Here is a 57671-nt window from a genome sequence, read left to right on the forward strand (position 1 = left end):
AGGACGAAACCGGTAGGGCCGGACTCGTACACAACCTTGACGCCCGGTTCGAAACGGCGGATCCAGTGCAGAACCACGGCCGGGTCGGCGGCCATCGTGTGGACGCTGATTTCACCGGTGGCCGGATCCAGCGCATGGCCCACGACGTTGACCGCGTGAACATCCAGACCAATGAAAGTATGCTCAAACATAGCCGGGACCTCCCAAACTCACATGTGGCACTACCATTGCACTCCCCGCGGAGCAGTCAGGCCAAGGGAAGCGCTAATGGCAACCCACGGCCCTGTGAAACAGAAGGCCCCGGCCTCCTCCTGCCCCGTCCGGGATAAAGGACATTACCGCCGGGTACCAGGTCCCGGCAGCGCCGCCCTTCCAGCAACAGCCAACAGGACACCCCGAAGCCGGCGCTGATGGGACCGCCCGGCGACAATGGCCGGCCCGGACAGGCAGAACCCGCTGTCACTTCATATCGTCTAACCGGCCAGCCCGACTCATAAATTCGATCTCGGCCGACGGCAGGTAGATGCGTCATGGGTTTCTGGCACACCGGTTACTTGGAATTTCATGAGCCAACTGAAGAAGGTACGGGCACGGTGGCAGAACCGCTGCCAGCGACGTTCCCTTGCGCAACGTGCGGGGTGGATTTTTTTACCGACCGTGATCTCCGCGTGCATGCATTCGAGGGACATCCAACGCGAAGGCCGGTTCTTGTGTTGAAGGGACGGGAGTGTGGCAGGACCCGGCTGACTCTCACCAGCGCTACCTCGCCTGAAGATTGGGTAATTCGCAATACTGACGCGGTGGCCATTAATGGCACTGGGACCTCGATCGCAAATGCTGTTGAGTTTTTGGCGGCGCAACGCGGTGGCGTTGTCGACGTAACGCTCACAAAGAGCGATGTGGTGCAGGCGTTCCAATTCGAGTTTGCTCTTGCCGACGTCGACCATCTTGAAAGCGTGGATGATGCTCTGAAACGCCTAATCGACGGAGGTGAGCTGAGCCTTCGGGCTATTGACGACTTCATCATGCGCTCCAAGGGCTACCTCTCTGCCGGCAGGTATCTGTATGGTCTCGCGAACTACCTGTACGGCGTCCTGGCACGCGAGGGGCTCGCCGAGTCCGGCGTTCGCGATGACCTGCAGGACGGCGGTGGCTATCAGGGCAAGTACGACCAGGCGGTGGGAATTCTAGGTACCTTCGATCGACCTGCAGCTGAGGCCATTTGCGGCATCGTTGCTTTCCACTACAACCACTTCGAGCGTGCCATGACAAAGACCAAGAGCCAACGCGTCGCCGAAGTCTCTCTGCGCTTTCAGTCGCTCCTCAAGAGGGAAACCTACTTCGTCGGTGATCTAGCGCCATCGCCACACGCCAGCTTGGATGTTGCGCTCAGCGACTCAGTGATCGAACAGGTGCTTGGGTGGAGCGCCTTGCCGCTCGATGGCACCGCGGCGGCGGAGATTGCCGAGCTGTCGGCCAGTATTCACCAGCAGCGACCGTACGATGCTTTCAAACTGCATTTGGTCGCGGCCGAGCACGCTTTGGCTGAAGGGGACATTGCGACAGCCGGCCAGCATGCAGAACGTCTTCGTTACAGCCGTCTCGCGGAGGGCTGGTATGCAGGCTTTCGCACTCGAGTTCAAGGAGTATAAAAAGTGACATCAGACGCGGGACCGAATGCGGTAGCTTCCGACAAAAGCACTGATGTGACCCTGAGACAGGAGTCCAACCCCATCAATGGACAGCTGGGCAATCAGGAAGGGGCTAAGAAGAAGGAGCGGCCAAAGTCCATCCTTGCCCTCATTGAGTTCGCGTATGGCGAAGAGGGACGCAAGTTAAACCTTGCGCGGAGAGATTTGCGCGAACTTTCACTGCAACCAGACGCAGCGCAAGCCGAGACCGATGCTGTGCGACGTTTGGCGGTTGGCGACCCATGTCTTGCGGTGCCGCCCAGCTTATTGGCGGCCGTGGCGGAGCTTGGTCCGGAGTTGCCTGTTCGTCGCCGCATCCTAGACTTAGTTTTGGTGGCGTTTGCGAGTCACAAAGTCTTCGAGAATCGACTTGAACGGTTGACTGGTGTGCCGGGCAGTCCGGTATTGACTGCCCAAGAAATGAATGAAGCGGCCAAGCGAATCACGTTCGATACGCTAGGCCTTCACACGGCGTCAGACTTCAATGAAGGCGCCCGGGAGCGGTTGCGTGTGAACGCTGTCACGGCCTTCGGACTCTTCCGCGTCCTCCACGATCACTGGACAGCGGACCAGTTCATTGGGGATATGGCCGCTTGGATTTGGAACGCCCCTAGGGACCGAAGCGTCCCTAGGGTCGCCGCGCTCCTGGCAACTGCAAAGAACAGCGATGCGCTTAGTCAACTATCGAGGCACTCGGAGGTTCGTCTCCAAGAGTCGACGATGGCGACCGAGAAGGCGCTTGCTCAAGCCCGACGGGAGGAGCTCCGTGCTGTAACGGCTGAGGCTTCCGCCAAGCGGCTGTCTGCTGAGCTTGAGGATGCGATCGCTCGCACTGCTGAGCTGGGTGCAGAGGCCGAGACTTTGAAACGACGACTTTCGGCAGAGCAGAGCAACAGGGTCGTGGATCAGAGCCACCACGTTGATGACTACGAGGCGCTCCGAACGCAAGTGATTCGACGATTGACAAGGCAGGCCGAGCTTTTGAGCAAAGGACTTCATGCGCTTCGTAATGGCAGCGCAAACGTCGCTGACGAGTTCGTTGACCGGGCAATGAGTGCCATTGATAGCGAGATTGCGCGACTTAAGGACCTGGAGGAAGGAAGGCAATGACGGTAGGTTTCGACTTCGGCACCACCAACAGCTTGGTTTCTGTGGTGGCAGGCGACCGAGTCGTCGACGTTCTTGATGCGGAAGGCCTGCCCCACGCTTCCGTTGTCCGCTATGAAGGCGAGGACGTTATCGTCGGGCGCGAGGCGCGACATGCATTAGAGGAAGTCGGGCTTGGGGTGTACGGCAACACCGTACGCTCGCCGAAGTTCCTTCTAGGACAGGAGATCGTCAGCGTTGGTGGGGTCGAGCGCAGCCCGATTGACATCGTTGCGGATGTCATCCGGCACGTTCGGACGGAGTCGCGCCGGAGCGGTCATCGTAAGGTGCTGGGAGAGTTGGACCGCGCCGTGGTCACCATCCCTGTGAACATGAACGGACCGCGGCGCGCGGCTCTTCGGGAGGCTTTCGCCCAGTCGGAAATTTCGGTGACCCAGTTTGTACACGAACCGCTCGCCGCCTTATACGGCCACCTGCGCGGGGCGACGGACCCTCAGGCCGAGATCCGCAGGCTCATGAAACGCAACGTCCTCGTTGTGGACTGGGGTGGCGGAACATTGGACCTTACACTCTGCCGCATAGAGCCAGGCCGCATCCTTCAACTCCGCAACGGTGGTACCGACCAGGTAGGCGGAGACAAATTTGACCGAGTAATCCGTGACGAGGTGGTCGCGAGGTTTTCGAACAAGCATGGAATTTCCGGGTTCGATCATCCGACTCGCGACGCGCGCCTAAGCCTGCTGCAAGAAGCGGAAAGCAGCAAGATCGAGCTCTCAGACCGGCCAAGCGTCACGATTTATCATGCGAGCTACTTTGCGGAGTCAGGCACTACCCTAGAGTATTCCCTGAGCCGGCAGGAGCTGGACGGAATCACGCGACCGCTTGTGGCCGCTGGCATTCGTGAGATCGAGTCGCTTCTAGAGAGTGTCGACATGGCGCCAGCCCAGATCTCGCTTTGCCTCGTGGCTGGCGGTATGGCTGCTATGCCGAGCATCCGCGGCCGACTGCACGAAATGTTCGGGCCCGAGCGCGTTCTTATTCCAGAGAACAGCGCAACGCTAGTTTCTCAGGGAGCAGCTTGGATCGCGCACGACGCACAGCGCTTGGTGCTAGCAAAGCAAATTGAACTGGAGATGGCACGGGGCTTGAGGCTTCCCCTTCTGCGGGCCGGAACGGCCATGCCGAGCAATGGCGAAATATGTCGTGACCGATTCCACCTGTACTGCACGGACCCGACTGATGGTGTCGCGAAGTTCGCCATCGTGGCACCCTCCGAGCTCTCCGAGCAGCCGCAAGCGAGTGACCCGCGGACATCGATCGGCATGGTAGCCGTCGCTGTGGACAAGACGGCGCCACCATTGGTCGAGCGTCTAGAACTTGACGTTGAGGTCGACGACAATCTGATTTTGTCTGTCAGCGCAACGTCCAGCAGGCGAGCTGACCGGGCGAGTGCCTCTTACTTTGATCTGGAGTTCGGCATAGGTCTTCCGGGGAGCAGCGACCTACGGGATCTTGATGTTACTGATGCTGACGTTTGGGTGCCGATCGGCGGACTCGTTGTCCGTGCGAACGTAGCTGACCGGGAGGACACCCGCCTTGTCCCCGGGGACGTGCTATATCAGCACAAGCGCTGGGCGTTCTCGAGGCTTCCTGGGCCAGACCAGGCCACCGACGAGCAAATCCTTGAGCATCTCTACTACCAGCCATGCGCGGTCTGTAAACGCCAGTGGGGCGACCCGGCGTGTAGGTGTGCCTCGGTGGCTTGACGATGGCGTCACAACAGGTTGTTGTCCGGGTGGTGGATGGCGCGTCTGTAGTTGAGGAATCCGTTCGACGGCCAGTTCGGCTGACGCCGGACGGGTACGCTGGCATCGTTTATGCTGGCGCGGTTTTCCCGCTCTTTGCCGACAATGTCATCGACATGGCTGGACCATCTTGGGAAATCGAGGACTGTAATCGCTTTCTCTTGGCGGGCGCTAGTGTGCCGTTTGCGCGGAAGGCCGATAATGCCTTAGCGCAGCAGTCGTTCATAGAGTTTCCCGACGAGTGGAACGTTGAAACGACCAGGTTCGGCCACTACGTCGTCTTCAACGCCTCAGAGCGGCTTGCGGCTGAAGTCGTCGCTGCACTGGAGGCGGGAGGCCTCTCAGTTCAGCGGTGGGATGTCAGTCACCGCACTGCCGCAGATGGCAAGTTCTACGACTGGTTCGCTCGCCTCCGCGTAAAGGGCACTCACACCGACGCCCTGTCTCGCGTTGCGGCGGTGTTCTCGCCCGTATCGGCTGACTTGGTGGTTGAACCTTCGCCGACTCAAACAGATACTCGCTTCGAGGACCTTGCAGCCCAGGTCGAGCAACTGCTGGATCAGACTGTCGAACTCAGGGAGCGTCTCGATGGGTCGGAGAGCCAGGTTACACTTCTGCGCCAGCGGCTCGCGGCAGCGACTGACCGGGAGTCCAAACTCGCCAGCGAGTTGAATCGCGCTTTGGAACACCAAAAGTCTCTGCTCGGTCAGATCGCCGAGCTGGGCCGTGCGCCGGAGCAACCCTTTGACACCAGGGCGTTCTTGGTCAAGCAGACAGAGACCGAGGAACTTCTTGAATTCGCACTGGCTGAGAACGCCGAACTCTACAGCAGCGTCGGGAGCTTACGGGCGCAGGCAGAGCAAGGCGATGCACGGGTCTTGTCCTTGGAAGCAATGGTGCTAGGCCTACGCGAGAGGCTCGAAGAGGTAGGGCACCAGGAACGAGAGCGGCGCCGCGCTGCTGCCGCTCCTGTAGCGCCTCGCCGAGGCGTGCTGGGCTTTCTTGACACGGCCTTTTCGCGGCTTACCTTCGTTCTGGACAGCATGGAGGTACTGGCCAACCTCGACGCACCCGCGTCGCTGCTGCGTTCGCTGGTGCAGATCGATATGGGCGAGAACGTGGGGAAAGACCTCGAAGGCCTACGTGGCTGGCGAGAAGTCTCCAAGCTTGCAACGGGCGTTGCTGGCAGCGAGGACATGGGCCGCATTTACTACAAGCCTGATGGTGCCCAGGTCCTGGTCAGTGTTCACGTCAAGCAGGACGACAAGGAACAGCGCCGCCACCTTGAGCGACTTCGCTCGATTTGAAAAAGGACCCCCGGCCAGCCTGCAAAACAGCTGCCGCGTCTGACTTAATGAAATCGCATCCGGGTAACGGACGGACGAGTATTTGCCAGCTCCGAGCGGCTACTGACTCAGTGGAAACTACATCAGGGGTGCTCCTTGAGACCAAGTAAGTCAGTCGTTCAAAGTCGCTGTACGATGCCCACCTCACAGGCCGGATATGGTCTAGGGGTTTGTATTTGAGCATTGCAGATGTAGATACCGGTGCATAGCGCGTGTATGGAGTCACGGCGACGTCTAGTCCCAAGAGCCCACCAGTTGGCCTAGAGCCTGCCATTATGTAGTAAACACCAGGTTTGCTTGTCGAATTTTTGAAGGAGTTTCTTTTCATTGAGTCATCGCACGCCAGATTCTGGAAATTCCATTGTCCATGAGTGGCGGGCCAGACTCCGCGGCTGGGATCCTGAAAGGAAAACTCTTGTCGTCATTTCCTTGGTGCTCTTCGGTCTCTTCCTTTTCACGACAATTGGGTGGATCTCGGGGGCCCGACCAGCCGGTCCGGCCTGGGATGCCATGGGTACGTGGGCGGGCGTCATTGTAACGGGCCTTGGGTTCGCCTGGGCCGTTTTCACCTTCAAAAACGACCAGCGACTAAGGTATGAGCAAGAACAGGTCGAGCGCCTTCGACACGCCCAAGCAGTGGCAGTTGTATCGACAGCCTCCTCCACTCCGGACGATGATCCGGTAACTGGTTCGACTGATCAGCCGCCATCAAAAAGTTGGACAACAAGATTTCAGTGGACTGTCCAGAACGCCGGCCCCTTCCCCATATTTCAACTAATCGTCTTCGTTCCGCATCTTGCCGTATCGGGAGAAGCGAGCGGGCAGCATAAGCAATTTTCTATGGGTAATGTTCTTCCGGGAGGATCTGCGGATGGAAGCAGCTCACAATGCATTGCTAAACGAGGATCACTCGATGGTTTTGACGTGGTCAACTTCGCTTTCACCGATGTATGGGGGACCCGCTGGAAGGGAAACGCGGGGCAGCCAGTCGCGCGTCTATTGGCAGATGAATGAATCGCAGTTGACTAGACGACTTCGGATTGAACCTTGTTCCGACATTGGGTGCAGCCGCGGGTAGGGCTCGGGCACATCGGCCTAGGCAAGGGTGCGGCCCATCTGCGTGCCGATCCGTGGTCCGGTCGCCGGTGCGCACCCCATTCTGGGTGGCCGCCCAGCAGCGGGCCTACGCGATAGTTTGCTGCCGTGCAGCAGAAAAGGTCAACTAGGGTGGAACGTCGCCATCACGAGTCCTAGGAACACTTGCGGAAATAATGGGGTCAGCTATGAGGAATGGGTCAAGTAGATCGGAATCTCACAACTCCGCACGATTTGTGCGTGGTCCCTTGTGCTTTGCCGGCAGTTAGTTGGCATCGAGGTAGGCGCGCAGGAACTGTTCTGCGGCAGACGGCGGTACCTTAAGGTAGTCCGCGGTCCCGCCCAGGGCGGTGGGCATAGGCGGGTAGGGCCGTTGTGGTTTCCATTCGCCGGCTTCCGGCGCGAGCGTGCGCGGCCAGTGGGGCGGCTCCCAGTCCTGGTGTTCGCTTTTGTAGTTCCGTCCTGATGGTGAGACCCAGCCGGGCGGCTCATTTTTTGTTGCCGGCGTCGGTCTCCAGCCGCTGGCGTGTTTGAGTCTGTGGTGCCGTGGACAGGGCTGTCCCAGGTTGCTGATCCCGGTGGTTCCGCCGTGATGCCAGGCCAGGAGGTGGTCTGCCTCGTTGTCCAGGGAATGGTTGCTGCACCCTGGGAACGGGCATTTGCCGTCGCGCATCCGTAGCCAGTTCCGCATGGCCTTCGTGAGCCGGTAACTGGTGCGGCCGATTTCCAGGGGTGCCCCGTCCCGTGGATCCACGAGCACCCGGTGGAACGAGTCCGCTCCGTTGGCCACCAGATTCCGTGCCATGGAGGCAGGAATGGGTCCAAACCCGTCGAGCATGGCCGGCTCCTCCGTCGCCCCGAGCAGGGAGAAGACAGGAACGGTAACCAGGATTTCGGCCCGGGGCGTAGGTACATCGGCAAGACCGCTGGCCCCTGCATCCGGCCCAGCCCCGGTCGCGGCGCTGACGCCGTTGCTGCAGCGGGTGCAGCCGTTGTCGCTGCGCAGGGCTGCCGTTGCGAATACGTCTGCCCGCAACTGGGTGAGCGTCCGGGCGTCGTTAGGCCCCTGCAGGCCCCGGGCGATGGCGGTAATGCGGTTCCAGATCGCAGCCCCCTGGTCCGCCGGCAGGTAGGCAGACACCCGCGCCATGCCGTCCTGCTCCGGGGTGTATTCCAGGCATCTGTCCTGCACTCCTTTAGCATGGCGTTTTTCGATGCTGTCGGGGTGGTGCCGTTCGCGCCAGGTCCTGGCCTTCCGCCGGAACCTGAAGGCGGGCATCTCGCCGGCCGGACAGCCGCGGGCAGGAGTGGCCGCATCATCCCCGAGGAAGTGGGCTTCAAGTGCCCGCGCTGCGTCGCGGTCGAGGGTGGCGGTTTCGTCCACCATTACCTTGGCGTGTTGCCACGAAACGGTTCCCGCCTGCAGGGCTGACAGGGTCCGGGGTAGGGACGTAGCCAGAGCATGGGATTGTACCAGCAGCATGCCTGCGGCCCGATCGCCGATGGCCAGGACGCAGCCCACCTCGGCCGCTATCGCCATTTCCTGGGCCTGGACCGGCATGTCCAGAGGCGCTGCCGCCCGCGCCGAGTCCGCATAGGTGGCCGCTGCCTCCGCCTTCAATCCCGCGATTTGGGCCTCAGCCCGTGCGCTCCCGGCAAGGACGTCCAAGCACTCATCAGCCACGGCGGCCAGAGGGTCGGTGTCCGACGCCGGCCCGCAATGGGGCCGGGCGACTTCGGCGCGAATTATGGCAATCGCGTCGTCGATCGCCCCAAAAGCCTTTTCCACCGCTTCGCTTGCCATGTAGCCATTATTGAAGGAGGGTGTGACATTTTTTGTGCACCAGTTTGCGAAGCCCGTAGCGTGATTCCCTCAGAACAGCGGCCAGGGCACCGCCGACATCTCACCGCTCGGAGCCGGGAACCTACCCGCCGAGCGTAACCGGGCGCAGCGCGCGGCGAGCGAGGCGACTTCTTCGGCGCTGAGCAGGTCCGCCAGGTTTCGGCCCAGCTCACCGTCCAGTCCTTCGCTGACACGGTCGATGCCCTCAAGTTCCTCGACGGTCAGGGCATCTCCCAGCCACCCCCACAGCACCGTGCGCAGCTTGTTGTCACGGTGAAAGGTAAGCCCGTGGTCCACGCCGTGCCGGTGGCCGCCCGCCATGGCAAGGATGTGGTCGCCTTTGCGGTCGGCATTGTTTACGACGACGTCGAACACCGCCATGCGTCTGAGCGCCGGAGAGTCCTCATGGATGAGGGCGACCATCCGTCCGTTCTCATCCTGCCCCTCAAGGACGTGTTTCCAACCGACCTCCGGTACGTCGTCCGACGCAATGAGGTCCACGGCGTTCTGGCCGGCGTCTGTCTCCTGCCACAGCTGCACCATCCCTTCGCCGAACGGGCCATCGCGCAGCCAGGTGCGAGGCACCACGTTCCAGCCGAGGACCTCCGAGACCAGGTAGGCGGCAACCTCCCGGTGGGCAAGGACGCCGTCGGGAAAATCCCACAGCGGTTTCTCCCCGGCTATGGGCTTATAGACAACTGTCGTGTTGCCGATGCTGCCCACGAAGGTGGCGTTCGACGCCGTCGTAATGCGCCCGGTGAGCGTCAGTTCGGCCGTCACCAGGTCAGGCGCCGGCATCAGGCCTCGGGCAAAGTGCAGACATGCCCGTCCGCGTCTACGGGGTAACCGCAGAGCGGGCACGCAGGACGCCCGGCGCCCACAACCTCCCGCGTGCGCTTGGCAAATGCGCGGGCGGTGCCAACCGGCATCCGCACCAGTAGCATTTCGGGCACGTCGGCGTCATCCTCATCAAGCAATTCGTCGTCGTTATCAGCGTCGACATCGGTGATCGGGTAGGCCTCGATCACGACCTGCGCCGTCGTCGGGTCCCAGCCCAAACTCATGGCGCCCGTCCGGAACTGCTCCTGAACGGCCTCGAGCTGGTCATTGTCAACCAGTTCAACGGGAGTGCTGGTGGGAACGCTGTGGGGGTTGCCCTCGATGTTGAGAAGCTGGTCGAGGATTTCGTCGATCTTCTCCGCAAGCAGGGCCGACTGCTGTTTCTCCATGGCGATACTCACGATCTGAGTCCCTGCCCGCACCTGCAGGTAGAACGTTCGTGCCCCCGGAAGGCCAATGGTGCCAACGACGACCCGATCAGGCCAGTCGAACTCATGAACACGTGTAGGCATAAGAGCATTCTAGGCACAGGCGCTTCATGGCGCCCCTTGCCCTGCACCGCCGCCCACCGGCGCGTCGACGGACTGGATGCCGTTCGACAGCCAGGACAGATCCCCGCCATCGGTGTTGGTCGCGTAGACGCTTGGTCGTGTGGCGCCGTAGCGCACGATCGATACCGAGGCAGGGCCCACGTTAATGCGCTGGAACAGGTCGAGGTGCATGCCAAGCGCGTCGGCAACAATTGATTTGATGACGTCACCGTGACTCACCGCCACCCAAACGGCTCCCGGCCCGTACTCGGCTTCGAAGGCTGCATCGTGGCGCCGAATCGCTGCTACCGCCCGAGCCTGCATCCCGGCCATGGATTCACCGCCGGGAAAGACGACGGCGGACGGCTGCGACTGCACAGCGGACCACAGGTCTTCGGTTGCGAGATCACTGAGCATGCGGCCCTGCCACTGGCCGTAATCGCACTCGGTGAGATCGGGTTCCACCGGCGCGTACGGATTGCCGGTCTGGCGGTCGAGGATGAGCTGGGCAGTTTGCTGGCAACGCTCGAGAGGGCTCGACACCACCCCAACTACGGGCACTGCCGCGAGCCGTTCTCCGGTCAAGGCCGCCTGCTCGCGCCCGATCTGGTCCAGGCTGACACCGGCGGCCCGCCCGGCCAGCAGTCCAGTGGCATTGGCTGTGGTGCGGCCGTGCCGCACGAGAATAACTGTCGCCATCCACCCAGCCTATCTACCCGTTCGACGGCGGTGTCCCCGGACCCATGAAGATTTTGTCCGGCGCTGGCATCGGCCCTTCGGAAGGGAGTAGGCGTGCCCGTCGGGGACCTGGGTAGGCAATAGCCCGCACCATGACGGTGCGGGTGGAGTCGCTGGTGGATGGCACGCGCTGCCGCCGTCGGCCACCCTTTCATTTGGTCAAGACACAGCATCGCGGCCCGCCGAACTGCCACGGCACCATTTTTTGTTGTCCCTTGGGACTTTGGCCGAAGTTTACGGTGTAGCCCCTGCTGCGTTGCCGCAGCGTCACCTGGCGCTGCTTGGCTCGTGCTGTTCCTTTCCCTATCACCCAGGAGCTCACGATGCCGATCCAGTTCCCCGCATCCCACATCAGCCATGGCCAGAGCCGCCGCAGCTTCCTGGGCATGAGTGCCGGTGCGGCCGCCGCTTTCGCCGTCGCCGGGGCCCCAGCAGCAGCCGCAACTACCCGCGGCGCCGAGCCGCCATTGCGGTTCGGAGTCATCGCCGACTGCCAGTACGCTGACAAGCCCGACCGCGGTGTCCGGCTCTACCGGCAGTCCATCAGCAAGCTGCAGGAGGCGGTGGCCACCCTCAATGAGGAAGACCTCCGCTTCGCGCTGCACCTCGGCGACTTCGTCGACGAGTTTCCGGAGAGCTTCGATGCCGTGATGCCCATCTGGGAGCAGCTGCGGATGTCGAAGTACCACGTACTCGGCAACCATGACTTCCAGATGCCCCGCGAGGAGGTGCTGCGCACCATGAACATGCCGGCGTCGTACCACCAGTTTCGCCGCAACGGTTGGCGATTCATCATCGTGGACACGAACGACGTCAGCACCTACGGCAACCCCGAAGGTTCCGCCAACTACGTACTGGCCGAAAAGATGCGGGCCGAACTGCAGGCGGCTGGCAAGCCGAACGGACAGACCTGGAACGGCGGTGTTGGTCCGGAGCAGCTCGCCTGGATTGAGCAGACCCTTGAACTCGCTCGCCACAACGGCGAAAAGGTTGTGCTCAACGCGCACCACCCTGTCTTCCCCCTTGACCAGCACAATGCCTACAACGACACCACACTGGTGGACCTGGTGACCTCGTACGACAATGTGGTCGCCTGGTTCAACGGCCACAACCATGCAGGCAACTACGGCTTCGCCGGTGGCACCCACTTCATGACTTTCAAGGGCATGCTCGACACGACGGTGAATTCATATGCGACTGTCCAGGCTTACGACGACCGCCTGGTGGTTGAGGGCTTCGGACGCGAGCCGAACCGGATCGTCCCAATAGGCGCGCCTGCATACGAGGTCTGAGGGAGGCTTTCGCCGTTGACGCGCCCCGGTTGTGTGCCGATGGATTGCGCGTAGCAGTCGCCAGATCTCGTGGCGGGCGGCCCTAGAAACTGGTCACCAGTTCGCTGAGCACCTCTTCGAGCCTGTTTGGATCGGTGGCGTCATAGTAGTGGGCCCCGCTGGCCTTAGCGATCTCCCTAAGGGTGGGGACATCGGCGTCGGGACCGTAAGCGAGGGTAAAAACCAGGACCGGCGTGGAGTGGTTCTGACGGCTCAACTGTTCCGAGAGACCCTTCAGGTCCCCCGGATGGGTGGTGTCGTTTTTTCCGTCGCTCAAAAGCACGATGGTGTTGATGAAGCTGTCCTTGTATTCCTTCGCTTGTTCGCTCGCGAAGCGGCTCACCGCTTCAAAAAGAGGCGTAGCATCTACGGCCTTAAGTTCAGCGAGCTTGGCCTTGAGGTCGTCCTTGTTGGTTGCAAAGGGAGCTACGGGGCTTACGATGCCCGGTGTCAGGGGACCGTCGCCCACCTGGGAGAAGGCAGCAAGCCCAATCTCATCTTCCCCGACGAAATGATCCAGCGCCTTGAGCACGGCGTCCTTGGCCCGTTGCAGCTTGGTCACTCCGGTTTCCTGCACCATGGACTCGGAGACGTCCAGCAGGAACAGGGCCCTGGCCCGCTTCCGGACATCGGCGAAGCTGTCCTTGATGTCGTTAAGCATCTTGCCCTTGGGAAGCGGCAGCGGCTGGAGCGTCTCAGCGTACCGTCCGGTCGCGGCCACGCCGGCATCCAGCTTCCCCTGGATGCTGCGATACCCGGATGCCTTCACAACGTGTTGGCCCTGTTCCGTTACTGCGAAGGCGAGAAAGTCCTCGGCCGCCATGCGCTGCTGGCGCCCCACCCAGTCACCGTTAAGGATTACTGCGGGGTTGTCCGCTACGTGCACGCCGTCGTCGGGATAAATGGCGCGAAGGGGTTCCTTCGGCGCGGGACCGGATTGCTTCGTTTTGCCGTCCTCGCTGACGACTCCCCGGTTGTAGTCCCAAACAGACTTTTCATCCACGATCACCGCGGAAAGGAACTCCGAGACCCGCCCGGCGTCGTCAGCCTGCCTGGCGTGCCACAGGAAATGCTCGGGAGTGGCCATGTAGTGGCTGGTGCCGAGCTCCACGTCGCGCACCTTCTCCACCAGCGATGGTGCGTTCAGATCCATGCCCTCCAAACCTCCCACGCTGCCGCCGGCGGCACCGTAGGAAGCTGCGAGGGCCATCAAGCCCGACGTCGAGACGAGCGGGCTGGCCTTGCCGAACTTGAACTTTCCCCAGTCGCCATGGCCCTGGCGTTCCCACACATCCTGTTCCCCGGCCATCCGGAAGACCTCAGACCACGACGGCGGGTTGCTGTCCCAGCCGAGCGCGGCGGTCATCGTCTCCGGCATAGCCACCACAATCGCACCCCGGGCGAGGCTGGTTCCTTCATCGGGGACAAGGCTCCCACCGGCACCTTCCCGTGCGATTCTTAACCACGCGGAGGAGTCCGGCAGCCAGATGGCGGGCCTGTCACCTGCCGGCGCACCGGAGAATTGTGCAGCAACCTTGCCGGCAGCGACTCCCGATTTTTCCTCCATCACTGCAGGAGCCACGCATTTGCCGTCCACGCTCCGGGGTTTCGCCGTGTACGCGCCGGCCAGGGCACGGACCATGTCCGCGTTTTCCAGCGAAGTGAGGATATTGACGGGAATGCAGGGAGCACTCCCGGCGGCAGCGGCAGGGCTGTCCTGCGCCAGGGATTCACTTACTGGAGGTGTCCCTGATGCGCCGCCCTCTCCTGAATCGGCGGGAAAAATCACCGCCCGCAGCACGAATGCGGCGCCTACGATCAGGAGTGCCACGGCTGCCGCTGCGGCAGTCCAGATCCAGCGTGGATAAATCGGGTCAGTTGCTGCGCGTCGGCGGCCCATGCACGTTTCCTTTGGCTTCCGCCGGGTTTCCCCGGTGTGAATACAAACATGAAACCGACCCGCGGCCGTGAACCGCGATTGCGCCTAGCCCCCGCCCGAATGCCCCCGCAACCGGAGACGCACTTTGAGGATAACCCCGGCGGGCGCGAACTGAGCGTTGTGATTCACATTTTTGCCAAGGAACGGGCCCTGCACGGAATACCGTGCAGGGCCCGCTTGGTGCTGGCACCGGCTTTACGGCCGGGCAGCTCCGGGTTCCAGCGAGAACTTCTTCGGAAGCTTCATGGAGTACTCGGCCATGACGTCGCGAAGGCGGTCCGGGTAGTCGGTGATGATGCCGTCCACTCCGGTGTCGATGAGTGCCCGCATGGTGGGCTTGTCGTCCACCGTCCAGGGAATGACCTGCATGCCCTTGGCGTGTGCCCGGCTCACCATGTCCGCCGTGACATACGGGACGTAGCCGGGGTCGGTGACGGTTCCGTTCTGGGGCGTGCCGTGGACGGGGGAAACGGCGTCGAAGCCCAGGGACGCGGCCGCGTCCACCAGGTCACCGCCGAAGTCGTCTGAATCAATGCCGCCCAACCAGGGTGAGCTGCCGGGCTTGCCGGCCTGCAGGAAGTCCTTGTTGGTCAGGGCTACGGTGCGGATCTGCGGGTCCATCTCCTGGACGAGCCGGAGTGCGCCCCAGTCGAAGCTTTGGATGGAAACGCGGGACTGCATGTTGGCAGCCTTGATTTCCTTCAGTGCCACGTTTACGAACTGTTCCCGGGGAGCGGTCTGCTCGGGCGCGCCGGCCTCCACCTTCGTCTCGATGTTGAACTTCACCTGGCTTGCCCGGTAGGAGTCCACCAGGGCAAAAACTTCGGCGAGGGTAGGCATCTTGGCGCCTGGGGACGCCTGCTGGCCCGGGAACTGCGGCAGGGTCTTTGAGCCGCAGTCCAGGCTGCGGACCTGGTCGAAGGTGAGGTCCTTGATGTACTTGCCAACGTACGGGAACTGCGGGTCTCCGGGGGTGACGGGGGCGGTGTCGGCGCACTTCTTGTCGCTGATCTTCCGGTCATGCGTGACGACTTCGCGGCCGTCCTTGGTGATCTGCAGGTCCAGTTCAAGGGTGGAGACACCTGTTTCGATGCCCTTGGCGAAGGACGCCAGGGTGGACTCCACGGTCAGTCCCAGCCCGCCGCGGTGCGCCTGGAGGTCAAAGTGGTTGTCCGTGCCGTTGGGGTTGGTGTCGGCGGCCTGGGCCGGAAGGGATGTTCCCAGCGCCATTCCTGTGCATATGGCCGCAGCGGTCAGCAGCTTTGCGTATTTCATCTGTCAATCTCCAAGTTGGGGGGTGCCCGGTGAAAGGGCACACCAAGTCTCGGGATCCAGATGAAACCAAGAACAGCGAACAGGTGGCGGGGACGTTACGCAGGCATGAACTAAGACCGTACTCCCGGAAGGTTCAACGGCCGACGACGTCGAGCACCACGAGGTGCGCCCCCTCACCTTCGGCGAAGATGGCCAGGCCCGGGCTCGCCTCCCCGGGGAACACCAGGTCAGTGAGCGTGGCGAGCCCGTCCTGGGCGAAAACCTCCACCGAGCAGCGGTCCAGGTAGACCCGCAGGCGCAGCCGGCCTCCCTGCAAGGGCACGGCCACGGCTTCGATCGACGGGAAGGTTTCGTGGAAGGCAACCTGCCCGGATTCGCGGCGGTCCAGCCGCAGCATCCCGTCCGAAGTGTCGTAGCGGAGGACCGTCCGCTCATCGTCCCCCGCCCGAAGCACCAGTCCCACTCCCGCGGCAGCGCCCGGCTCCAGCTCAACGTCGATCCGCGCCACGGATGCGGCGGCCGGAACGTCCAGAACGCCGGACGGCAAGGGCTGCGGCCCCAGCCGGACGTGCCCTGTTTCCCGCTCCGGCAACGGATCAATGGCTTGCTGCCGAAGCATCACTTTCCCGACTACCCGGGTCAGCGACACCTCCCGCGGCAGGGACATGGCGCTGCGCCAGCCGCCGGTGGGCGTCTCGCGGGCGTAGTCCCAGTTGTTCATCCAGCCGATCATGATCCGGCGCCCGTCCGGCACGTTGCTGAACGAAACGGCGGCGTAGTAGTCCCGCCCCCAGTCCAGCCAGCCGTACTCCCGCATCCGGCTGCTGTCCTTCTGGAGGCCCTCGGTGACAGTCGATCCGGAATGGAACGCCACGCCGTCGAACTCTCCCACGAAGTACTGTCCCGCGGAGCCGCCGGCAATGCCGCCCGGGTTGATGTTCACAATGAGGACCCACCGGCTGTCCTCCGGATTCCCGTCCACGGGCAGCTCGAACAGGTCCGGGCATTCCCAGACGCCGCCGGTGGCGTTGGCAGGGCCAAAGGTGCTCAGGTGTTCCCACGCCTTCAGGTCGGCCGACTTGTACAGCACTACCTGGCGCTGCACCGCCTCGACGGCGACCATGACCCAGTAACTTCCGGCGCCGCCGTCGTACCAAAAAACCTTTGGATCGCGGAAGTCAGCGGACGCGCGGTCCAGCACGGGATTGCCGTGGTACTTGGTCCAGGTCCGGCCTTCGTCGAGGCTGTAGGCGAGCGACTGCGCCTGCCGGCCCGGAAGCGGCGCGGCGTCACTGTAGGCACTGGTGTAAATGGCCACCAGCGGGGGATTGGCCGCTGTGCCGAGGCCGCTGGTGTTGTGCTGATCGAATACCGCCGAGCCGGAGAAGATGGCCTCGTGTTCGTCGCACGGAATGGCCACGGGCTGCTCGTCCCAGTGCAGCAGGTCCCGCGAGGTGGCGTGCCCCCAGGACATGTTGCCCCAGTCAGCGCCGAACGGGTTGTGCTGGTAGAAGAGGTGGTAGGTGCCGTTGAGGTACACCAGCCCGTTCGGATCGTTCAGCCAGTTCCGTTCGGCGGTGTAGTGGAACGCGGGCCGGTACTGGTCGGTGGCAGCCAACGTGGCGCCCGCCGCCGTCGTCAATGAATTCATGGTTAGCCCTTTACACCGCTGGAGGCGATGCTGTTGACGAACGAACGCTGGAAGGCGATGAAAAGCACCACCACCGGAACGGTGATCAGGGAAGCGTATGCCATCACCTCGCCCCACGAAACGTTCAGCTGAAAGAAGTACTGGATGCCGATCATCACCGGGCGCAGTTCCTCGGACTGGACCACCATCAGCGGCCAGAGGTAGGAGTTCCAGGCCGGCAGGAAGGTCAGGATCGCCACCGTGGCCGTCGCCGGTCCGGAGAGCGGCATGACCACCTGTCGGTAGATCTTGAACCAGCCGGCCCCGTCAATGCGGGCGGCCTCGTCGAGTTCCTTGGGGATGGACTCGAAGTACTGGTGGAACAGGTAGATGGAAAAGGCGTTGGCGATGAACGGGATGATCTGCACCTGGTAGGTGTCCAGCCAGCCCTTGGAGAATTCAAGGCTGAAGCCGTTCAGTTCAAAGTAGGGGAGCTGGTTGACCCACCACACCAGCGGCAGGGCGAGGGTCTGGAAGGGCACGATCAGCGTGGCCAGGATGGCGGTGAACACGATCTTCTTGCCGCGGACCTGCATCCGGGACAGTGCGAAGGCGCAGAGGCTGTTGACGAAGATGCCCAGGACAACGGTGACGGCGGAGACGCCCACCGAGTTGAGCAGGAAGCGGGCTGCCGGGACGCGGTCGAACACGGCTGCGTAGTTGTCGAAGGAGATGTTGCCGATGGGCAGGAACGCGGCCAGCGAGGACATGTCGCCGAAGATCTGCTGGTCCGGCTTCAGCGAGGACACCAGCATGAAGACGATGGGGAACGCAGCGACGACCGCGAAGAGGATGCGCACCAGCATGGTGCCGGCGCTTCTGAGGAGCAGTTGGTTTTTCATGTCAGTCTTTCTCCCGCGTGAGGTGGCGCTGCACCACGGAGACGATCAGGACGAGGACGAAGAACACCAGCGAGATGGCGGAGGCGTAGGAGGTTTCCTGCTGCCGGTAGCCGGACTGGACAGCCTCGTAAATGATGGTTGTGGTGGAATCCATGGGCCCGCCCTGGGTCATTACGCTGATCTGGTCGAAGAGGCCAAGGGCCTGGATGGTGATGGTCACGAGCACCAGGCTCCGGGTGTGGAAGAGGCCGGGCCAGGTGACGTAGCGGAACTGCTGCCACCGGCTGGTGCCGTCCAGCTGCGCCGCCTCGTAGAGCTCGCCGGAGATGCCCTGCAGTCCGGCCAGCCAGATGATCATGTGGAAGCCGGCGGCCTGCCAGATGGACAGGATGATGATGGCCGGCATCGCGGTGTTGGGATCGCCCAGCCAGTCCGGCCCGTCGATCAGGCCGAAGCTGACGGCGGCGAGGATCTCGTTGATCAGGCCGTCCTTGCGGTACATAAACAGCCACAGCAGCGAGACCACCACCATGGAGGTGACCACAGGCAGGAAGTACACGGTGCGGAAGAAGTTCACTCCGCGGAATTTCTTGTTGATCAGCAGCGCCATCACCAGGGCAAGGCCGGACTGCACCGGAACGATGACCACGGTGAAGTAGGCGACGTTGAGCAGGGCGCGGTAGAACGTGGGGTCGGTGAAGAGCCGGGCGAAGTTGTCCACGCCCACGAATTCCACCGGCCGCGGCGAGATGAGCCGGGCGTTGGTGAAGGCCAGGCCGAAGCCCAGGATGGCCGGAATGAAGATGAAGGCCAGCAGGAGCACCGCCGCGGGGGCGATCATGCCCCAGCCGCTGAGCTGGTCCCGGCGGAAGCCGGGCCGGCGGTGCGCGGCGGGTTTAGCGTTCGACGGCGGCACGGCAGTTGCGGGGGTGGCCGGACGTGGGCGGGTGGGAAGGTGGGAAGTTGCCATGAGGGGTCTCCGTAGGTCGGGCGGCCGGAGGGATGCGGCGCGCTGCGGCGCATCCCTCCGGCGTGCTCCGGCTATTTCTTGTAGCCGCCGTTGGACTTGATGTTGGCGTCGATCGCCTTCACGGCGCTGTCCAGGGTGGACTTCGGATCTGCGCCGTTCAGGATGTCCTGGACGGCCTTGCCGTATTCAGTGGCGATGAACGGGTAGGCGGGTGTCTCGGGGCGCATGACGGCGTATTCACGCGAGAAGTCCATGAAGATCCGGTTGGCGCCGCCCTCGGCGAAGGCCGGGATCAGGGCTGCCGCCTCATTGCTGGCGGGGATGGCTCCGGTGGCTTTGGCGACGGCGGCGATGTTCTCCGGCTTCAGGGAGTAGGAGAGGTAGTCCATGGCGGCCTCGGAATTGCTGCAGCCGCTGGTGACGCCCCACTGCCAGGAGGCGCCGCCGATCTTGGGGCCTTCACCCAGGTCAACAGGGGGCATAACCACCAGGTCGTCACCGAGCGCGGCCTTGGCCTTGTCCGCAGCCCATGAACCGGTGTAGACGATGGCGCTCTTGTTGTTCAGGAAGTCCTGGGTGGAATCCTTGCCACTCTTCTTGGCGATGAATCCCTGGTCGGCCAGGCCGCGGAACCACTCGGCCCACGCCACAGCCTTGTCCCCGTTAAGCTCGCCCTCGGCGCTCTGGAAGCCGTCGCGGTTGACCAGGTCTCCGCCGAAGGACTGCAGGAAGGGGGAGTAGGCGTACGGAAGCCATTCGCCGGTACCGGCGGTGCCCAGGTCCAGCGGGTGCTCCCACTTGCCGAGGGCCTTGAGCTTTGTCAGGGCGTCCTGGAACTCCTCTTTGGTCCAGGGCTGCTCGATGGTGGCAGCCCGCACCCCGGCGGCCTCCAGGTCTGAGGTGCGTGCCATCATGGCCAGCGCGACGTCGTAGTAGCCCACCGCGTAGGGCTTTCCGTCCCATTCAGCCACTGTGCTGGGGAGCTGCTTGGAAAGGTCGGCATCCAGTTCCAGGGGCTTCAGGTATCCGGCCCATGCCCAGTTCGGTACGTTGGGGCCATCGATGTCCACGATGCAGGGGAGGTTCCCCGCGGCGGCGGCGGAAACGACAGAGTCGTTGTAGGAGTCCTGCGGGAAGGCCTGGACCTTGATCTTCACTTTGTCCTGGCTGCCGTTGTAGGAGTCCACGATCTTCTGGACCGCAGCCAGCTCGTCCGGGTTACCGGCGTTGTGGGTCCAAAGGGCAATCTCCCCGGAACCTTCGCTGGAGGAGGACGCGCTGCCCTTCCCGCAGCCGGCGAGGGTGGCGGTGAGGGCGACGGCGGCTATGCTGGTCGCCAGGACCTTGGTGAGCTTCTTGTTCATGATCAGTCTTTCTGCTTAGACAGGGTGGAGGGGTGTGACGGGGTCCTGCTGGGAACGCGGCCGCTGCAACGGCTGCGTTCCCGATCTTTTTTGGGGGAATTAGGGAAAGCGGATAACAACACCTGGCCCGGGGGCTCTGCAGGTCAGTTCCTGGGCGGGGCCACGGAGTCCCGCTCGACCAGCGGGCAGGCGATCTTTTCATGCACCCGGGGTGCGCCGGGGTTCTCAAGTTCGTTGAGCAGCTTATGGACCACCCACCGGCCCATTTCATAGTGGGGGAGGGCCATGGTGGACAGCCCCGGCCAGAGGGCGTCGGCAATCAGTTCCAGGTTGTCCACCCCCACAATCGAGAGGTCCGCCGGGATGTCCAGGCCAAGATAGCCGGCTGCCTGGTAGGCGCCCATGGCCATCTGGTCGTTGAAACAGAACAACGCGGTGGGCCGTTCCGTTCCGGACAGCAGATCCAGTGCAGCCGCACGCCCGCCGGCAGTGCTCGGATGCCCAGCCACCAGGCGGTCCGCCGGCAGCTCCAGTCCATGGCGGTCCAGGGCTGAACGAAAACCCGCGAGCCGTTCGTGGGCGGCAGGAATGTCGTCCTCGTTGTTGATCATGGCGATCCTGCGGTGGCCTGCCGCCACCAGGAGTTCGGCAGCGGACTCGCCGGCGCCGAATTCGTCCGGCACTACCGAGGACAGCCCGGGGTTGTCCGTGGTGGCGTCCAGCACGATGGTGGGAACCGCGCTGAGTTCATCGGGTACGGACACCAGCTGGTTGAACATCCGGGCGAAGATGATTCCGTCAACCTGGTGCTGCTGCAGTGCCCGGATCTCCTGGCGCTCCAGTTCATTGTCCAGGCCGGAGTTGACCACCATCAGCAGGTGTCCGTGCTCTGAGGCGGCGTCCTGTGCGCCCTGGATCATGGCGCCGGCGAAGGGGGTGGTGGTGATCTCGTCGCTGACAAGGCCCAGGATCTGGGAGCGCTGGTTCCGCAGTCCGCTCGCCAAACGGTTCGGTGCGTAGCCGAGGTCGCCGGCGACGGCTTTGATGTGCTCGACAGTTTGGGCGTTCACCCGGGAGCTGTGCGCTTCGCTCAGGGCGTGGGACACAGTGGTCACAGACACGCCTGCAGCTTTCGCTACGTCCCGGATGTTTACCTTCGTCGCCATCGACCGTTCCTTTGCAAAACGTTTTGTATGTTGCTTGCATCACTATATGCAAAACGTTTTGCAGCCGTCAAGGGGCGAGTTTGGAAAACCTGGGTTTCCTGGGGCCGAGGTCAATGTGTGCAAGAGCCGTGCGGGCACCGCTGTTAGCAAGCAGAGCCGCCGTCGAAGGCTTACGCCACCTGCGGTCCGCGCCTGAAAAGCACAGCCAGGAGGACCCCTCCGGCGATCAGCGTCAGCCAGGCGATGCTGATGATGATGATTTCGAAGACGTCCTCCCGGTTCATGCCGCGCAACGCCACCACGACAGCGAGGGAGGCCATTGCCGCGGCGAAGCTGGCCAGGAACAGCCACCGGATACTCCGCTCAAGCCTGGTCCGGGTGGACAACACAGGCACCAGGGAGAGGAAGACCAGGGTCATGAGCAGGTACCCCAGTTCCTCCAAGGCAATGAAGATCCCGTGGGGGTTGTACTGCGTGAAAATGGACCAACCGTCAAGCTGCCCTTTTTCAAGGCTGGTGGGCATGACCACTGCCTGGATGTAGTAGTTGATCAGGAGGACAGTCGCCGCGATCACCGCGAGGCACAGCGCCAGCGAACTGTAGGTCTTGCTTTTATCCGGTGCGTACTGATGAAGCGCGGCAACCAACGCCACGAAAAGCAGCATCAGGACCATCGCCGGAAACAGCCAGTAATAGTCTCCGGGCCATTGCTGAGGGATTCCGTCGCCAGTGAACGGGTAGGGGACCTTGTCCGGCAGTGCCGTCAGGGCAAGCGCAAATGTCAGGACTGTCACGCCGACAGTGGCCACTGCCACCCGGAACCCGAACCGGCAGGCGGCCCCGGCCGGGCTCAAGGCGCCCGGCCCGCCGCGTGCGGGTGCGCCGGCAGTTCGACTGCTTTTCCGTCTTGTTGGCATGGCTGTTCCCGCTCCTTGCGCCTACAGGTCCCGCGACTAGGATGCGGCTTAGCCGCCGGAGGAAACAGGGCATAAGGTCCCCGGGCAGGCTCAGGGACGGCCACCTGGTCAGTCCTGGCGGCCCTCGAGAATCCGCCGGGCGTCATCCTGCGCCTGGAGGGCACGGGGGCTTACCGCCTCGCCCCTCAGGTGGCCGGCAGCAGCGATGATGTTCCGGAGTTCCGAAACTGTGCGTGGTTCTGTCACCCCGTGGTGCGCCAGAGCGTGGCAGTTGGGGCACAGCGGAACAAGGTCGACAATGGGGTCCAACTGGTACCCGGCCCCGAGCATTTCCGGCGGCACTACGTGGTGGACGTCGATGTAGCCTGTGCCGGTGTCGCCGTACGAGGCCTCGAAAGAGAACCCGCAGGCAGCGCAGGACGTTCCATGGAAAGCAAGGCACATCCGGCGCGCTTCGGGGTCCCGCTCGTAGCGGTTCACCTCCATACTGCTGACCGCGGCCTGGGGATAGGTCCCGGAAACCACTTGGGCAGGGACAACGGCGGACGGCCCCTGCTCCCGCCACAGCCGGCGAAGGCCAGGCTCCGCCCCTGGTGGAAGGTCCATGCCTGAACGAAAGGTGATGTCGCGCCAGGCCATCCCGGGGACGGCATGGCTGATGGCCTCCGGCGGTATCTGCTCGCCGAGGGGGAGCAGGGCATCGAAAGCGACGCTGACGTGCCAGCCGGCGTCTTCGCGTTCCCCTCGTGGCATGGTTGCGTAGGGTTCGGACACCACCACCCCATGTCCGATGAGCCCGGAACCTGCGTCAGTGCTGCCCTCTACCAGGAGCCAGGCCTCAGCCCCCGGCCGGACATGCAGTGCGTGGCCAATGCTCCAGCGCTGCAGGAACCGCCCGGACTGTTCCACCTGCTCGACGGCGGCACGGTAGTCCCAGCGGTCCCATGCGTTGGGATTCCATCCAAGGAGGACTGCAGCCACTACTCACCTAATCCAGCACGTGCTGTGCGTCGGGTACCACAGCCATCCGAGCGGAACCTAGATAGGTTCCTTGGCCAGCGCCTTGGTCTTTGCGGGTGTTTCGCGGCCCAGACGCTGATCGAGCGTGACGCGCAGCCTGGCGGCCGCAACCTGGACCCGGTGCTCAGCCGGGGTGGCCTTCTTCGGGGCGGGACTGGCGGAAGTGCTCCGCGGAGGATGGACAAACCGGTGTTCAGGCGACGCTGCGCTCATGGTCCAGCCTCCTTGGTTGTGTCTTCATCCGTCGTTCCATTCTCGCCCATGTTGCGGCCGGCGTCCATGAACGGCATCTCCGCGCCGGTGTTTCCTTCCTCCCCGAGGTCGTCCCCGTTCTCATCCCCGGAGACGCTCTTCCACGCGATGTCGAACAACTCGAGTTCCTCGGTGCGCGCGAGTTCGCTGCGGGCCAGCACTTCCAGGGTGGCCAGTCCCAGGGCCTTCGTTCCCTCGTCCTGGTCCAGCGCCCGGTCCAGCGCCCACTGGGTCCGCCGCCACCATTCGGCCCGGCTGTCCGCTTCCGTCTTCTGCATCAGGGCCCGGGCGTCCGCTTCCCGCTTCTGGTCCAGGGCCGTCTTGTCCGCTGTGGTGCGCTGCTTGAGCGTGCGCCAGTTGATGTAGAAGGCGAGCAGGGCGGCGATGAGGACGGCCAACGGCCCGAGGCCGGCAAGGATCACCCACCAGTCAGCCGGTCCGGAATGCACCACGACATCAAGCGTGCTGGGGGTCGGTGCAGGGGTCACTTCGCCAGCATAGGCCGGGGAAGAGCGGCCGGCCCGCCTGACACCCCGCTACTGCCACACGCCTTCGCGGCCCAGGATCCTTTCCTCCTGGACGGCCGCAACGTCGTCGGACCACGTCCCCTCAAGAATGGTGGATGGGTTTCCGGGCCGAAAGGGTCCCAGGTCCCCGTGTCAGGTCTCCGCGGCGGACCAGCATGACGACGGCGACGACCAGCCAGGCTGTTGCCGCATGGCCCCACGGGTAGACCTGCTGGGGGATCCCGGGCGTCAGGGGGTTCAGGATGAACTGGAACGTCGCGAGGCTGGCGTGCATCAGCATTGCCAGGAGCAGGCTGCCGGTGTGGTCGTAGACCCACACCATGAGCACACGGTAGGCGGTGAGCTGCCCCACGAGCACGGCGACGAACCATAGGGACAGGAAGATCTCCAGCGGTATGCCGCCGTTTGTCCCGCCGCCGCCCCAGTAGCTCACGAAGAAATGCCATACACCCCACAGCACTCCCACCATGATTCCGGTCCAGAGCACGCTGAGGCGCCGGCGCGCCTTCGGGATGGCGAACCCGGTCCAGCCGATTTCTTCGAGGAGCCCGACCACCAGCCCGAGCACAAGCGCCATGACGATGGTGCCGGCCTTGTCTTCTGCCGTGGCGATCCGTGGTGCGTAATCCGCGGAGGACAACCAAAGGCCCAGCACGACGGCGGCCATCGTCACTGGCGCGACCAGCAGGGCGACGGCGTACCAGCGGCCGCCCACGCGCCACTTCTGCAGGCGCGACCATAATTCGCGGTACCCTGCCCGTCCGGACACGACTCCCGTCAGCAGCAGGCCGGCAACAGCCGGCCCGAGCAGCATCGCAGGCACGGTGACCGGGACCGTCAGCTGGAACTCTTCCGGGGTGGGCGACAGGCCGCCGGTGGAGGCCCATACGGCCAGCACAATGCTGCCCCATGACAAGAGGAAAGTAATGCCGTAATACCACCACAGCGGATGCTTCCGGACTGATGTCCGAAGGGCAAGCATGAGATCCTCCCGGTTTACGCCTGATGTACCTTCAGCTTCCCTTCCACGGAACGCACGGCATAGGGCCGTCCGGCCCGATTCGCCTGGAACATAGGGCAGGGGCTCCAGGGCCTGGCTCGGGCCAGGCGCAGGAACGGAGCAGCGGGTCAGACAGTTCCCCGCCGGGAGATCAGGACCGGGCCTCGCGCGTGGTGAAGGACCGCATGGGCGGTGGAACCGATGGTCTCCCGCAAAAAGCCGTGGCCTTTGGTTCCCACGACGAGCATCCGCGCGTCGTCCGAGGCTTTGAGGATGGCATGCGGGACCGACGCGTCGGTGAGTACCCTGCCCTCCACGGCAACGTAGGGTGCGAGCGCCCGGGCACGGTGGAGGGCGGCGTGGAGCACTTCGCCGGCGGCAGCCTCGGCGTCGGGTCCGTTCCGCTGTGCGTACCCGGCAGGCACATGGTGGACGTGGACGATATTGAGCTTTGCCTGCCATGCCGAGGCCAAGGCGCAAGCGTCCTCCAGGGCCGCGGGAGAACCGGATGCGTCAACCGCGACGACGACCGGCCCGCCAGGGTGGAGGTCCGGCCGGATCACAGCTACGGGGCAGGAAGCAGTGGCGGCGAGTTCCAGGCTCACCGAACCCACCAGCAGCCCCAGGAATCCGCCCAGCCCCCGGCTGCCCACAACAACCATCTCCTGGCCGGCAGAGATCTCGGCAAGGTACGAGGCGGGCAGCCCATGCAGCAGGGTGCCCTGGACGTCCAGCCCGGGTGCCGCGGCTTGGGCGCGGCCGACGCCCTCCTCGAGGATCGCCTGTGCTGACCGTTCCAGGCCGCTGTCCGCTACTCCTGGAACGGGGCCCAGTTTGTGGGTCAGCAGCGGCCAGATTGAAACGTGGACGACGTGGAGGGGACAGCCTCGCAGGTCCGCCTGTTGCGCTGCCCACGTGATGGCGGCGGCCGCTTCGGCCGAACCGTCGTATCCGGCGACGATGGTTCCAGGTTCCTCCATTGCTCCTCGCTCCTTCGCAGGGACCTTCGGCCCTGTGGCGGCTCGCTGTGGGACTCCATGCTGATGGGGTGGGCTTGCTGTGTACCCGCCCTTCCAGCAGAGCACCCGCAGTTGCCGGAAGCAAGAACTGTTGTCCGATACGAGGAGCACCACATGGCCGCCTGGCAGGAAAACATCACTCCGCACCGGTTCGAGGGCCAGACCGTCATCGTCACCGGCGCCGCCTCCGGCATTGGGCGTGCCACCGCCCTTCGTGTTGCCCGGGAAGGCGGCCGGGTGATTGCCAGCGACCTCAGCGCCGAGGGCCTGGACAGCCTCGCGGCGGAGTACGCCGAACTGGGTTTCGTGCCCGTGGCCGGGGACATCAGCAACGAGGCTGTGGTGCAGAGCGTCGTGGCTGCTGCCGGGGGGCGGGTTGACGCGCTGGCGAATGTCGCCGGGATCATGGACAGCTTCCAGCCGGTGCACGAGCTCGACGACGAAACGTGGGAGCGCGTGCTGAACGTCAACCTGACCGCCGTCATGCGGCTTACCAGGGCAGTGGTGCCGCTGATGCTGGCCGCGGGGTACGGCTCGATTGTGAATGTCTCCTCCGAGGCAGGCCTCCGCGGTTCCGCGGCAGGGGCCGCCTACACCGTGTCCAAGCATGCGGTGAATGGCCTCACCCGCAGCTCAGCCGTCATGTACGGGCGCCGTGGAATCCGCGTCAACGCTGTGGCCCCGGGCGGGACGAGGACCAATATCCACGCCGAGTTCAAGTCCCGGCTGGCTGCCGAGGTGCTGGGGCCGTTTATGCAGGCGAACGTTCCGCCCATCGCCGAGGCAGAGGAGGTCGCAGCGGGGATCACCTTCCTGCTGAGCAGGGACGGCACGAACATCAACGGCGTGGTGCTGGCCTCGGATAACGGATGGAACGCCATTTGAGCGGGCCGCGGGCCGCGGGCCGCGGGACAGGACAGGAAAGGAAAGGACAGGACAGGACTGTGCGCAGGATCGTTGGTCTGCTGCTGGCTTTGCTGGTGCTTCTGCCCGGCAGTGCAGGCGTTGCCTTCGCTGTTCCGCCGGCGTCCGTCGAGGTCCAGGATACGGCTGGGGTGCTGGACCGGAACACGCTGGTACCGGCCCTTGAACGCATTGAGTTCCACAATCCAACCAAGGTTGTGGTGTACACCTACAACGGCAGTGCGGAGGAGAACCTCAACGAGGAGGTCCTGAGGTTCGCCCGGGCCGAGCACCCTGAATGGATCAGCGCGGACGGCCAAAAGTGGGCGGACGGGCTGTTCATTTTTGCCCTCGACCCGGTGGGCCGCCATGTAGGCACATACATGGGCGAGGACCGCAAGGTGTCCCTGGAGCAGCGGACGGACATCCAGGACTCGGCCAAAGAACTTCTGCGGGACGCCCAGTGGACCGACGGAACCATCGCCGGCGTCCGGCGTGCCGCCGAACTCATCAACCAGCCCTGGTACCTCTCGGCTGCCTTCCTGGTCACTGCCTGGGTCACCGCTGGGCTGGCAGCCCTCGGCGCGGGAGCCTGGATCATCGTGCGGGCCGTGACCAGGTCCTCCAGCCGGAAAGAGATTGAGCGCGGGGACCGGAACTACGCGAACGTCAGCATGGATCTGGAGGTGACCGAGCTGAACGCCGGCACCATTCCCGAGGCATCCAGGTACGGAAGCCAGGTGCTTGAGAAACACCGCACGTTCCTGAACCGCTATAACGCAACCAGCGAGCTGTCCAACAAAGTGCACGCGTTCTCCGGGCGCGCTTTGAGCCGGCGGAAGAATCTCAAGCTCGCGCGACAGTACGCGGACGCGGCCTCGGAGCTCGACGCGCTGGACGACGTCATCGCGGACAGCAACGCCCTCCTGAACCGCGCCAGCGCCTGGCAGACTGCCTGGGACCGGCAGCTGGCACCCTTCCGCAGCGACCTGGCCGGACTTGAACAGCTCCTCACCAAGCGCCACGGGCAGGGGGATTCGGCCACCGCGGCGGCGCTGCGGTCTTTCCGCGACCAGAGCCTGCGGGAGATCGAGCGCTGGACCGCCGAGCTGGCGGAGGGAAGGATCGGCCCGGAAGAGGCGCTGGACCGCCTCTACGACGCCCGGACCCGGCTCGCCTCGCTCCTGGAAAGCCACGCGGAAACGGTCATCGGGGGCTTCGCGAAGAATGCACGTGAAGCCGAACTCATGCGGAAGGAAATGCAGGAAGCGCAGGAAGGCCTGGACCACCGGCGCCGTACCTATGAGCCAAGCATCCTGGGCACCGTCTACCCGTCCTACCACTTCTTCTCCGTGGCCACCTTCAATTCCGGGCTCAACACCGGGGTCAGCAGCGTCAGCTCCGCCCGCGGCGGAGGCGGCAGCACCACCGGCTATGGAAGCAGCGGCGGGAGCTTTTCCGGCTCGGGCAGTTCATCCAGCTTCTAGCGCCGGGACCTGCGCCTTCCGGGCGCCCTGTCCATTGGGTAATTCCAGGGGCTACCGGCGCGTTCCGCGGCGGGCCGAGCGGCCACCCGGGGCCGGCACTTACCCTAGGCACATGAGCGAGCGAAGAACTACGTGGCACGCGCGGCACAAGGAGGGCCTAAGCCGGGGTGAGCGGGCGGCGGACGTCCTCCGCAACGGGATGGGCAGCTGGACATTCGTGGGGCTCTTCGTCGCCTTCATGGCGGCATGGGCCGCATTTAACACCTACGTGCTGGCATCGGACGCCTGGGACCCCTACCCCTACATCCTCCTCAACCTCTTCCTCTCCATGCTGGCCGGGCTCCAGGGCGCCATCCTGTTGATTGCCGCAAAGCGCCAGGACGCCATCGCGGCGGCGATGGCCCGCCACGACTACGAGACGGACGTTCAGTCAAAGTCGGAAATCGACCGGCTGATGGCAATCAACAGCCAGCAGGTTGAGCTGCTGGAGGAGCTCCGGGCCATGATCTCCCGGCCAGGCGCGCTTCAACCCGGACCCCTGCCGCCGGGCGCGCCGCTACAGGGGGAAGATGCAGGCACGGACGACGGCGGCAGTACGGCCGGCCGCCCGGCCGGCGGATAGGCAGGGGTTGCCGGGCGGGGCGCGGCGGAACCGCAGACTGAAGATCAGGCGGCCGCTAGTCTGCCGGGGTGCCGGAGTCCGGACGGCCAGCGGCCTCCAGGCCGGCAGCGATCTCGTCAGCCCAGGCGTCGATGGCCGCCCAATCCCGGAAATCGCCTGCCGGCAGGGCTTCCTTCGCTGCCGGCGCGAGCCGGATGAGGCGCTCACCGATGCCGATGGGAGGGGAATCCGGGTTCCACGCGCCGAAGAAGACCTGTTCTCCGCTGGGCCGGAGCAGTTCCTGCAGTTCGGCGAACTCCTTGGGCCTGGCACTCTTCAAGACATCCTCACCGTCCTTATCGACAGTGTCGTTTCCGAGCGGGCCGCTGCTGAAGAGCCAGACCCTCCTGGCCTGCAGCTCCCGCCGGTGCCGCTTGGCGAAGGCCGTCGCTTCCCTAAGCCAGTGGACCATGTAGGCGGCGCTGCCCAGCACCACGGCTTCATACTGGCCCACGTCATCCACTTCTGCCACGGGCCGGGCCTCGGCCTCGATCCCGTCTTCAGTGATCCGGGCAGCGATGCGTTCGGCAATGCCGGCGGTGGAGCCGTGCCGGCTGGCGTACGCAACGAGAACCTTCATCGGGGACCTCCCTGATTGGCACTTAGGCGACGGGCCAGACAACCCGGGTCTGCCACTTCGCGGGGTCGGGTTCAGTTTCCGGGTCGCTCAGGTAGTACTCCCACATGGTGTCCGACGGGGTGAGTCCTTCGGCTTCCATCTGCCCCAGGATCGCGTGGTAGGTGTTCTCCAGGGTGTCGTACGGCCCGACGTGGAGCGCTTCCAGGGCATCTGTCTCAGGCAGGGTCCCGCTCGCCACCCCGTCAGCCTCCGTGAAGTTGCCGTCGATGGGGAAGCCGGCTTCCACGTCAACTGTCTCGCTGGGCATTCCCCGGTAGAGCGCAAAAGGCGGTCCTGCGGGGCTGGCACCCTGTTTCCGGGCCGCAGCCATCACCGTGCCGAAGGCCCGGCTGAAGAAGTCAGTCAGGGAAGCCATGGGGACGCGTTCGCGGACGACGGCGACGGGCTGCTCTGTAAGGTGGACTTTCCTTGGGTGCTGGGCAGAGTTGTTCATGGCATTAGCGTGCGCCGCAGGCTGCAGGCGTCACAGGGCCTTAGGACTCTAAATGGTGTCCGGGCCGCCCGGCCTCAGCCGGCAGCACCATAGGCTTCGCGCATCCAATGCTCCACTTCGGCGTCCAGTTGGCTACTCTCCAGCAGCTCAAGGTGGTGCATCCAGATTCCGGGGGACGGGTGCACGATTTGCTTGAACCGCGGCGATGGCAACTCGTAGGGGAGCGCAAGGGTCAGGACAACGGGAACCGAAGATTTCACATAGGTCCCAGGGCGCCAAAGAAACGCGAAGCCGTGCCGGCGGCGGAACGAAACCTGGCTTTTGGAAACCCGGACCTCCATCGGTCCGAGAGCGGATGCCATGCGTTCTGCCGCCCGGTAGATGCCGTAGGCCGTGGCGGAACCTTCAAAAAAACGGTCAAGCGTCCAGGGTTCGCCGCCCTCCACGGGAACGGGCGGGGTCTATTCGAATCCTGCGCGGGTGGCCTCGTCCAGCGGGGTGCGCCAGGTACCGGAGGCGGACAGGGTGAACCTCCTGCCCGTCACCGACTGGGGAACAATCCGGATGAGGTGGTCCTTGCCTACACCCTGCCAGGGAAAGAGCCCCCGCCGCGTCTCGTTCAGTGCCGGCCCCGCGGCATCGTCCTGGACCGCCCTGCCCTTGACCACAACGCTCCAGGCCAGGCCAAACTCGGCGCTGACGCTGTCCGCTTCCAAGGCAACCAGCGGGTTGGCTTCAATGGCCTGCAGCTTGGTTCCACTCCCTGTCCGGAAAACAAGGCCCTGGCCGTCAACCTTGAAGCCCACCGGGAACACATCAGGCTGGCCGTCCACGACGACGCCAAGACGTCCCACGCTGGTGTGTTCCAGTAGTTTCCAGCACTCGTCGGAGTCAAGGATCTCAGCTTCTGGCACCATGTTCTTGTCGGTCATGTCCAGATCCTACGGCGCCGGCCATAGCCCTGAAAGGGCCCAAAGACCTTTGACCTGTCCGCGAGTTCAGGCTTCCCTGTGGCTGCCCTGGTCCTGCAGGCGCGAGAGAAGCGTTTCAGCCCACGCAGCTGCGCGGTCAACCTCCCCTTTGCGAAGAGGGCCTTCGCTGCCCTTGACATGGAAGGCCATGGGGCCGGCGACAATGCTTGCGCCGGCGTCCTTGAGTGCCCGGCTGATTTTCCTGGCCGCATCCCCGTGGATGAAGAGCTTGAGCCTGGTGTCGAACGCGGCGGCCCGGACCCCTGACAGTCCACGGGCCGCAAGATCGGCGAGCGCCTGGGTGATTTTGGGCGTCGGGCGCCAGCCATTGATGGGACTGCCGACCACAAGGAGATCGCCGGACTGGACTGAACCGGGATCGAAACGGTCCACGGGGAAAGCAGCGGCCATGCTGCCCAGGCCCGCCGCCAGGGCTTCGGCGATGGTCCTGGTGTTGCCGTAGGCGGAGTCATAGACGACGAATGCCTTCATGGTCCTGGTCCCTTTCATGGACGGGCGGAAGCCGGGGTTCCCCTTTCAAGAATGCGCGCCGCCGGGCCTGGGCGGCAGGGGCGAAAGTCATACGGGAGGCGGGCTCCGGGCCTAAATGCCCTAGCGGCGGCCGAGGGGTGGCAGTACGTTCAGCTGTATGCTCAACAACTCACCGGAACGGGACGCCTCAGCGGCAGTGGAGGTCCTTGGCGCCAGTGCCTGCTGGGATCTCCTGCGGACAGTATCGGTTGGCCACCTCGCCGTCCTGGTTGACGGCCATCCGGAAATCTTCCCCGTGAACTACAAGGTGGACCATGAGTCGGTGGTCTTCCGCACCGGAGAAGGAACGAAACTTCACGCGGCCGCCGGGCCCGCCGCCGTCGCCCTGGAAGCCGACGGCACCGACCAGGGAACGCGAACCGCGTGGAGCGTCGAGGTGAAGGGCCATGCGGTTGTCCTTGAACCTTCCCCGGACCTGATGACCGGCGTCGGGCTCACCCTTTTTCCGTGGCAGGCGGGGCACAAGGACTACTTTGTGCGGATAACTCCGACGGCGGTGACCGGCCGGCGCTTCAAGATCACTTCGCCGCTGACCTGGTGGAGCCACCTGGATGATCCGGCGCGGGCAGGTTTTGCCTGAGGGTCGGCCGGCCGGTCCGCCCGGCACGTCCCTGGGGCCGCTGCAGGCGGCGAACCCCGAGCAGCCCCGCACGTCCCTGGCGGGCAGGGGCATCGCGTCTGTCCGGCTGTTCCCGCTGGTGGCATTGACATGCCTGATGCTCGCGGTGACGGGACTGTTGCTGCAGTCCGGCCTGGGGCAGCCGGCCCGGCTCGGCGCGTCCGCCTATGCCGCCGTCGTCGGCGTGACCCGTGCCGTGTCAATGTTCCGTTCCCTGCGCCAGGGCCGTTGGGGGATCGACGTCCTGGCACTCATGGCCATTGGCAGCACGGTGTGGGTTGGTGAGTACCTTGCTGCCTTGGTGGTCATCCTCATGCTTTCCGGCGGGGAAGCACTTGAAACCTTTGCCCAGGGACGCGCAGCACGGGAGCTGAGGGCGCTCCTGGACAGGGCTCCGCGGTTCGCGCACCGGGAAGCCCCCGGATCAGTCCTGGAGGACACCCCGGTTGGCGGGGTGCTGCCGGGGGACGTGCTGGTAGTGCGTCCCTCCGAGCTCGTACCAGTGGACGGGGAGCTCCTCTCGGACGCTGCCAGCATGGATGAATCCTCGCTGACGGGCGAAAGCCTCCCGGTTGAGCGGGTCCGGGGCGACCTCCTGCTCAGCGGCTCCGTCAACGGCGAGACGGCCATCAGAATGCGGGCCGCCGCGACCGCGGACGATTCACAATACAGCCGCATCATCGCCCTGGTGGAGGAGGCGGCGTCCAGCCGCGCCCCGGTGGTCCGCCTGGCGGACCGCTACGCCGTTCCGTTTACCGCGCTCGCGGTCCTCATGGCTGCAACCGCGTGGCTTCTTTCAGGGGATCCCGTGCGGATCGCCCAGGTCCTGGTGGTGGCAACTCCGTGCCCGCTCCTGATCGCCGCGCCGGTGGCCTTCCTGGCCGGCACCAGCCAGGCCGCCCACAAGGGCATCATCATCAAGAACAGCGGAACCCTCGAGCAGCTGGCCAAGGCCAGGACCGCGGTGTTCGACAAGACAGGAACGCTGACCTCCGGGCGGCCGGTCCTGGATACCGTGCAGGCAGCACCGGGAGGGGAGGGAAGCGGATCGATGAACCCTGCGCGGATCCTGCAGCTTGCCGCCTCCGCAGAGCAATACTCCTCGCACGTCCTGGCAGCCTCCGTCATTGAAGCTGCCGCCCTGCGCGACCTTGAACTCCTGCCGGTAACCCGGGCCACGGAACATGCCACCCAGGGGGTGGAGGCGGTATGCGGCGGGGACACGGTGGTGGTGGGCAAGGCGGGCCTGGTCCGCAGCTCAGCACGGGGTTTCCGGGAAGCCGCCCTGCGCAGCGGGCAGCTGGCGGTCTACGTGGCCGTGAACGGCACGTACGCAGGCGCCCTCATCATGAAGGACCCGCTGCGCGCCGACGCAGGGCAGACGCTTGCCCGGCTGCACCGCCTGGGAATCCGGCACACCATGCTGCTGACCGGTGATGCCCGGGGGACCGCGGCGCACATTGCCGAAGAAGCAGGCATCCGGCACGTGCAGGCGGACTGCCTTCCCGAGGACAAGGTCAACGCGGTGGCCGGCGTGCGGGAGCGACCGGTGCTGATGGTGGGCGACGGCGTCAATGACGCCCCTGTGCTCGCCGCGGCGGACGTCGGGATAGCCATGGGGGCCAAGGGCGCCACAGCCGCGAGTGAGTCGGCAGACGTGGTGATCATGCTCGACGACCTGTCCAAAGTCGCCGTTGCAGTCGAAATCGGGAAACGCACCGTCGCTGTGGCCCTGGTGAGTATCTGGACAGGAATAGGCCTCAGCATCGGGCTCATGGCTGTTGCCATGACCGGGTACATCCCGGCCGTCACGGGGGCACTCCTCCAGGAACTCGTGGACCTGGCCACAATCTTGAACGGGTTGAGGGCGCTGCACGGACCCAGGCCGAAAAGGCCCGTGGGCCGAGGCTGAAACGGCAGGGGGCCGGCATGACCTTCGGCCCTTCCCACGGCCGCCGCCAGTAGGGAATGTGGTGGATATGAAAGCAGAAACAGTGTCCAAGCCCGTCATTGTGGGTGTCGACGGGTCAGAATTCTCATCGGCAGCCCTGAGGTACGCGGGCACCCTCGCGGCCCGCCTTGGCGCCCGGCTGGAGGTCATCACCTGCATCGGCATGCCGGACTACCTGGTGCTGCCCCACATTGAAGGCGCCGACCGCCAATTTACCGCGAGGCTTGAGGACGCGGCCCGCCGGTTGGTGGACGAAGCCCTGGGGAGGGCATTCTCCGGCGACCGGCCCGAAGATGTCGGGGTAACGGTGAAGTTCGGGCCGCCGGGCAAGGTCCTCGTGGAGGAAAGCCGGCGGGCACAGCTTCTGGTAGTCGGGCGGCACGGTGAGGGAGGGTTCCTCGGAACCAGCATGGGCTCCGTCAGCAAGGCGTGCGCCGCACGGTCCGTGTGCCCGGTGCTCCTGGTGGGCCAGGAGGCGGACGTCGTGTGATGACCGCGGCTGGCCTGACCTCGGTCCAGGCCGCGGATCTCCTGAAGCAGGCAGGCCCCAACCTCCTTCCGGCCGAGAAACCGGTGCCCCAGTGGCGGAAACTCTGGGGGGAGCTGACGCACTTCTTCGCCCTCATGCTGTGGTGCGCGGCGGGCCTTGCCTTCCTCGCGGACATGCCGCAACTGGGCGTGGCGATTATCGTCGTCGTCCTTGTCAACGGCGTCTTTGCCCACATCCAGCAGGAACGCGCCCAGCACGCGGCGGCGAAACTGCGGGGACTGCTGCCCGCTGACGTACTGGTGCGGCGGGACGGGCGCGTCCGGAAAGTCCATGCCAGTGAACTGGTGATCAACGACGTCGTGCTGCTGGCCGCCGGAGACCGCATCCCCGCCGACGTCGTGCTGGTCACCGCTGCGTCCTGCACCGTGGACGAATCCATGCTGACCGGGGAGAGCGAACCGGTGCCGAAAGCCGGCGGCGATCCTGCCTGGGGCGGGACGTTCCTGGTCAACGGCAACGCGGAGGCCGCCGTTTCGGCCACGGGCGCCAGGACCCGGCTGGCCGGGATCGCGCTCCTGACCAGCGGAGCCGTTTCCCCACCCACTCCGCTGTCCTTGGAACTGCGCCGGATCGTCCGCGTGGTGGCATCCGTTGCCCTGGCAATTGCCGCCGTCTTTTTCCTGGTGTCCCTGCTGGTGGGCATCCAGTGGCGGGATTCCTTCCTCTTCGCCATCGGCGTCGCCGTTGCCCTTGTTCCCGAGGGCCTGCTGCCCACGGTGACGCTGTCGCTCGCGATGGGCGCCCAGCGCATGGCTGCCCGCAATGCGCTGGTCCGCAACCTTGAGGCGGTGGAGACCCTTGGGTCCACCACGTTCATCTGTACGGACAAGACGGGCACACTGACCCAGAACAGGATGAACGCCGTCGAGGTCTTCACCTCCCAAGGAGAGGTACACATTGCCGGTGACGGGTACAACCCGGAAGGGACAGTCCTGGGGGAGGGAAAGGACAAAGCCGCCGAAACTGCGCTCGCGGCCCTTGCCGCCTCACAAGGCCGCGCCGAACTGCACGAAGGACAGTGGCGGGCCTCCGGCGACCCAATGGAAGCGGCCATCGACGTGCTGGCACGGCGGCTGACAGGGGCAGCAGGCGACGGGAGGGTGCCTTCGCGCAGGCTCCCCTTCGATCCCGTACGACGGCGGGAATCGGCGATCGTTGGACAGGACCTGTTCTGCAAGGGCGCCCCGGAGGCGGTTCTTCCGCTCTGCGGCGCCGTGCCCGAACCGGTCGGGGAACAAGTCCATCTGATGGCCTCCCGGGGGCTGCGTGTCATCGCCGTGGCGCGGCGGAAGTTGGAGGGCGCGCCGGCGCTCTGGGAGTCCCGCCCCGCCGAGGACATCGAACGCGGCCTCGAGCTGCTGGGCCTGATCGGGCTTCATGATCCGCCCCGGCCGGACGTGGGCGAGGTCATCCGGACCGCCCGTAATGCCGGTCTCAAACTCGCCATGATCACCGGTGACCATCCGGGTACTGCTGCGGCCATCGCGCGTGAGATCGGGTTGATGGGGGTTCCCGAACGGGTGCTGGAAGGCACGGAGCTCCCGGACGACGAGCAGTTGCTCGGCGCGCTCCTGGACCGCGACGGAGTGGTGGTGAGCAGGGTTTCCCCGGAGCAGAAGCTGCGGGTTGCCAGGGCGCTGCAGTCCCGGGGACACGTGGTGGCCATGACCGGAGACGGTGTAAACGACGGCCCGGCCCTGCGCGAAGCGGACATCGGGGTGGCCATGGGCTTAAGCGGCACCGATGTCGCACGCGAAGCGGCCGATCTGGTCCTCCTCGATGACCACTTCGGAACCATCGTGGCCGCCATCGAACAGGGCAGGGCCACCTACGCCAACATCCACAGGTTCCTTACCTACCACCTCACGGACAACGTGGCGGAGCTGACCCCGTTTGTTATCTGGGCGCTCTCCGGCGGGCAGTTTCCGCTGGCCCTCGGCGTCCTGCAGATCCTTGCCCTGGACATCGGAACCGACCTGCTGCCGGCTCTGGCCCTGGGCGCTGAGCAGCCGGGCAAACGCGTGCTTGCGCGGCCCCCGGAACGGCGGCACCTGATGGACCGGAAGCTGATGGTGCGCGTCTTCTGCGTGCTTGGCCCCGTGGAGGCCGTCATCGAAATGGCCGCATTTTCCGCGGTGCTCTTCGGCGGTGGCTGGGACCGCGGCGAGACGCCGGAGCCCGGGCTGCTGATGGCCGCCTCAGGTGCCGCTTTCACAGCGGTGGTGCTGGGTCAGCTGGCCAACGCCTTCGCCTGCCGGAGTGCAACCGTTCCGCCCTGGCGGCTGGGCTGGGGCACGAACAGGCTCCTGGCATGGGCGATCCTGGCTGAGCTGGGTGTGCTCGCGGCTTGCCTGTTTATTCCCCAGCTCGCCGCCGTCCTGGGGCAGGCACCCCCGGCGCCTGCAGGACTCCTCGTGGCATTGTCGGCAGTGCCGGCCGTCCTGGCTGCGGACTGGGCCTACAAGCGCATCAGGGGCCGCTCCAACCACGCATGACCGGCAGCCTCCCCTGGTGCGGGGCCCGGCAAGGGGCGCGCTCCGGGGGCGGGCCGTGCTCGGGACCAAAGACTCTGCCCGGCGTCTTCCGCCACGGCCCAGAATCAAGGCATGACTGCACCCGCAACCCCCCGTGCCGATGTCCATGTCATGTGGATCGCTGACACCGGGATAGGGGACATCGCGTCCGTGGGGGGAAAGAACGCCTCCCTGGGCGAGTTGAGCCGGTCCCTGCGTTCGGCCGGCGTGAGGGTCCCGGAAGGGTTCGCCACCACCGCTGCTGCCTACCGCGCTTTCCTGGAAGCCAACGCCCTGGAGCCGCGCATCCGGGCCTACATCGGGGAGTACCGCGCGGGGCGGGCCACCCTGCGCCAGGCCGGGGCGGCCATCAGGGAACTGTTTCTGTCGGCCACTTTTCCGGAAAGCACCGGGCAGGCAATCGAGGAACACTACCGCCTCCTTTGCCGCCGCGCCGGCCAGCCCGAGGTTGCGGTTGCGGTCCGCAGCAGTGCCACAGCGGAGGACCTGCCGGACGCCAGTTTCGCGGGCCAGCAGGAGACGTTCCTCAATGTGGCGGGGGAACGCGCCGTCCTCGAAGCCTGCCGGAACTGCTATGCCTCGCTGTTCACCGACCGCGCCATCAGCTACCGGGAAATGAAGGGCTACGACCACCTGGAGGTGGCATTGTCCGTAGGTGTCCAGCGCATGGTCCGCTCGGACGTCGGCGCTTCGGGGGTCATGTTCTCCATCGACACGGAGTCCGGGTTTCCGCAGGCCGTGCTTATCAGCGCGGCCTGGGGGCTCGGCGAGACGGTAGTGCAGGGCACCATCAACCCGGACAAATACCAGGTGTTCAAACCGCTGCTCGCCGATGACCGCTTCAGCCCCGTGATTGACAGGGAACGCGGCGCAAAGGAACGCAAGATGGTCTACAGCCTCGGGGGAAACGCGAGGACCCGGATGGTGGAAACGAGCCAACGGGAGCAGGAGACCCTGGTGCTGAACGACCAGGAAGTTGTCCTGCTGGCGCGTTGGGCCGCTGCCGTGGAGGCACACTACGGCAGGCCCATGGACATGGAATGGGCCAAGGACGGCGTAACGGGCGAACTGTTCATGGTGCAGGCCAGGCCGGAGACGGTCCAGGCCCGGCGCAGCAGCTCCACGTTCCGCACCTACCACCTGCGTGAGCCGGGGCGCGTGCTGGCATCAGGGGCGGCGATCGGTGATGCCATAGCCAACGGGCCGGCCTGCGTCATCCGGGATGCGAAGGACATCGAATCGTTCGTGGACGGCTCGGTGCTGGTGACCCGGATGACAGATCCGGACTGGGTGCCCGTGATGCAGCGTGCAGCGGGCATCGTCACGGACCACGGCGGGCCTACCAGCCACGCGGCGATCGTGAGCCGGGAACTGGGCGTACCCGCCGTCGTCGGAACACGCAACGCAACCGAAGCCCTGCCTGACGGTGACCCCATCACCCTGTCCTGCGCGGAAGGCGAAGAAGGCCGGGTGTACGAAGGACTCCTGGAGTACACCGTGGAGGAAGTGGACATGGAGGCTCTTCCCGCCACCGGCACCGATATCATGGTCAACATCGGCAGTCCTGCCGCAGCCTTCAAATGGTGGCGCCTGCCGGCGGCTGGAGTGGGGCTGGCCCGGATGGAATTCATCATCAACAACCTCATCCGCATCCATCCGATGGCCCTGGTGCACCCCGAGCGGGTGGCAGACCCTGGGGAAGCAGCGCTCATCCGCAAACTCACCAGCGGCTACCGGGACCCCCAGGAGTACTTCGTCGACGTGCTGGCCACCGGGATCGCCAAGATCGCGGCGCCGTTCCACCCCAGGCCCGTGATCGTCCGGCTGAGCGACTTCAAGACCAACGAGTACAGCCACCTGATCGGCGGCGGCTATTTTGAACACGCGGAAGAAAACCCCATGCTGGGTTTCCGCGGTGCCTCGCGCTATTACAGCGAGCACTACCGCGAGGGCTTTGCCCTGGAATGCAGGGCCCTTAAGCGCGTCCGCGAGGAAGTGGGTTTCGCCAACGTCATTGTCATGGTTCCCTTCTGCCGGACCTTGCGCGAGGCTGACCTGGTCATAGAGGCCATGGCCGGGCACGGCCTGGTGCGGGGCAGCGCCGGGCTGCAGCTCTACATGATGTGCGAGATACCCTCCAACGTGGTGCTGGCGGAACAGTTCGCCCAGCGCTTCGACGGCTTTTCCATTGGCTCCAACGACCTCACCCAGCTGGTCCTGGGCGTGGACCGCGACTCTGAGCAGCTGGCCGGGCTGTTCGACGAAAGGGACCCCGCCGTCAGTTCGATGATTGCCCAGGCCATCGACAAAGCACACGCGGCCGGCATCAAGATCGGAATCTGCGGGCAGGGCCCGAGCAACCACCCGGACCTTGCCGAGTTCCTGATCAGCAAGGGCATTGATTCCATCTCGCTGAACCCGGACACGTTCCTGAAGGCCCTGCCCGTCATCGCCGCAGCCGAGCAGCGGCTGGGCAGACAGGCCTAACGGCACTGTCACGGGCGGACGGCCTGCTGGTATCCCTGTCATATGACCGCGTCGCCCACTGCTGCTGCCGCCAAGCCGCCCTTTGACGCCGTTATCTTCGACCTGGACGGGGTGGTCACCAACACGGCGCTGGTGCATCAGGCCGCCTGGAAAGAGGCCTTCGAACAGATCCTGCAGGACCCCCGGATACCCGCCACCGCGGACCGGTCCCCCCTCACCAAAGCCGACTACCGCAACTACATTGACGGCCTTCCCCGGGAAGAAGGCGTGCTGAAGTTCCTTGCCTCCAGGGGAGTGAAAGTCGACCGGGGATCTGACCGGGATGAGCCGGGCACCTGGACGGCTTTTGGGCTGGGCGCCCTTAAGAACCGCCTGTTCCTCGAGCACCTGAGGGAGGACGGCGTCCAAAGCTATCCGGGGACAATGCAGCTGCTGCAAAGACTTTCCGACGCCGGTGTTCCCACCGGTGTGGTCACGTCCAGCCGCAATGCCTCCTCCGTCCTGGACGCGGCCGGCATTCCGGGCTATTTCAACGTCATCCTGGACGGGACCGCCGCAGCAAACCTGGGCCTCCGCGGGAAGCCCGCCCCTGACGTCTTCCTGGCCGCCGCGTTCCGCCTGGGGGTATCGCCGTCCCACGCCGTGGTCATTGAAGACTCGGTCGCGGGGGTACTGGCGGCGCACCGGGGCGGATTCGGGTTGGTGGTGGGAATCGACCGCAACGGCAGCCGGCGGGAACTCGAAGCCGCCGGGGCGCGCTCTGTCCTCAACGACGTTGGCGAACTGGACCTGGGCCTCGTTGTGGGTGATCCCTGGCAACTGATCTATGAGGGCTTCGACGCCGGCCACGAGGGGCACCGCGAAGCGCTTACCACCCTTGGCAATGGCTACTTTGGCGTGCGGGGAGCGGCGCCGGAGGGCGGAAGCTTCCGGTACCCGGGCATGTACCTCGCGGGCGTCTACAACCGGGTGGCCTCCGAGGCGGCCGGTGAAGTGCTCGTGGAAGAGCACATGGTCAATGCCCCTGACTGCCTTCCGGTCGACCTTCGGCTGTCGCCCGGACAGTGGTGGTCGACGGGTGGAATGACAGTCCTCCGCGAGCGCCGCACCCTGGATCTCCAGCGCGCCGTCCTGGAGCGGCGGCTGCTGCTGGAAGCCGCTGACAAGCGGCGCCTGGAAGTTGTCCAGACGCGTTTCGCGTCCATGGCCGAGCCCCACCTCCTTGCCCTGGACATGAAAGTCACCCCGCTGGGCTGGAACGGTGTTGTGGAAGTCCGCAGCGGCGTCAACGCCGGTGTCAGGAATATGAACACTCCCGGCAAGGGGTCGGTTCCCGGGAGCCACCTGGTGGACCGGACCAAGGCCGGAAGCGGCGTCGAGCAATCCAATCCGGAAGACATTTCGGTCGTCGAAGCTGAAACGACGCAAAGCCTGGTCCGGATTGCTGCCGCGTTCCGTACGTTGGTATCCGGGGCGGCGGGCGGCGGACATCCCGGCAGGAAGGGTGCCTTTCACTTCCGGACGTTCGAGGTTCCGCTCGTCGACGGGGCACCGTCCAGGATCAGCAAGGCCGTGGCCGTAGTGACCTCCCGTGACCGCGCGATTTCCTCCCCGGCGTCGGCTGCGCGGGCCGTACTGGAGCGGTGTGGTGACGATTTCGAAGCCCTCCTGTCTGCCCACCAGGAGGCCTGGCGGCGTGAACTGGACCCGTTCCGGGTGGATATCGACGCGCCGGTCCAGGTGCGCCTGGTCCTCAACCTGCACATCTTCCACGTGCTGCAGACCCTGACCCGCCATACGGCCGAGCTGGATGCGGGAGTCACTGCCCGCGGTCTCCATGGCGAGGGTTACCGGGGCCACGTCTTCTGGGACGAGCTGTTTGTGCTGCCCCTCCTGACGTCGAGGACGCCCGATCTTGCCCGGTCCCTCATCGACTACCGCTGGCGGAGGCTTCCCGCGGCCCGCCACGCGGCCTCCGTCCTGGGGTTCTCCGGTGCGAAGTTTCCGTGGCAGAGCGGCAGTGACGGGACGGAGGAGACGCCCAAATGGCTCTATAACGACAGGTCCGGGCGGTGGGTCAAAGACAATTCGCATATGCAGTTGCACGCTGGCCTGGCCGTGGCCTTCAACGCCTGGCAGTACTACCAGGCCACCAATGACAAAGCCTGGCTCCTCCGGCGGGGCGCTGAACTGGTCATCGACGTTGCCCGGTTCTTCTCGTCCCGGGCGGAGCGCAGCCAGGACACCGGCCGTTACCACCTCCGCGGCGTCGTGGGGCCGGATGAGTACCACACGGGATATCCGGGCAGCGCCGATCCGGGACTTGATGACAACGCCTACACCAACGTGATGGCTGCCTGGGCATGCCTCCGGGCCGCTGAGCTTGTCTCCATTGTGCAGGGCAACGAATTGGGCGGGCTGATGGACCGCCTCGGCATTACGGATGAGGAAGTTGCCGGCTGGGAGCAGGTGGGCAAGGCATTTTTCGTTCCCTTCCACTCCGACGGCATCATCAACCAGTTCGCCGGTTACGAAGAGCTGGAGGAACTCGACTGGGAACGCTACCGGGAGGCCTATGACAGCATCGAGCGGCTGGACCTGATCCTGGAGGCCGAGGGGGACGGTACCAACCGCTACAAACTCGCCAAGCAGGCCGATGTCCTGATGCTGCCCTACCTGCTGGGCCAGGAAGGGCTCATCAGCCTTCTTTCCGAACTCGGATACGCCTTCACCGCGGACCAGCTGAACCGGACCATTGAGTATTACCTCGCCCGGACTGCCCATGGATCCACGCTGAGCCGGGTGGCGCATGCATCCGTGCTGGCCGCGGTGGATGCGGACCGCGCATGGGACAGTTTCCGGGAAGCCCTCGATGCCGACCTCGACGACACGCAGCACGGCACAACCCGGGCCGGAATCCATTTGGGCGCCATGGCCGGGACCATCGACGTCATCCAACGCAGCTTCGCCGGGCTGCGGCTCAGCGGCGACACCATTGTGTTCGCGCCCAACCTGCCCACCGGGCTGCGGGCTGTGGCCTTTGAAGTCCGCTACCGGGGACATCACCTCAAGATTGAACTCAAGGACGGGCGCCTGCACATTGCCTCCGCACCAGGAGACGCGGCCCCCATCACGCTGCATGTGAACGGGAGGGACACAGCCCTCCCGGCCGGGCTGGCCAGGAGTTTCCGCCTGCCGGCGAAGGCACAGGGATCGGCCGCATCATGAAGCAACTCGGAATCCTCACCAGCGGCGGCGACTGCCCGGGGGTGAACGCCGTGATCCGGGGAGCCGTGCTGGGGGGCGATGTTGCCCACGGATTCGGATTCCTGGGCTTCCGCGATGGCTGGCGGGGAGTCCTGGAGCAGGACGTTGTTCCCTTGCCCCGGTCCAGTGTCCGGGGACTTTCCCGGCTTGGCGGAACCATCCTGGGAACCTCCCGCACCAATCCGCTCAAGGACGGCGGCATTGACGCGGTAAGGGAAAGCCTCCGGCGCAACGGCCTGGACGGCCTTATCGCCATTGGCGGTGAAGGAACGCTGGCGGCGGCAAAAGCCCTGTCCGACCAGGGCATCAACGTGGTGGGTGTACCCAAAACGATCGATAACGATCTCGGTGCAACCGACTACACCTTCGGTTTCGATTCAGCAGTGCAAACGGCAACGGAAGCCATAGACAGGCTGCGGACCACCGGGGAATCCCACCACCGGTGCATGATCGCGGAGGTCATGGGCCGCAACGCCGGCTGGATTGCGCTCCACGCGGGAATGGCATCAGGCGCCCACGCCATCCTGCTTCCCGAGCATCCCGTGTCCTTGGAGCAGGTCTCGGCCTGGGTCATGTCGGCACGGGACCGCGGAAGGGCACCCCTGGTGGTGGTGGCGGAGGCGTTTGCGCTGGAGGGACAGGAAGCACCCTATGCGCCCCGGGGCCTAGATACTTTCGGGCGGCCCCGGCTTGGCGGCATCGGCCGCCTGCTGGAACAGCAGTTGCAGCAGCTGACCGGCATTGAAACGCGGGCCACCGTCCTGGGCCATATCCAGCGGGGCGGTGAACCGACGGCCTACGACCGCGTGCTTGCCACGAGGCTCGGGATGGCCGCCGTGGAAGCGGCAGCGAACGGGAGTTGGGGGACCATGGTGTCCCTGCGGGGAACCGACGTTGTCACCGTGGGCCTGGAGCTCGCCCTTGGAACTTTGAAGGTGGTACCCGAGGAGCGGTACCGGGAGGCGGCAGTCCTGTTCGGCTGACCGGAGTGGTGCCTGGCCCCGGCAGTACCAGGCACCAGCCGTCAACCCCTGCTAATCGGGATTTTCGAGGCCGCCGATCCCTGGCCCTGGTCCGGCAGGGGAGCACGGACTTCCAGGACGCCGTCCTTGTAGGACGCGGTGACGTCGCCCTGCTGGACGCCGCTGGGCAGCGGGAGCCGCCGGACAAAGGAACCGTAACGGAATTCGGACCGGTAACTGTCCTTGTGTTCCTTCTTTTCCTGCCGCTCGGCCTTGATGGACAGCACGCCGTCGGTCACTGTCACGTCAACGTCCTTGTCCGGGTCGATGCCGGGCAGCTCCGCCCGCACCACCAAGGTGTTGCCGTCCACCATCTCCTCTACCCGGATGGCGGCCGTCCCCGTCTCGCCTTCGAACAGCCTTTCGATCAGGTCCATGGGGGAGCGGCGCGACTCAAACCACTTCATCAGCTCGGTCATTATTGCCTCCTGCTCATACTGGTCCGGGACAGCTGGTTGCCCCGGCACTACCACCATCCGCTTTACGCGGTGAAGGTTCCAGAGTCCAAGGTCCCACCCTGGCCTGCAGGTGTTTCCGGGCGAACCCGGAGCACGGCGGAACCGGTGATCCTGTCCCCGGCAAGATCGTCCAGCGCGGTAGCGGCTGCATCAAACGGGTAGACGGTGGTGGCCGGTGCCAGCGGAATTTCGGCTGCGAGCGCCAGGAACTCCAGTCCGTCCGCCCGCGTGTTGGCGGTAACGCTGCACACTTGACGCTCGTAGAACAGATGGTCATGGTAGTTCAGGGCCGGTATGTCGCTGAGGTAGATGCCCGCAATCGCCAGCGTTCCGCCACGATCGAGGGCCCGGAGCGCCACCGGCACGAGGTCCCCCACAGGAGCAAAGAGGATGGCGGAATCAAGCGGCACCGGTGGATCGTCGTAGGCGCCGCCGACGTACTCTGCGCCGAGATCCCGGGCAAGGGCACGGGCCTTCGCCGAGCGGGTCATGACGTAGACGGACGCCCCCTGGTGCATCGCCAGCTGCGCGGTCAGGTGGGCGGAACTGCCGAAACCGTAGATGCCAAGGCGGCCCCCGGCCGGCACACGGGCCCGCTTCAGCGCGCGGTAGCCGATGATGCCCGAGCACAGCAGGGGTGCCGCCTCTTCATCGGTGAACACCTCAGGGATAGGGTAGGCAAAGTCCTGGGCGACAGTGAGCTGCTGGGCGTAGCCGCCGTCCTTGTCCCACCCGGTGAAGACGGGTGCCGTGCACAGGTTTTCGTCCCCGCGGCGGCAGTAGGCGCAGGTACCGCAGACCCCGCCAAGCCAGGCGATGCCTACCCTGTCACCCGGTGCGAACGGGGAATTGCCCGGCCCGGTCCCGGCTACCACGCCCACTGCCTCGTGCCCTGGCACAACACGGGGACGGCGGGGCGGGAGGTCCCCTTCGGCGAGATGCAGGTCCGTGCGGCAGACACCGCACACGCTCACGTCAACCAGGAGTTCGTTGGCCCCGGGCCTGGGGTTTTCGCGGATCCCCATGGTCAGGGGACGGGTAGAGACGGGGCCGGGGCGGCCCACCCACCAAGCGAGCACCGATTCCTCCTCGTGCCATCCGGCTTATCACTGTGGCACGGCCGGTGCAGCCCGGCCAGAGCCGAAAGTCATTTTCCGCCAGCCATTCCTGGGCCGCCGGCCAGGCGCCGTTGAAAACGGCCGATTCCTTCGATAGCCAGGCTTCCTGCCACGGCCACTATGACGGAGGCCGCCAGCAGGTCCGGGGGCGGCCAGTCGAGCCTGAAGAAATCCTTGACCGGAGGGACAGTGAACAAGAGGACCAGGCCGCCGTACATGCCGGCCAAAATGAGGGTTTTGATCCAGTTCAACGGCCGGGATGCCATCACCAGGATCCATGCCGCGATCAGGGCGAGGCTGATGATGGTGGCAGACTGGACCGCCCCGGCGCCGTGCTGGCCGCCCAGCCGCGCGTAGGCGGCGACCGCCAGCACGCACAGCGCGGCGCACATACCGGCCGGTACCGAGAAGGCCAGGGAGCGTTTCAGGAAACCAGGTGCATAGCGCTGTGCACTGGGCTGGAGGGCCAGGAAGAATGCGGGCAGGCCGACGGTCAGTCCGTCCAGTACGGACAGCTGGCGCGGAAGGAACGGGAAGGGCAGCAGCAGCAGGGCGAAAGCCAACGAGGTCAGCGTTATGTACACGGTCTTGCTGAGGAACACCATGGAGACCCGCTCGATGTTGCTGATGGCGCGGCGGCCCTCCGCCACGACCGCGGGCAACCTGTCGAAGCGCCCGTCCAAAAGGACAAGCCGTGCCACGGCCTTGGTGGCCGGTGATGCCGTGTCCATGGCGATGCCCAGGTCCGCATCCTTCAGCGCAAGCACATCATTGACGCCGTCTCCGGTCATTGCCACCGTGTGCCCGCGCCGCTTCAGGGCCTGGACCATGTCCCGCTTCTGGGCAGGGGTGACGCTGCCGAACACGTGGTGGTCCTCCATGGTCTTTTCCAGCAGGACGGGGTCGGCGGGCAGGTTTCGCGCGTCATAGGCCGCACCCTGTCCAAACCCCACTTCGCGCGCCAGGACGGCAACAGTGCGCGGATCGTCCCCGGAGATGATCTTCACGGCGACCCCCTGCTGCCGGAAGTATGCGAGGGTCTTGTGTGCGTCCTTCCGGATGTCCTCACGGAAGGTCAACAGCACCACCGGAACAAGTTCGGGGGGCAGCCGGCCGCTTTCGCCCCATTCGGGCACGGAACCGGGCAGGGAGCCCGGCATGTGGGCGAGTGCCAGGGTCCGCAGCCCGGTGGAGGCCAGTGCCGCGGCGAGCCGGTGGGCCCCGGCACGCCGGGAGGATCCCGCAAGGACGGCGTCAGGAGCTCCCAACACCCAGGTTCCGGGAGCCCCGGACCCGGGCGGGAACGTCACTGCGCTCCATTTCCGGGCGGAAGTGAACGGCACGGACGCGGCTGCCGGCAGGAGGTCGCCCGCCGGAAAAGCGGCGCCGATGGACTTGGCCGTCGTGCTGGCTTCCTCGTTTGCGCCGAACCACTCCAGGGCCCTCCGCCACCCCTCCGCCGGCGGTGTGCCGGCGTCGTGCACGGCGTCGAATTTGATGGAACCGGAGGACAGGGTGCCCGTCTTGTCCAGGCACAGGACGTCGACCCTCGCCAGGACCTCAACGGCCGCCAGCTCCTGCACCAGGACCATGTGGCCGGCAAGCCGGACCCCGCCCACGGCAAACGCAACGCTGGTGAGCAGGACCAGGCCGAGCGGAATCATGGAGATGATGCTGGCCACCAGGCCCAAGGTCCCGGGTATCCAGCGCCCGGAACTGAGGGCGTCCTCCCAGCCGCCGGCATTCTGGATCTGGGCGTTGGCCACGAGCGCTGCGGTGGGCAGGAGCAGCCACGTAATGACGCGGAGGACTTTGTCCAGGCCCGAGCGGATCTCGGACGTGACCAGGGAGAACCGCTTGGCCTCAGCCGTAAGTTTGTAGGCGAACGTGTCCGGTCCTGCCCGGAACACCGCTGCCCGGCCACTGCCCGCCATGATCAGCGACCCGGACAGGAGCACCGCTCCGGGAGCTTTGGACACGGGTTCGGATTCTCCGGTCAGGAAGGACTCGTCCACCTCCACGTACCCTCCGTCCAGGAGGCGCAGGTCCGCGCTTACCTGTTCCCCGGCGCTGAGCAGGACGATGTCGTCCTGAACCAGGGCGTCCGCAGGGATCCGTTGGGGCCTGCCGTCCCGCACAACCTTGCTCTCCGCCGCGTGGAGAATGGCTAACCGGTCAAGGGATTTCTTCGCGCGGTATTCCTGGACGATTCCGATCAGTGAGTTACCAAGGGCCGAAAAGCCAAAGAGCGCGTCCCGCCACTGGTCCAGCACCAACAGCAGGATGAAGCACCCCGCCACGATGCCGTTGAAAAGGGTCAGGACATTCGCCCGGACGATTTCCCAGAGGCTGCGGCTTGTTGTTCCCGGGACGCGGTTGATGCGTCCGGCGCCGGTGCGTTCCAGGACATCAGCCGAGGTGAGGCCATCGTGCCACCGCCGGCCGCCGGGCATGCTTGAGGACGGGTGGTGTTCGAGGCTTTCCCCGGCTTCATACATCACGCCGTCAGCAGGTTCCGTCCGTCATTACTCATGCCGGGTCTTCTTCAGCCGTGTGATCACAGTGGGGCAGGGTGGCTGGGTGAGGACGCCGTGCGCCGTCGATCCTAGGAGCAGCCTTCCAAAGCCGCCCCTGCCCCGGCTGCCCAGAACCAGCATCTGTGCGTTGGCAGCTGCCTGGACCAGGGCGTCGGCAGGTTCCAGGACGGTTTCGAGGACTCCGTGCACCACGAGGCCGGGGTAGTCCTGGCGGAGCCCCGCCACGGTCTCTGACAGGACGATCTGTTCCTCTTGCATCACGTGCTCCGCGAAACTGCTGGACGGCAGCCCTGCCTTGATCCAGCGGTTGGGGCCGGTGAAGGCGTAGATGACGGTAAGTTCTTCGCCCAGTGCGTCAGCCTCGGATGCCGCGAAGGCCACGGCTTGGGTGGACTCCCTTGATCCGTCCACGCCCACCACGACGCCTTGCCCGCCGCCGTGGCCTGCGCCGATGACCGCCACCGGACATTCTGCGTGGGCAGCCGCCTGGAGCGCCCGGTCCGTCAGTGCAGCGCGAGAGTGGCCGCTGCTGCCCAGGACCAGCATGGATGCTTTCGTTGAATAGTCGCCAAGGGATCCCCCGACGCTTCCTTCCAGCAGTTCGGTTGTTACCTGAAGGTCAGGTTCTGCTGCGCGGACGCGTTCCCCGGCCTCCTTCAGCATGCCGAGCGCGGAGTTCCGCAGGGCGTCGATATAGGGGAGCGCATCGAGCGCCTCGCCTGCCATCCAGCGGTCATCCAGGACATGAAGGATGGCCAGCGGCAGCCTGAGCCGGCGGGCACGGGCGGCCGCCCACAGCAGGGCGGCGTTCGAGGGGGAGGAGTCGATGATGGCGACGGCGATGGGCTTGCTTGCGTCCATGGGTTTACCTTCCTTGGTTCTCTCAGTGCGGCGGTGAAGATGTGCCTCAGGCCCTGTCGCCCGGCTCCTGCGGGGCCCACCACCGGGTAGGCGGGGCGATCACGAATCGCCGCCCGGTGATCTCCTCGGGTGTAACGCGGATAAGGCTGTTCTTTGGTCCCGCCTGCCAGGGCGAGAGCCCCGCGTCGGCGGCGTCCTGGAATTCCTCGGCGTCGGTAACGACCACAGCGTGGCCCTTCACCACGACGCTCCAGGCGATGGTGCCGTACTGGTTCAGGCCGTCGGCCTCCAGCGCCACCACCCTGCGTTCCGCCACTGCATCCAATTTCGTGCCTTCTCCCGTCCGGATCAGCAGTGTTCCGTTGCTGGGCACGTAGTTCACCGGGAAGATTTCCACCGTGTTGCCACGGGTGAAGGCCATTCGGCAAAGGGAGGTGGACCGAAGGTATCTCCAGCAATCATGTACGCCCAGGCTTTCGGCTTCCGGTTCTGTCGCAGCTGTATCCATGGCCGTAGCCTAAGGCGGGGAATCCCACCCGGCTAGGGAAGAAGGTCCCGCAGCATTTCGTGGCAGTCCGCGGGCATTGCTAAGCGTTTCAATTAGGGCATTTCAGGCCTTGACTTTTTCTTCTAAACTGGCCACAAGGTATGCCTTCGTGCTCAGGCAAAGGTGACTTTTCCGGGGGAGCAAACCGGCCCGGACGATTGAAGTGCTGCTGGGCCCGCAGCGTCGCGGGTAACTGTCACAGGAGGTCGGACGTGAGTACTGAGCCGTGGCGCTCTCCTATGAAGGAAAGGGCAGAAGACCTCCTGCGGGATTTTGTTGCCCGTGCGGACGAATTGCTGCAGACCCAGGAACGGATGAACGGCCTCCTGGCTTCCGTGGTGGCCCTGGCCGAGGATCTGAGCCTGGAAGCCGTGCTGGACCGACTGGTGCGGTCGGCCTGCGAACTTGTCGGCGCCAGGTACGGTGCGCTGGGGGTCATTGCCGAGGACCGCAGCCTTAGCCATTTCATCACTGTGGGAATTAACGACGACGCGATCGGGTCCATCGGGGACCTGCCGACAGGGCATGGCGTCCTGGGACTGTTGATCCGCGAGCCGCGGCCCCTGCGGCTGCACGACCTCGGCCAGCACCCCATAGCGTCAGGTTTTCCCAGGAACCACCCGCCAATGAAGACTTTCCTTGGCGTACCCGTGCGCGTGAGGGACGAAGTGTTCGGGAATCTTTACTTGACGGAAAAGGACGGCGGCCAGGACTTCACGCCGGAGGATGAGGACCTCGCCGTCGCTTTGGCTGCTGCTGCCGGTGTGGCCATCCAGAATGCCCGCCTTTTCGAAGACAGCAAGCGGCGCCAGAAATGGCTGGAGGCGGGCATGGAGCTGAGCAGCCGGCTGATCATGACCCCGCACCCCGAAACTGAGGACAACCTCGATCTCGTTGCCGAAACCGCATTGAGGGTGTCGGATTCAGCGCTGGCCGTGATTGCCGTTCCCGCTGGTGACGGCGCCCTAAGATGCAGGGCATCCCTGGGGGTGCAGGGCCTGCAGGCGGGGCAGGAAATTACCGGGTCGGACGAGGTTTCCCGGGTCATTGAAACAGGGGAGTCGCTTGTGGCGCGGGACCCCCGCCTGGTATTTGATGACGAGGTCGTTGAAAAGCTGGGTTCGGTCCTGGTGTGCCCCCTGGGCCACAGCAACAGTGAAAATGGCGTGCTGCTGCTTGCGCGTCCGGTGGGCGCGGCTGCCTATAACCAGGCCGAAATTGAGTCCAGCTCGCTTTTCGGCAGCAGGATCGGGCTGGCACTTGACCTGGCCCGCGTCCATGCCTTGCGCGAACAGAACCTGCTGTTCACCGACCGGGAGCGGATTGCCCGTGACCTGCACGATCTCGTTATCCAGAGGCTGTTTGCTTCGGGGTTGAGCATCCAGAGCCTCCGCCGCTACACCCTGGATCCTGTCGCCCATGAGCGGATCGCGGTCGTCACGTCCGAGCTCGACGACACCATCAGGAAGTTGAGGGACACGATCTACTCCCTCCGCACGGGCGAGCAAGAGCGTGAACCGCTCACGGGCCGCATCCTGAAGGTGGTGCAGGAGACATCCCGGAGCTATGCCGTGGCACCGAAAGTCGCCTTCGCCGGGCCCGTGGACGATGCTGTCAGGGAGAATATCGCCGGCCACCTGCTGTCCGTCCTCTCGGAAGGACTGAGCAATGCGGCCAGGCACTCGGGCGCCGAGGAAATCCGCGTCACCGTTTCCGTCACCCAAAAACAGGTTGAACTGGTGCTCACGGACGACGGCTGCGGTTTTGGCGAGCCTGCCAAGGCCAGCGGCCTCGCGAACATGCGGCACCGCGCAGAGCTGCTGGGCGGCACCTGCATCATTAAGAGCGCCCCGGGGGAAGGCACCCGGATAACCTGGTCTGTCCACCGCCAATGATCTGCGCCGAAAACGACTGAATGTTGTACACCGCCGTGCACAGGGTTACTGGGCGTCCTGTGCATTCCGGGTGACATAGACGGCTGCCTGGGTCCGCCTTTCGAACCCCAATTTCGCCAGGATGGAAGAAACGTAGTTCTTCACGGTTTTCTCCGCCAGGAAAAGTTCCTCACCGATCTGGCGGTTCGTCAGTCCTTGCCCGATCAGCGCCAGTACCTTCTTCTCCTGCGCACTGAGCGCGTCCAACCGCGGGTCTGTGGGGGCTTTGGAAAGGCCGGCGATAATCCGCTCCTTGACTCCGGGCTCGAACAGCGATTCGCCCATGGCGGCCTTGCGGATGCCCTGAAGCAGGTCGTCACTCCTGATCTGCTTGAGGATGTACCCGGACGCGCCTGCCAGGACAGCCCCGCGGATGGCTTGCTCGTCGTCGTAGCTGGTCAGGATCAGGCAGTGCAGGCGGGGGTCGAACGAGCGCACGTCCCTGCAGACCTCGATGCCGGTGCCGTCGGGAAGCCGACCGTCCAGGATCGCAATATCCGGCTGCAATGCCGGGATGCGCCGGGTGGCTTCCGCCGCCGATCCGCTTTCGCCGACCACCACAAACCCCTCACCCTCCAACAGGTCCTTCAGTCCCTGCCTGACGAGTTCATGGTCGTCGAGGATAAAAACGCGCAGGGGCCCGCGGAGACCTGCTGTCCCTTCCGGGCCTGACTCATGCATTTGCACCCAACCGCTCCCATTTTCATAAGGACCAAAACTCACTGCTGTGTGAGGCAGCCCTGCCAAGGGCTTAGGACTATTCTTCCTTGCCCACAGATCGGCAGGAAGGGACCAAAGTCTGGAGTCGTGGTCATACAACGCACCCTGTGGCCGCGACTGTGCCGGGCCGGCCGGTCCTGCTGCCGGCCGGCATCCCCCTGTGACTTTAGGCCCTATCCCGCAGGCCCGCACCTTCTCCAGTCTTGGAACAGGCCAAAGAGAATGGAGCCCGCATCATGGATGCCCCCGAACGGCACCCCAAAATAATTGTGGGCGTGGACGGTTCCGACGCCTCTGTTTCCGCCCTCCGGACGGCCGCAACCCTGGCCGGGCCGCTCGAAGCAACGGTGGAGGCTTGGGCATGCTGGGATGTTCCGGCCGGCTTCGGGCTCTACCTGGTAGTGGGTGTTGAAGGTTTTCAGTACGCTGCGGAGCAGTCGCTGGAGCAGGCGCTCACAGCTGCGTTCGGCCCGGAGCGGCCGTCATATGTCCATACCCGGCTGATGCGTGGAAAACCCGGCGAGCTCCTGGTTGAGGGGAGCCGCAGCGCCTCACTCCTCATCGTTGGGCGGCGGGGGCACAGCGGCTTTGTGCCGGGCTCGGTCAGTTCTGCGTGCGTCAGCCACGCCCATTGCCCTGTCCTGGTAGTCCATGCCCCGGACGAAGAACGCGCCCGCGCGAGAGGAGCCGACGGCGGAAAATAGGGACGCCGGGCAGGTCACCGCTGGTGCGCGCCGCCGTCGTGCGTTTCCGCGTGGTGCCCGCTGCCTTCCCCGGTCAATTCGTGGAGTCCCTTGACCGCTGCGGCAAGGGAAAGCTCAGGGGAGCCGGCAACGAAGGGCATCAGGAGGCGGTTTTCCTTATCCAGGTGCATGGCAAACATCCGCTGGATGGCAGCGCCGGCAACTGCCGCGGACAGTCCCTTGGACGTGCGAAGTTCCTCCACCAGGTCCACGATGACGCGGTGCTCGGCCAGCATTCCCTCCACCAGGAGCCGCCCCTCCGGGGTGTCGCGGGGTCCACTGTACAGGGGCCCCTCTTCTGCCAGGGCGTGGGGAATAAGCTCGTTGTCGCACCAGTCCAACAGCGTTGCATGTGCTGTTCGTTCGGCTTCCGTGTCGCCTGCCTCAACCGCTTCCATCAGCTGGGCCACCAGCCCCTTGAGCTGCCCGAGCATGTTCGCGTGATGCTGTTCGACGGCCTGGAGCGCCTGGGTCTCGGCGGCGGCGTCCTTGGGGTGGTTCATGGTTCTCTCCCTAACTTATATGCCGGCTGTTGGCTGCGGACTGCTGGTAACGGATCGACGCTTGCCTGCCATTAACTATGGGCAGCAGGCGCAGGCCGCAGGCAGAGCCATTGGTCCCGGTCAGGGTGTCAGTCGTTTTTCAGTTTCTCGGCGAGCATCAGGAGGATTCCGCTGGGACCGCGGAGGTACGTGAGTTTGTAGGCATCGCCGTAGGTCGCCACGCCGCGGAGCGGATGGCATCCGTGCCTCGCAGCTGTTTCGAGGGCTTTGTCGATGTCGTCGACCGAGAAGGCCACACGGTGCATGCCGATGTCGTTTGGACGGGTCGGATTCAACTCGATCGCTTCGGGGTGGATGTATTCGAAGAGCTCAAGTTGACCCCGGCCGTCCGGGGTCTGGAGCAGCGCAATCCTGGCATGGTTGCCATCAAGCCCCACGGCAGTGTCGGCCCACTCGCCGCTGACAGTGTCACGGCCGACGAGTATCAGCCCGAGGTCGGTGAAAAAGGCGATGGCCGCTTCGAGGTCGCGAACCGCGATACCGACGTTCTCAAGTTTGATGGCCATGCATTGAAGCTACCAAGGCGGACAGGCCGGCTCCAGTGCCACCGCAGGGCCTTTGGCACTGGTGTTCCGCGGCTGCCCGTCCCACTCTGGGGAAGACACCGGAAGGAGGACTGTGACCGGTGGCTAAGGGGCCCGTTGTGACGCGCAGAAACACATTCTTCGCCCGCTGGGTGGGCTGGGTGAGCCTCGGCGAGAGCCTGGGATTCCTTGCCCCCGTACTCGCCCAGTCCGTCCCTGTTGCCCCGGGGCCCGCGGCGGCGGTTCCGCTGCTGGTGCTGGCCGGCCTCGTTGAAGGAGCGGTCCTGGGGTGGTTCCAGGTGCGGGTGCTCAGGACAACGCTGCCCGGCGTATCGGTTCTGCGGTGGGTCCTGCTGACGGCCGCCGCGGCGGTGGTTGCCTGGACCGTGGCACTGCTGACCTTCGGCAACGAAGGCTGGCAGGGCTGGCCCGCACCCGCCCAGGCCGCTACGGGAGCCGTGGCGGCCGTGGTCATCCTGGTTTCGATCGGCCTTGCGCAGTGGTTTGAGCTGCGGCACCACGTTCCGCGGGCCTGGCGGTGGGTGGCAGGAAGCGCCGCCGCGTGGACGGCAGGACTGGGCGTCTTCATGGCGGTGGCCACGCCGCTGTGGCAGCCCGGCCAGGATGTGTGGCTGGTTGCCGCCATTGGAGCCGGGGCCGCCGTTCTGATGGCGGTGGCCATGGCCGCGGTCACCGGGTTGGTGATGGTCCGGCTCCTGCCGAAGACGTAAGGCACGGCGGGCCGGGCGTTGGCCGCATCGTTGAACGGCCCCTAGAACTCACGGCGCCGGAAGCGCTTTTCCACTGCCACAACCAGGGACGCGAGCAGTGCGATGCCCAGGATCCGCAGCCAGGCTTCCGCCGTGATCGGGGCCGTATGGAAAAGCTCGTTCATCAGCGGCAGGTACGTGATGGCCAGTTGGCCGGCTGCCTGGACCAGGACGCCAAGGATGACCCAGCGGTTGCTGAAGAAGCCGATTCGCCAGACCGACCTGGTGAGGGAACGGCAGCTGAACAGGTAGAACAGTTCCACCGCAACAAAAAGGTTGACGGCCGCCGTCCGGGCTTCCGCGAGGGACGCGCCGCCAGCGAGCTCAAGTTCGAAGATCCACCAGGTGCCTGCCACGAGGAGGGTGGAGACCAGCAGGATCCGAAGGGTAAGTGTCCAGGTCAGCAGCGGTCGGCCGGGGGCCCGTGGCGGGCGGGACATAAGGCCCGGTTCCTTCGGCTCGAAGGCAAGCATCAGGCCCAGGGCCACAGCGGTGGTCATGTTGATCCACAGAATCTGGGTGGGCAGGACGGGGAGCGTTGCCCCGATCAGGATTGCCACCAGGATCACCAGGCCTTCCCCCATGTTCGTGGGCAAGGTCCAGACGATGAACTTGGTCAGGTTGTCGAAGACGTTCCGGCCTTCCTCAACGGCAGCCTCAATGGTGGCAAAGTCGTCGTCGGTGAGGACGATGTCCGAGGCCTCCTTGGCCACTTCCGTTCCAGAGCGCCCCATGGCTATGCCCACGTTCGCCTGCCTCAGGGCCGGTGCGTCGTTGACGCCATCGCCTGTCATGGCGACGACGTTTCCCCGGGACTGCAGGGCGCCGATCAGGCGAAGCTTCTGTTCGGGGGACACCCGTGCGAAGACCGTTGCCCGCTCGACGGCGTCGGGCAGTCCGTCCGCGGGTATCGCGTCAAGTTCAGTTCCGGTCAGTGCCGTCCCGTCCGCCCGGTCCGCGGTCAGGCCCACCGCCCTGGCAATGGTGGCGGCTGTTCCCACGTGGTCTCCGGTGATCATTTTCACTGCCACGCCCGCCTGGTGGCAGGCCTGCACCGATGCCGCCGCTGCCTCCCGCGGCGGATCGAACATGGCCTGCAGTCCCGTCAGCGTCAGCTGCCCGTGCAGGCTTGACTCGGCCAGGGCGCCGCCGGCAGGAAGGCGCATCATCGCCGTGGCAAGCACCCTCAGCCCGGTGCCGGCGAACCGGTGGGCCTCATCGAGTACTGACTGCCTGGCCAGCGGCATGGTGCGGCCCTGGTGATCCATCTGCCCCGCGCACAGCTCCAGCACGCGTTCCACCGCGCCCTTGACCAGCACAATGCCGGACCCCGTGCCGCTGCCGTCCGGGAAGGCGGAGGTGTGGAGGGTTGCCATGTATTGGTGCTCCGAGGCGAACGGCAGCGTGCCGGTCCGCGGATGGGAGGAAAGGAACTCCCCGGCCTCCACGCCGCCCTTCCCTGCCGCCACCACCATGGCCGCCTCCGTGGGGTCCCCCCGGGCCTGCCAGTGCTGTCCCTCCCTGATGATCCTGGCGTCATTGCAGGCGCCTCCCGCCAGAAGGGACCAGTACAGCGCCTCGTCCTGCGCCGCCGCCGCCGTCCGGTCCGTGGCGGTTCCGGCCGCCCGGACGCCGGCCCCGGCGCGGAGGACCTGCCCCTCCGGGCCGTAACCGGAACCTGTCACCTCGTACCTTGCGGACGGTGTCCAGAGCGCACGCACCGTCATCTGGTTTTCCGTAAAGGTGCCGGTCTTGTCCGAACAGATAACGGTGGTGCTGCCCAACGTCTCAACCACCGGCAACCGCCGGACCACGGCGCGGCGCCGGGCCATGCGGCGGACACCGATGGCGAGGGTTACAGTGACCGCTGCCGGCAGGCCTTCAGGAATCGCCCCCACAGCCAGTGCGACGGCGGCGGTGAACATCTGCGCGGGCTCCTGGCCGCGTGCCACGCCGGCAAGGAAAGCCACGGCGGCCAGGGCAAGGATGGCCACCGTCAGCGTCATGCTGAAGCGTGACAGTTTCTGGGTCAGCGGTGTAGCCACCGGCTGCACCGCACCCATAAGCCGATGGATCTCGCCGAGTTCCGTCTCGCCGCCGATTGCGACGACGACGCCTGCCCCGCTGCCCGCGGTCACCAGGGTGCCGCTGTAGACCATGTTCCGGCGGTCCGCGACGGGGGTGGTCGGGGGCAGTACCACCTCGTCCTTGGCGACTGCGTCGGATTCTCCCGTCAGCGCTGACTCATCCGCGCGCAGGCCGGACAACCTGACCAGCCGGAGGTCCGCCGGCACTTTGTCGCCGGCTTCGAGCAGCACGAGGTCCCCCGGTACCAGCTCCTCGGAGGGAACCTCGCGCCTCTGCCCGTCCCTTGTGACCACGGCACGGGTGCGGACGAGGGAATGCAGCGCATCCAGGGCAGCCTCTGCCCGCACCTCCTGGACGAAGCCGATCGCCGTGTTCACCAGGACGACGGCGAGGATGACGCCCGAGTCCAGGTACTCGCCCAGGG

Annotated in this window: 50 protein-coding genes and 1 pseudogene (1 of these 51 running past the window's edge); 19 read left to right on the plus strand and 32 right to left on the minus strand. The window is 65.1% G+C overall.

Annotated features, from left to right (window positions below; translation table 11 throughout):
- Window positions 1–191, minus strand: a pseudogene (locus tag PV768_RS16770) (IS110 family transposase); the annotation flags it as partial.
- A 339-nt stretch (window positions 192–530) separates the two neighbouring features.
- Here PV768_RS16770 and PV768_RS16775 point away from each other — a divergent pair.
- The 5 genes from PV768_RS16775 to PV768_RS16795 all read left to right on the plus strand — a co-directional run bounded on the left by PV768_RS16775 (window position 531) and on the right by PV768_RS16795 (window position 6963).
- Window positions 531–1652 carry a hypothetical protein gene (locus PV768_RS16775; RefSeq protein WP_321213696.1) on the plus strand — a complete coding sequence of 374 codons (1122 nt, stop codon included), beginning with the start codon at window positions 531–533 and terminating at the stop codon, window positions 1650–1652.
- 3 nt (window positions 1653–1655) lie between these two features.
- Window positions 1656–2801 (plus strand): hypothetical protein, encoded by a 1146-nt coding sequence (locus PV768_RS16780; protein ID WP_321213695.1) that lies wholly within the window; start codon window positions 1656–1658, stop codon window positions 2799–2801.
- Window positions 2798–4564 carry an Hsp70 family protein gene (locus tag PV768_RS16785; RefSeq protein WP_321213694.1) on the plus strand — a complete coding sequence of 589 codons (1767 nt, stop codon included), beginning with the start codon at window positions 2798–2800 and terminating at the stop codon, window positions 4562–4564. Before PV768_RS16780 ends, PV768_RS16785 begins: the two co-directional genes overlap by 4 nt.
- Entirely contained in the window at window positions 4561–5910 is a 1350-nt protein-coding gene (locus PV768_RS16790) for a hypothetical protein (RefSeq protein WP_421093640.1), read from the plus strand. Before PV768_RS16785 ends, PV768_RS16790 begins: the two co-directional genes overlap by 4 nt.
- A gap of 366 nt (window positions 5911–6276) precedes the next feature.
- Window positions 6277–6963 (plus strand): hypothetical protein, encoded by a 687-nt coding sequence (locus tag PV768_RS16795; RefSeq protein WP_321213692.1) that lies wholly within the window; start codon window positions 6277–6279, stop codon window positions 6961–6963.
- A 346-nt stretch (window positions 6964–7309) separates the two neighbouring features.
- Here PV768_RS16795 and PV768_RS16800 read toward each other — a convergent pair whose 3' ends face one another.
- The 4 genes from PV768_RS16800 to PV768_RS16815 form a co-directional block, all read right to left on the minus strand.
- Complete coding sequence (locus tag PV768_RS16800; protein ID WP_321213691.1) at window positions 7310–8848, minus strand: HNH endonuclease signature motif containing protein; 1539 nt, start codon at window positions 8846–8848, stop codon at window positions 7310–7312.
- 69 nt (window positions 8849–8917) lie between these two features.
- On the minus strand, window positions 8918–9685 hold the full coding sequence (locus PV768_RS16805; protein ID WP_321213690.1) for an SCO1664 family protein: 768 nt from the start codon (window positions 9683–9685) through the stop codon (window positions 8918–8920).
- Window positions 9685–10239 (minus strand): DUF3090 domain-containing protein, encoded by a 555-nt coding sequence (locus PV768_RS16810; RefSeq protein WP_321213689.1) that lies wholly within the window; start codon window positions 10237–10239, stop codon window positions 9685–9687. The genes PV768_RS16805 and PV768_RS16810 overlap by 1 nt, the downstream gene beginning before the upstream one ends.
- Before the next feature lie 24 nt (window positions 10240–10263).
- On the minus strand, window positions 10264–10956 hold the full coding sequence (locus PV768_RS16815; protein WP_321213688.1) for a histidine phosphatase family protein: 693 nt from the start codon (window positions 10954–10956) through the stop codon (window positions 10264–10266).
- 362 nt (window positions 10957–11318) lie between these two features.
- On the opposite strand from PV768_RS16815, the gene PV768_RS16820 reads away from it, so the two are divergent.
- Complete coding sequence (locus tag PV768_RS16820; RefSeq protein WP_157241995.1) at window positions 11319–12287, plus strand: metallophosphoesterase; 969 nt, start codon at window positions 11319–11321, stop codon at window positions 12285–12287.
- A gap of 82 nt (window positions 12288–12369) precedes the next feature.
- On the opposite strand, the gene PV768_RS16825 is transcribed toward PV768_RS16820, so the two are convergent.
- The 13 genes from PV768_RS16825 to PV768_RS16885 form a co-directional block, all read right to left on the minus strand.
- Window positions 12370–14226, minus strand: coding sequence for a VWA domain-containing protein (locus PV768_RS16825; protein ID WP_421093641.1), 1857 nt, complete (start codon window positions 14224–14226; stop codon window positions 12370–12372).
- A gap of 234 nt (window positions 14227–14460) precedes the next feature.
- Window positions 14461–15540, minus strand: a complete 1080-nt coding sequence (locus tag PV768_RS16830) for a glycerophosphodiester phosphodiesterase (RefSeq protein ID WP_421093642.1) — start codon at window positions 15538–15540, stop codon at window positions 14461–14463.
- A gap of 133 nt (window positions 15541–15673) precedes the next feature.
- The gene (locus tag PV768_RS16835; protein WP_421093643.1) at window positions 15674–17191 is read right to left on the minus strand and encodes a glycoside hydrolase family 32 protein; all 1518 of its coding nucleotides are present in this window, start codon (window positions 17189–17191) and stop codon (window positions 15674–15676) included.
- 2 nt (window positions 17192–17193) lie between these two features.
- Entirely contained in the window at window positions 17194–18072 is an 879-nt protein-coding gene (locus tag PV768_RS16840) for a carbohydrate ABC transporter permease (protein ID WP_104998153.1), read from the minus strand.
- Between the two features lies 1 nt (window position 18073).
- Complete coding sequence (locus PV768_RS16845) at window positions 18074–19042, minus strand: sugar ABC transporter permease (RefSeq protein ID WP_321213684.1); 969 nt, start codon at window positions 19040–19042, stop codon at window positions 18074–18076.
- A 71-nt stretch (window positions 19043–19113) separates the two neighbouring features.
- Window positions 19114–20406, minus strand: coding sequence for an ABC transporter substrate-binding protein (locus tag PV768_RS16850; RefSeq protein WP_157242001.1), 1293 nt, complete (start codon window positions 20404–20406; stop codon window positions 19114–19116).
- A gap of 143 nt (window positions 20407–20549) precedes the next feature.
- Window positions 20550–21572 (minus strand): LacI family DNA-binding transcriptional regulator, encoded by a 1023-nt coding sequence (locus PV768_RS16855; protein ID WP_421093644.1) that lies wholly within the window; start codon window positions 21570–21572, stop codon window positions 20550–20552.
- A 170-nt stretch (window positions 21573–21742) separates the two neighbouring features.
- Window positions 21743–22489: a hypothetical protein gene (locus tag PV768_RS16860; protein ID WP_421093645.1), complete on the minus strand. Its 747-nt coding sequence runs from the start codon at window positions 22487–22489 to the stop codon at window positions 21743–21745.
- A gap of 108 nt (window positions 22490–22597) precedes the next feature.
- Entirely contained in the window at window positions 22598–23470 is an 873-nt protein-coding gene (locus tag PV768_RS16865; protein WP_321213680.1) for an HNH endonuclease, read from the minus strand.
- A gap of 57 nt (window positions 23471–23527) precedes the next feature.
- Entirely contained in the window at window positions 23528–23722 is a 195-nt protein-coding gene (locus tag PV768_RS16870; protein WP_321213679.1) for a hypothetical protein, read from the minus strand.
- Complete coding sequence (locus PV768_RS16875) at window positions 23719–24249, minus strand: hypothetical protein (RefSeq protein ID WP_321213678.1); 531 nt, start codon at window positions 24247–24249, stop codon at window positions 23719–23721. Before PV768_RS16875 ends, PV768_RS16870 begins: the two co-directional genes overlap by 4 nt.
- Window positions 24250–24370: 121 nt before the next feature.
- Entirely contained in the window at window positions 24371–25270 is a 900-nt protein-coding gene (locus PV768_RS16880; RefSeq protein ID WP_157242004.1) for a CPBP family intramembrane glutamic endopeptidase, read from the minus strand.
- Window positions 25271–25416: 146 nt separating this feature from the next.
- On the minus strand, window positions 25417–26268 hold the full coding sequence (locus PV768_RS16885) for a universal stress protein (RefSeq protein WP_157242005.1): 852 nt from the start codon (window positions 26266–26268) through the stop codon (window positions 25417–25419).
- Window positions 26269–26421: 153 nt separating this feature from the next.
- Here PV768_RS16885 and PV768_RS16890 point away from each other — a divergent pair, with 153 nt between their 5' ends.
- The 3 genes from PV768_RS16890 (at window position 26422) to PV768_RS16900 (ending at window position 29319) form a co-directional block, all read left to right on the plus strand.
- Window positions 26422–27192, plus strand: coding sequence for an SDR family NAD(P)-dependent oxidoreductase (locus tag PV768_RS16890; RefSeq protein ID WP_421093646.1), 771 nt, complete (start codon window positions 26422–26424; stop codon window positions 27190–27192).
- Between the two features lie 59 nt (window positions 27193–27251).
- Entirely contained in the window at window positions 27252–28697 is a 1446-nt protein-coding gene (locus PV768_RS16895) for a DUF5129 domain-containing protein (RefSeq protein ID WP_421093647.1), read from the plus strand.
- A 112-nt stretch (window positions 28698–28809) separates the two neighbouring features.
- Window positions 28810–29319 (plus strand): DUF1003 domain-containing protein, encoded by a 510-nt coding sequence (locus PV768_RS16900; protein WP_157242007.1) that lies wholly within the window; start codon window positions 28810–28812, stop codon window positions 29317–29319.
- A 55-nt stretch (window positions 29320–29374) separates the two neighbouring features.
- Here the strand turns inward: PV768_RS16900 and PV768_RS16905 are convergent, their stop codons facing one another.
- The 5 genes from PV768_RS16905 to PV768_RS16925 form a co-directional block, all read right to left on the minus strand.
- Window positions 29375–29938, minus strand: coding sequence for a flavodoxin domain-containing protein (locus tag PV768_RS16905; RefSeq protein WP_157242008.1), 564 nt, complete (start codon window positions 29936–29938; stop codon window positions 29375–29377).
- Between the two features lie 22 nt (window positions 29939–29960).
- Window positions 29961–30431 carry a GyrI-like domain-containing protein gene (locus tag PV768_RS16910; protein ID WP_157242009.1) on the minus strand — a complete coding sequence of 157 codons (471 nt, stop codon included), beginning with the start codon at window positions 30429–30431 and terminating at the stop codon, window positions 29961–29963.
- Window positions 30432–30505: 74 nt separating this feature from the next.
- A complete protein-coding gene (locus tag PV768_RS16915; protein ID WP_421093648.1) occupies window positions 30506–30877 on the minus strand; it encodes a DUF5655 domain-containing protein in 372 nt (123 codons plus the stop codon).
- Between the two features lie 15 nt (window positions 30878–30892).
- Window positions 30893–31363 carry a pyridoxamine 5'-phosphate oxidase family protein gene (locus PV768_RS16920; RefSeq protein WP_157242010.1) on the minus strand — a complete coding sequence of 157 codons (471 nt, stop codon included), beginning with the start codon at window positions 31361–31363 and terminating at the stop codon, window positions 30893–30895.
- Between the two features lie 66 nt (window positions 31364–31429).
- Entirely contained in the window at window positions 31430–31894 is a 465-nt protein-coding gene (locus PV768_RS16925) for a flavodoxin family protein (protein WP_421093649.1), read from the minus strand.
- Between the two features lie 157 nt (window positions 31895–32051).
- Between PV768_RS16925 and PV768_RS16930 the strand changes: the two genes are divergently transcribed.
- From PV768_RS16930 to PV768_RS16960, 7 genes are all read left to right on the plus strand, one after another.
- A complete protein-coding gene (locus PV768_RS16930) occupies window positions 32052–32534 on the plus strand; it encodes a pyridoxamine 5'-phosphate oxidase family protein (RefSeq protein ID WP_157242012.1) in 483 nt (160 codons plus the stop codon).
- Window positions 32506–34485 carry a heavy metal translocating P-type ATPase gene (locus tag PV768_RS16935; RefSeq protein WP_421093650.1) on the plus strand — a complete coding sequence of 660 codons (1980 nt, stop codon included), beginning with the start codon at window positions 32506–32508 and terminating at the stop codon, window positions 34483–34485. Before PV768_RS16930 ends, PV768_RS16935 begins: the two co-directional genes overlap by 29 nt.
- Window positions 34486–34552: 67 nt before the next feature.
- On the plus strand, window positions 34553–35014 hold the full coding sequence (locus tag PV768_RS16940) for a universal stress protein (RefSeq protein ID WP_421093651.1): 462 nt from the start codon (window positions 34553–34555) through the stop codon (window positions 35012–35014).
- Window positions 35014–37569 (plus strand): cation-translocating P-type ATPase, encoded by a 2556-nt coding sequence (locus PV768_RS16945; RefSeq protein ID WP_421093652.1) that lies wholly within the window; start codon window positions 35014–35016, stop codon window positions 37567–37569. The genes PV768_RS16940 and PV768_RS16945 overlap by 1 nt, the downstream gene beginning before the upstream one ends.
- 111 nt (window positions 37570–37680) lie before the next feature.
- Complete coding sequence (gene ppsA / locus PV768_RS16950; RefSeq protein WP_421093653.1) at window positions 37681–40095, plus strand: phosphoenolpyruvate synthase; 2415 nt, start codon at window positions 37681–37683, stop codon at window positions 40093–40095.
- A 42-nt stretch (window positions 40096–40137) separates the two neighbouring features.
- Entirely contained in the window at window positions 40138–43323 is a 3186-nt protein-coding gene (locus tag PV768_RS16955) for an HAD-IA family hydrolase (RefSeq protein ID WP_421093654.1), read from the plus strand.
- Entirely contained in the window at window positions 43320–44345 is a 1026-nt protein-coding gene (locus PV768_RS16960; protein ID WP_421093655.1) for an ATP-dependent 6-phosphofructokinase, read from the plus strand. Before PV768_RS16955 ends, PV768_RS16960 begins: the two co-directional genes overlap by 4 nt.
- 41 nt (window positions 44346–44386) lie before the next feature.
- On the opposite strand, the gene PV768_RS16965 is transcribed toward PV768_RS16960, so the two are convergent.
- The 5 genes from PV768_RS16965 to PV768_RS16985 all read right to left on the minus strand — a co-directional run bounded on the left by PV768_RS16965 (window position 44387) and on the right by PV768_RS16985 (window position 49866).
- Window positions 44387–44803 (minus strand): Hsp20/alpha crystallin family protein, encoded by a 417-nt coding sequence (locus PV768_RS16965; protein WP_421093656.1) that lies wholly within the window; start codon window positions 44801–44803, stop codon window positions 44387–44389.
- A 62-nt stretch (window positions 44804–44865) separates the two neighbouring features.
- Window positions 44866–45921, minus strand: a complete 1056-nt coding sequence (locus tag PV768_RS16970) for a zinc-dependent alcohol dehydrogenase family protein (protein ID WP_370460700.1) — start codon at window positions 45919–45921, stop codon at window positions 44866–44868.
- A 68-nt stretch (window positions 45922–45989) separates the two neighbouring features.
- A complete protein-coding gene (locus PV768_RS16975; protein ID WP_421093671.1) occupies window positions 45990–48458 on the minus strand; it encodes an HAD-IC family P-type ATPase in 2469 nt (822 codons plus the stop codon).
- Window positions 48459–48485: 27 nt separating this feature from the next.
- A complete protein-coding gene (locus PV768_RS16980; protein ID WP_421093657.1) occupies window positions 48486–49358 on the minus strand; it encodes a universal stress protein in 873 nt (290 codons plus the stop codon).
- Window positions 49359–49404: 46 nt separating this feature from the next.
- Window positions 49405–49866, minus strand: a complete 462-nt coding sequence (locus PV768_RS16985; RefSeq protein ID WP_157242020.1) for a pyridoxamine 5'-phosphate oxidase family protein — start codon at window positions 49864–49866, stop codon at window positions 49405–49407.
- Window positions 49867–50144: 278 nt separating this feature from the next.
- Between PV768_RS16985 and PV768_RS16990 the strand changes: the two genes are divergently transcribed.
- Window positions 50145–51800 carry a GAF domain-containing protein gene (locus tag PV768_RS16990; protein WP_421093672.1) on the plus strand — a complete coding sequence of 552 codons (1656 nt, stop codon included), beginning with the start codon at window positions 50145–50147 and terminating at the stop codon, window positions 51798–51800.
- 45 nt (window positions 51801–51845) lie between these two features.
- Here the strand turns inward: PV768_RS16990 and PV768_RS16995 are convergent, their stop codons facing one another.
- Window positions 51846–52520, minus strand: coding sequence for a response regulator (locus PV768_RS16995; protein WP_157242021.1), 675 nt, complete (start codon window positions 52518–52520; stop codon window positions 51846–51848).
- Window positions 52521–52795: 275 nt separating this feature from the next.
- Here PV768_RS16995 and PV768_RS17000 point away from each other — a divergent pair, with 275 nt between their 5' ends.
- On the plus strand, window positions 52796–53263 hold the full coding sequence (locus tag PV768_RS17000) for a universal stress protein (RefSeq protein WP_157242022.1): 468 nt from the start codon (window positions 52796–52798) through the stop codon (window positions 53261–53263).
- Between the two features lie 14 nt (window positions 53264–53277).
- On the opposite strand, the gene PV768_RS17005 is transcribed toward PV768_RS17000, so the two are convergent.
- Window positions 53278–53805 carry a hemerythrin domain-containing protein gene (locus PV768_RS17005; RefSeq protein WP_323057081.1) on the minus strand — a complete coding sequence of 176 codons (528 nt, stop codon included), beginning with the start codon at window positions 53803–53805 and terminating at the stop codon, window positions 53278–53280.
- Window positions 53806–53933: 128 nt separating this feature from the next.
- Window positions 53934–54371, minus strand: coding sequence for a VOC family protein (locus tag PV768_RS17010; protein WP_323057082.1), 438 nt, complete (start codon window positions 54369–54371; stop codon window positions 53934–53936).
- Window positions 54372–54508: 137 nt separating this feature from the next.
- Between PV768_RS17010 and PV768_RS17015 the strand changes: the two genes are divergently transcribed.
- Window positions 54509–55120, plus strand: coding sequence for a hypothetical protein (locus PV768_RS17015; protein ID WP_421093658.1), 612 nt, complete (start codon window positions 54509–54511; stop codon window positions 55118–55120).
- Window positions 55121–55161: 41 nt separating this feature from the next.
- On the opposite strand, the gene PV768_RS17020 is transcribed toward PV768_RS17015, so the two are convergent.
- On the minus strand, window positions 55162–57671 hold the 3' portion of the coding sequence (locus tag PV768_RS17020) for an HAD-IC family P-type ATPase (RefSeq protein ID WP_421093659.1). 286 nt of this gene lie beyond the right edge of the window; 2510 of the gene's 2796 nt are visible here — the last part of the coding sequence; its start codon lies off the right edge, out of view; the stop codon is at window positions 55162–55164.

Source organism: Pseudarthrobacter sp. CC4 (assembly GCF_048957775.1).
Taxonomy (GTDB): Bacteria; Actinomycetota; Actinomycetes; order Actinomycetales; family Micrococcaceae; genus Arthrobacter.

Coding starts and splice junctions, on each gene's coding strand:
- PV768_RS16775 (WP_321213696.1), top strand. CDS start 531: ATGGGTTTCTGGCACACCGGTTACTTGGAATTTCATGAGCCAACTGAA.
- PV768_RS16785 (WP_321213694.1), top strand. CDS start 2,798: ATGACGGTAGGTTTCGACTTCGGCACCACCAACAGCTTGGTTTCTGTG.
- PV768_RS16800 (WP_321213691.1), bottom strand. CDS start 8,848: ATGGCAAGCGAAGCGGTGGAAAAGGCTTTTGGGGCGATCGACGACGCG.
- PV768_RS16805 (WP_321213690.1), bottom strand. CDS start 9,685: ATGCCGGCGCCTGACCTGGTGACGGCCGAACTGACGCTCACCGGGCGC.
- PV768_RS16810 (WP_321213689.1), bottom strand. CDS start 10,239: ATGCCTACACGTGTTCATGAGTTCGACTGGCCTGATCGGGTCGTCGTT.
- PV768_RS16815 (WP_321213688.1), bottom strand. CDS start 10,956: ATGGCGACAGTTATTCTCGTGCGGCACGGCCGCACCACAGCCAATGCC.
- PV768_RS16820 (WP_157241995.1), top strand. CDS start 11,319: ATGCCGATCCAGTTCCCCGCATCCCACATCAGCCATGGCCAGAGCCGC.
- PV768_RS16825 (WP_421093641.1), bottom strand. CDS start 14,226: ATGGGCCGCCGACGCGCAGCAACTGACCCGATTTATCCACGCTGGATC.
- PV768_RS16830 (WP_421093642.1), bottom strand. CDS start 15,540: ATGAAATACGCAAAGCTGCTGACCGCTGCGGCCATATGCACAGGAATG.
- PV768_RS16835 (WP_421093643.1), bottom strand. CDS start 17,191: ATGAATTCATTGACGACGGCGGCGGGCGCCACGTTGGCTGCCACCGAC.
- PV768_RS16840 (WP_104998153.1), bottom strand. CDS start 18,072: ATGAAAAACCAACTGCTCCTCAGAAGCGCCGGCACCATGCTGGTGCGC.
- PV768_RS16845 (WP_321213684.1), bottom strand. CDS start 19,042: ATGGCAACTTCCCACCTTCCCACCCGCCCACGTCCGGCCACCCCCGCA.
- PV768_RS16850 (WP_157242001.1), bottom strand. CDS start 20,406: ATGAACAAGAAGCTCACCAAGGTCCTGGCGACCAGCATAGCCGCCGTC.
- PV768_RS16855 (WP_421093644.1), bottom strand. CDS start 21,572: ATGGCGACGAAGGTAAACATCCGGGACGTAGCGAAAGCTGCAGGCGTG.
- PV768_RS16860 (WP_421093645.1), bottom strand. CDS start 22,489: ATGCCAACAAGACGGAAAAGCAGTCGAACTGCCGGCGCACCCGCACGC.
- PV768_RS16870 (WP_321213679.1), bottom strand. CDS start 23,722: ATGAGCGCAGCGTCGCCTGAACACCGGTTTGTCCATCCTCCGCGGAGC.
- PV768_RS16880 (WP_157242004.1), bottom strand. CDS start 25,270: ATGCTTGCCCTTCGGACATCAGTCCGGAAGCATCCGCTGTGGTGGTAT.
- PV768_RS16885 (WP_157242005.1), bottom strand. CDS start 26,268: ATGGAGGAACCTGGAACCATCGTCGCCGGATACGACGGTTCGGCCGAA.
- PV768_RS16890 (WP_421093646.1), top strand. CDS start 26,422: ATGGCCGCCTGGCAGGAAAACATCACTCCGCACCGGTTCGAGGGCCAG.
- PV768_RS16900 (WP_157242007.1), top strand. CDS start 28,810: ATGAGCGAGCGAAGAACTACGTGGCACGCGCGGCACAAGGAGGGCCTA.
- PV768_RS16905 (WP_157242008.1), bottom strand. CDS start 29,938: ATGAAGGTTCTCGTTGCGTACGCCAGCCGGCACGGCTCCACCGCCGGC.
- PV768_RS16910 (WP_157242009.1), bottom strand. CDS start 30,431: ATGAACAACTCTGCCCAGCACCCAAGGAAAGTCCACCTTACAGAGCAG.
- PV768_RS16920 (WP_157242010.1), bottom strand. CDS start 31,363: ATGACCGACAAGAACATGGTGCCAGAAGCTGAGATCCTTGACTCCGAC.
- PV768_RS16925 (WP_421093649.1), bottom strand. CDS start 31,894: ATGAAGGCATTCGTCGTCTATGACTCCGCCTACGGCAACACCAGGACC.
- PV768_RS16930 (WP_157242012.1), top strand. CDS start 32,052: ATGCTCAACAACTCACCGGAACGGGACGCCTCAGCGGCAGTGGAGGTC.
- PV768_RS16935 (WP_421093650.1), top strand. CDS start 32,506: ATGATCCGGCGCGGGCAGGTTTTGCCTGAGGGTCGGCCGGCCGGTCCG.
- PV768_RS16940 (WP_421093651.1), top strand. CDS start 34,553: ATGAAAGCAGAAACAGTGTCCAAGCCCGTCATTGTGGGTGTCGACGGG.
- PV768_RS16945 (WP_421093652.1), top strand. CDS start 35,014: ATGACCGCGGCTGGCCTGACCTCGGTCCAGGCCGCGGATCTCCTGAAG.
- ppsA (WP_421093653.1), top strand. CDS start 37,681: ATGACTGCACCCGCAACCCCCCGTGCCGATGTCCATGTCATGTGGATC.
- PV768_RS16955 (WP_421093654.1), top strand. CDS start 40,138: ATGACCGCGTCGCCCACTGCTGCTGCCGCCAAGCCGCCCTTTGACGCC.
- PV768_RS16960 (WP_421093655.1), top strand. CDS start 43,320: ATGAAGCAACTCGGAATCCTCACCAGCGGCGGCGACTGCCCGGGGGTG.
- PV768_RS16965 (WP_421093656.1), bottom strand. CDS start 44,803: ATGACCGAGCTGATGAAGTGGTTTGAGTCGCGCCGCTCCCCCATGGAC.
- PV768_RS16975 (WP_421093671.1), bottom strand. CDS start 48,458: ATGTATGAAGCCGGGGAAAGCCTCGAACACCACCCGTCCTCAAGCATG.
- PV768_RS16980 (WP_421093657.1), bottom strand. CDS start 49,358: ATGGACGCAAGCAAGCCCATCGCCGTCGCCATCATCGACTCCTCCCCC.
- PV768_RS16985 (WP_157242020.1), bottom strand. CDS start 49,866: ATGGATACAGCTGCGACAGAACCGGAAGCCGAAAGCCTGGGCGTACAT.
- PV768_RS16990 (WP_421093672.1), top strand. CDS start 50,145: ATGAAGGAAAGGGCAGAAGACCTCCTGCGGGATTTTGTTGCCCGTGCG.
- PV768_RS16995 (WP_157242021.1), bottom strand. CDS start 52,520: ATGCATGAGTCAGGCCCGGAAGGGACAGCAGGTCTCCGCGGGCCCCTG.
- PV768_RS17000 (WP_157242022.1), top strand. CDS start 52,796: ATGGATGCCCCCGAACGGCACCCCAAAATAATTGTGGGCGTGGACGGT.
- PV768_RS17005 (WP_323057081.1), bottom strand. CDS start 53,805: ATGAACCACCCCAAGGACGCCGCCGCCGAGACCCAGGCGCTCCAGGCC.
- PV768_RS17010 (WP_323057082.1), bottom strand. CDS start 54,371: ATGGCCATCAAACTTGAGAACGTCGGTATCGCGGTTCGCGACCTCGAA.